The 56,324-nt window shown below is 33.1% G+C and carries 65 protein-coding genes (2 of these 65 cut by a window edge); 16 read left to right on the forward strand and 49 right to left on the reverse strand.

Going from position 1 to position 56,324, the window contains the following annotated elements; genetic code table 11:
* Together CELAL_RS08950 and cls are read right to left on the reverse strand one after the other, a co-directional pair.
* A protein-coding gene (locus tag CELAL_RS08950) for a hypothetical protein (protein WP_013550585.1) crosses the window boundary here: on the reverse strand, positions 1–278 show its 5' portion. 193 nt of this gene lie to the left of the window's left edge; 278 of the gene's 471 nt are visible here — the first part of the coding sequence; the start codon lies at positions 276–278; its stop codon lies beyond the left edge, outside the window.
* 102 nt (positions 279–380) lie between these two features.
* Complete coding sequence (cls, locus tag CELAL_RS08955) at positions 381–1,802, reverse strand: cardiolipin synthase (RefSeq protein WP_013550586.1); 1,422 nt, start codon at positions 1,800–1,802, stop codon at positions 381–383.
* Positions 1,803–1,963: 161 nt separating this feature from the next.
* Between cls and CELAL_RS08960 the strand changes: the two genes are divergently transcribed.
* The 3 genes from CELAL_RS08960 (at position 1,964) to CELAL_RS08970 (ending at position 5,129) form a co-directional block, all read left to right on the forward strand.
* Positions 1,964–3,499, forward strand: coding sequence for a hypothetical protein (locus CELAL_RS08960; protein ID WP_013550587.1), 1,536 nt, complete (start codon positions 1,964–1,966; stop codon positions 3,497–3,499).
* Positions 3,500–3,578: 79 nt separating this feature from the next.
* Positions 3,579–3,992: an arsenate reductase family protein gene (locus tag CELAL_RS08965; protein ID WP_148229665.1), complete on the forward strand. Its 414-nt coding sequence runs from the start codon at positions 3,579–3,581 to the stop codon at positions 3,990–3,992.
* Between the two features lie 12 nt (positions 3,993–4,004).
* Complete coding sequence (locus tag CELAL_RS08970) at positions 4,005–5,129, forward strand: DUF748 domain-containing protein (protein ID WP_013550589.1); 1,125 nt, start codon at positions 4,005–4,007, stop codon at positions 5,127–5,129.
* A gap of 62 nt (positions 5,130–5,191) precedes the next feature.
* On the opposite strand, the gene CELAL_RS08975 is transcribed toward CELAL_RS08970, so the two are convergent.
* Entirely contained in the window at positions 5,192–6,010 is an 819-nt protein-coding gene (locus CELAL_RS08975; RefSeq protein ID WP_013550590.1) for a glucose 1-dehydrogenase, read from the reverse strand.
* Between the two features lie 211 nt (positions 6,011–6,221).
* On the opposite strand from CELAL_RS08975, the gene CELAL_RS08980 reads away from it, so the two are divergent.
* On the forward strand, positions 6,222–6,710 hold the full coding sequence (locus tag CELAL_RS08980; RefSeq protein ID WP_013550591.1) for a Dps family protein: 489 nt from the start codon (positions 6,222–6,224) through the stop codon (positions 6,708–6,710).
* A gap of 329 nt (positions 6,711–7,039) precedes the next feature.
* Here the strand turns inward: CELAL_RS08980 and CELAL_RS08985 are convergent, their stop codons facing one another.
* The 11 genes from CELAL_RS08985 to CELAL_RS09030 form a co-directional block, all read right to left on the reverse strand.
* Positions 7,040–8,068: an AraC family transcriptional regulator gene (locus tag CELAL_RS08985; RefSeq protein ID WP_013550592.1), complete on the reverse strand. Its 1,029-nt coding sequence runs from the start codon at positions 8,066–8,068 to the stop codon at positions 7,040–7,042.
* A 15-nt stretch (positions 8,069–8,083) separates the two neighbouring features.
* Positions 8,084–8,236 carry a lmo0937 family membrane protein gene (locus CELAL_RS22855; protein WP_148229666.1) on the reverse strand — a complete coding sequence of 51 codons (153 nt, stop codon included), beginning with the start codon at positions 8,234–8,236 and terminating at the stop codon, positions 8,084–8,086.
* A gap of 1 nt (position 8,237) precedes the next feature.
* The gene (locus CELAL_RS22355) at positions 8,238–8,387 is read right to left on the reverse strand and encodes a hypothetical protein (RefSeq protein WP_013550593.1); all 150 of its coding nucleotides are present in this window, start codon (positions 8,385–8,387) and stop codon (positions 8,238–8,240) included.
* 226 nt (positions 8,388–8,613) lie between these two features.
* Positions 8,614–11,199: an ATP-binding protein gene (locus CELAL_RS08995; protein WP_013550594.1), complete on the reverse strand. Its 2,586-nt coding sequence runs from the start codon at positions 11,197–11,199 to the stop codon at positions 8,614–8,616.
* Between the two features lie 10 nt (positions 11,200–11,209).
* On the reverse strand, positions 11,210–11,656 hold the full coding sequence (locus tag CELAL_RS09000; RefSeq protein ID WP_013550595.1) for a response regulator: 447 nt from the start codon (positions 11,654–11,656) through the stop codon (positions 11,210–11,212).
* 10 nt (positions 11,657–11,666) lie between these two features.
* A complete protein-coding gene (locus CELAL_RS09005; protein WP_013550596.1) occupies positions 11,667–12,230 on the reverse strand; it encodes a helix-turn-helix domain-containing protein in 564 nt (187 codons plus the stop codon).
* 108 nt (positions 12,231–12,338) lie between these two features.
* Entirely contained in the window at positions 12,339–12,653 is a 315-nt protein-coding gene (locus CELAL_RS09010; protein WP_013550597.1) for a hypothetical protein, read from the reverse strand.
* Between the two features lie 90 nt (positions 12,654–12,743).
* A complete protein-coding gene (locus tag CELAL_RS09015; RefSeq protein WP_013550598.1) occupies positions 12,744–12,923 on the reverse strand; it encodes a hypothetical protein in 180 nt (59 codons plus the stop codon).
* Positions 12,924–12,962: 39 nt separating this feature from the next.
* On the reverse strand, positions 12,963–13,124 hold the full coding sequence (locus CELAL_RS21855; protein WP_013550599.1) for a DUF1328 domain-containing protein: 162 nt from the start codon (positions 13,122–13,124) through the stop codon (positions 12,963–12,965).
* A 201-nt stretch (positions 13,125–13,325) separates the two neighbouring features.
* Positions 13,326–13,775, reverse strand: a complete 450-nt coding sequence (locus tag CELAL_RS09025) for a ferritin-like domain-containing protein (RefSeq protein ID WP_013550600.1) — start codon at positions 13,773–13,775, stop codon at positions 13,326–13,328.
* A gap of 136 nt (positions 13,776–13,911) precedes the next feature.
* Positions 13,912–14,799, reverse strand: coding sequence for a mechanosensitive ion channel family protein (locus CELAL_RS09030; RefSeq protein ID WP_013550601.1), 888 nt, complete (start codon positions 14,797–14,799; stop codon positions 13,912–13,914).
* Between the two features lie 309 nt (positions 14,800–15,108).
* Here CELAL_RS09030 and CELAL_RS09035 point away from each other — a divergent pair, with 309 nt between their 5' ends.
* Positions 15,109–16,386 carry a DUF2254 domain-containing protein gene (locus CELAL_RS09035; protein ID WP_013550602.1) on the forward strand — a complete coding sequence of 426 codons (1,278 nt, stop codon included), beginning with the start codon at positions 15,109–15,111 and terminating at the stop codon, positions 16,384–16,386.
* Positions 16,387–16,456: 70 nt separating this feature from the next.
* On the opposite strand, the gene CELAL_RS09040 is transcribed toward CELAL_RS09035, so the two are convergent.
* Genes CELAL_RS09040 through CELAL_RS09050 form a run of 3 tightly spaced genes read right to left on the reverse strand, consistent with a single transcriptional unit; the run spans position 16,457 to position 17,345 of the window.
* Positions 16,457–16,663 carry a hypothetical protein gene (locus tag CELAL_RS09040; protein ID WP_013550603.1) on the reverse strand — a complete coding sequence of 69 codons (207 nt, stop codon included), beginning with the start codon at positions 16,661–16,663 and terminating at the stop codon, positions 16,457–16,459.
* On the reverse strand, positions 16,660–17,010 hold the full coding sequence (locus tag CELAL_RS09045; RefSeq protein WP_013550604.1) for a hypothetical protein: 351 nt from the start codon (positions 17,008–17,010) through the stop codon (positions 16,660–16,662). The genes CELAL_RS09040 and CELAL_RS09045 overlap by 4 nt, the downstream gene beginning before the upstream one ends.
* 5 nt (positions 17,011–17,015) lie before the next feature.
* The gene (locus CELAL_RS09050; RefSeq protein ID WP_013550605.1) at positions 17,016–17,345 is read right to left on the reverse strand and encodes a YtxH domain-containing protein; all 330 of its coding nucleotides are present in this window, start codon (positions 17,343–17,345) and stop codon (positions 17,016–17,018) included.
* A gap of 208 nt (positions 17,346–17,553) precedes the next feature.
* Between CELAL_RS09050 and CELAL_RS22360 the strand changes: the two genes are divergently transcribed.
* Positions 17,554–17,730, forward strand: coding sequence for a hypothetical protein (locus CELAL_RS22360; protein WP_013550606.1), 177 nt, complete (start codon positions 17,554–17,556; stop codon positions 17,728–17,730).
* A gap of 68 nt (positions 17,731–17,798) precedes the next feature.
* On the opposite strand, the gene CELAL_RS09055 is transcribed toward CELAL_RS22360, so the two are convergent.
* From CELAL_RS09055 to CELAL_RS09065, 3 genes are all read right to left on the reverse strand, one after another.
* The gene (locus CELAL_RS09055; RefSeq protein ID WP_013550607.1) at positions 17,799–18,422 is read right to left on the reverse strand and encodes a nitroreductase family protein; all 624 of its coding nucleotides are present in this window, start codon (positions 18,420–18,422) and stop codon (positions 17,799–17,801) included.
* A 105-nt stretch (positions 18,423–18,527) separates the two neighbouring features.
* Positions 18,528–19,556 carry an AI-2E family transporter gene (locus CELAL_RS09060; protein WP_013550608.1) on the reverse strand — a complete coding sequence of 343 codons (1,029 nt, stop codon included), beginning with the start codon at positions 19,554–19,556 and terminating at the stop codon, positions 18,528–18,530.
* Positions 19,553–20,494 carry a YihY/virulence factor BrkB family protein gene (locus CELAL_RS09065; RefSeq protein ID WP_013550609.1) on the reverse strand — a complete coding sequence of 314 codons (942 nt, stop codon included), beginning with the start codon at positions 20,492–20,494 and terminating at the stop codon, positions 19,553–19,555. The genes CELAL_RS09060 and CELAL_RS09065 overlap by 4 nt, the downstream gene beginning before the upstream one ends.
* A gap of 197 nt (positions 20,495–20,691) precedes the next feature.
* Here CELAL_RS09065 and CELAL_RS09070 point away from each other — a divergent pair, with 197 nt between their 5' ends.
* From CELAL_RS09070 to rimK, 6 genes are all read left to right on the forward strand, one after another.
* Positions 20,692–21,327: a cardiolipin synthetase gene (locus tag CELAL_RS09070; protein ID WP_013550610.1), complete on the forward strand. Its 636-nt coding sequence runs from the start codon at positions 20,692–20,694 to the stop codon at positions 21,325–21,327.
* Positions 21,328–22,222: 895 nt separating this feature from the next.
* Entirely contained in the window at positions 22,223–23,623 is a 1,401-nt protein-coding gene (locus CELAL_RS09075; RefSeq protein WP_013550611.1) for a type III PLP-dependent enzyme domain-containing protein, read from the forward strand.
* Positions 23,610–24,554: an agmatinase gene (speB, locus tag CELAL_RS09080; RefSeq protein WP_013550612.1), complete on the forward strand. Its 945-nt coding sequence runs from the start codon at positions 23,610–23,612 to the stop codon at positions 24,552–24,554. The genes CELAL_RS09075 and speB overlap by 14 nt, the downstream gene beginning before the upstream one ends.
* Positions 24,541–25,518, forward strand: a complete 978-nt coding sequence (locus CELAL_RS09085) for a deoxyhypusine synthase family protein (RefSeq protein ID WP_013550613.1) — start codon at positions 24,541–24,543, stop codon at positions 25,516–25,518. Before speB ends, CELAL_RS09085 begins: the two co-directional genes overlap by 14 nt.
* A 4-nt stretch (positions 25,519–25,522) precedes the next feature.
* Entirely contained in the window at positions 25,523–25,840 is a 318-nt protein-coding gene (locus CELAL_RS09090) for a hypothetical protein (protein ID WP_013550614.1), read from the forward strand.
* A 93-nt stretch (positions 25,841–25,933) separates the two neighbouring features.
* Positions 25,934–27,307, forward strand: a complete 1,374-nt coding sequence (gene rimK / locus CELAL_RS09095; RefSeq protein ID WP_013550615.1) for a 30S ribosomal protein S6--L-glutamate ligase — start codon at positions 25,934–25,936, stop codon at positions 27,305–27,307.
* Between the two features lie 61 nt (positions 27,308–27,368).
* Here the strand turns inward: rimK and CELAL_RS09100 are convergent, their stop codons facing one another.
* The 5 genes from CELAL_RS09100 to CELAL_RS09120 form a co-directional block, all read right to left on the reverse strand.
* Entirely contained in the window at positions 27,369–28,307 is a 939-nt protein-coding gene (locus CELAL_RS09100) for an NAD-dependent epimerase/dehydratase family protein (protein WP_013550616.1), read from the reverse strand.
* Positions 28,308–28,580: 273 nt separating this feature from the next.
* Positions 28,581–29,654, reverse strand: coding sequence for an adenylosuccinate synthetase (locus tag CELAL_RS09105; protein WP_013550617.1), 1,074 nt, complete (start codon positions 29,652–29,654; stop codon positions 28,581–28,583).
* A gap of 208 nt (positions 29,655–29,862) precedes the next feature.
* Complete coding sequence (locus CELAL_RS09110) at positions 29,863–30,315, reverse strand: hypothetical protein (protein ID WP_013550618.1); 453 nt, start codon at positions 30,313–30,315, stop codon at positions 29,863–29,865.
* 3 nt (positions 30,316–30,318) lie between these two features.
* Positions 30,319–31,176, reverse strand: coding sequence for a hypothetical protein (locus CELAL_RS09115; protein WP_013550619.1), 858 nt, complete (start codon positions 31,174–31,176; stop codon positions 30,319–30,321).
* Between the two features lie 2 nt (positions 31,177–31,178).
* Entirely contained in the window at positions 31,179–31,514 is a 336-nt protein-coding gene (locus CELAL_RS09120; protein WP_041557673.1) for a hypothetical protein, read from the reverse strand.
* Between the two features lie 478 nt (positions 31,515–31,992).
* Here CELAL_RS09120 and CELAL_RS09125 point away from each other — a divergent pair, with 478 nt between their 5' ends.
* A complete protein-coding gene (locus CELAL_RS09125) occupies positions 31,993–32,487 on the forward strand; it encodes a hypothetical protein (RefSeq protein WP_013550620.1) in 495 nt (164 codons plus the stop codon).
* Positions 32,480–32,971, forward strand: a complete 492-nt coding sequence (locus CELAL_RS09130; protein ID WP_013550621.1) for a nuclear transport factor 2 family protein — start codon at positions 32,480–32,482, stop codon at positions 32,969–32,971. The genes CELAL_RS09125 and CELAL_RS09130 overlap by 8 nt, the downstream gene beginning before the upstream one ends.
* A 65-nt stretch (positions 32,972–33,036) precedes the next feature.
* Here CELAL_RS09130 and CELAL_RS09135 read toward each other — a convergent pair whose 3' ends face one another.
* From CELAL_RS09135 to CELAL_RS09150, 4 genes are all read right to left on the reverse strand, one after another.
* Complete coding sequence (locus tag CELAL_RS09135) at positions 33,037–33,774, reverse strand: hypothetical protein (protein WP_013550622.1); 738 nt, start codon at positions 33,772–33,774, stop codon at positions 33,037–33,039.
* A gap of 124 nt (positions 33,775–33,898) precedes the next feature.
* Positions 33,899–34,273: a hypothetical protein gene (locus CELAL_RS09140; protein ID WP_013550623.1), complete on the reverse strand. Its 375-nt coding sequence runs from the start codon at positions 34,271–34,273 to the stop codon at positions 33,899–33,901.
* Between the two features lie 111 nt (positions 34,274–34,384).
* Positions 34,385–35,194, reverse strand: coding sequence for an NAD(P)H-binding protein (locus tag CELAL_RS09145; RefSeq protein WP_013550624.1), 810 nt, complete (start codon positions 35,192–35,194; stop codon positions 34,385–34,387).
* Entirely contained in the window at positions 35,187–37,472 is a 2,286-nt protein-coding gene (locus tag CELAL_RS09150; RefSeq protein WP_013550625.1) for a M20/M25/M40 family metallo-hydrolase, read from the reverse strand. The genes CELAL_RS09145 and CELAL_RS09150 overlap by 8 nt, the downstream gene beginning before the upstream one ends.
* Positions 37,473–37,680: 208 nt before the next feature.
* Between CELAL_RS09150 and CELAL_RS09155 the strand changes: the two genes are divergently transcribed.
* Positions 37,681–38,142 carry a CBS domain-containing protein gene (locus tag CELAL_RS09155; RefSeq protein ID WP_013550626.1) on the forward strand — a complete coding sequence of 154 codons (462 nt, stop codon included), beginning with the start codon at positions 37,681–37,683 and terminating at the stop codon, positions 38,140–38,142.
* Positions 38,143–38,200: 58 nt separating this feature from the next.
* On the opposite strand, the gene CELAL_RS09160 is transcribed toward CELAL_RS09155, so the two are convergent.
* The 11 genes from CELAL_RS09160 to CELAL_RS09210 all read right to left on the reverse strand — a co-directional run bounded on the left by CELAL_RS09160 (position 38,201) and on the right by CELAL_RS09210 (position 45,059).
* Positions 38,201–38,551 (reverse strand): hypothetical protein, encoded by a 351-nt coding sequence (locus CELAL_RS09160; RefSeq protein ID WP_013550627.1) that lies wholly within the window; start codon positions 38,549–38,551, stop codon positions 38,201–38,203.
* A gap of 1 nt (position 38,552) precedes the next feature.
* On the reverse strand, positions 38,553–39,041 hold the full coding sequence (locus CELAL_RS09165) for a DUF6265 family protein (protein WP_013550628.1): 489 nt from the start codon (positions 39,039–39,041) through the stop codon (positions 38,553–38,555).
* Between the two features lie 53 nt (positions 39,042–39,094).
* Entirely contained in the window at positions 39,095–39,664 is a 570-nt protein-coding gene (locus tag CELAL_RS09170; protein WP_013550629.1) for a pentapeptide repeat-containing protein, read from the reverse strand.
* A 90-nt stretch (positions 39,665–39,754) separates the two neighbouring features.
* Positions 39,755–40,489: a DUF2490 domain-containing protein gene (locus CELAL_RS09175; protein ID WP_013550630.1), complete on the reverse strand. Its 735-nt coding sequence runs from the start codon at positions 40,487–40,489 to the stop codon at positions 39,755–39,757.
* A 107-nt stretch (positions 40,490–40,596) separates the two neighbouring features.
* Positions 40,597–40,809 (reverse strand): YgaP family membrane protein, encoded by a 213-nt coding sequence (locus tag CELAL_RS09180; protein WP_013550631.1) that lies wholly within the window; start codon positions 40,807–40,809, stop codon positions 40,597–40,599.
* A gap of 128 nt (positions 40,810–40,937) precedes the next feature.
* The gene (locus tag CELAL_RS09185) at positions 40,938–42,071 is read right to left on the reverse strand and encodes an MBL fold metallo-hydrolase (RefSeq protein ID WP_013550632.1); all 1,134 of its coding nucleotides are present in this window, start codon (positions 42,069–42,071) and stop codon (positions 40,938–40,940) included.
* An 81-nt stretch (positions 42,072–42,152) separates the two neighbouring features.
* Positions 42,153–42,677: a DUF4442 domain-containing protein gene (locus tag CELAL_RS09190; protein WP_013550633.1), complete on the reverse strand. Its 525-nt coding sequence runs from the start codon at positions 42,675–42,677 to the stop codon at positions 42,153–42,155.
* Between the two features lie 85 nt (positions 42,678–42,762).
* Positions 42,763–43,458, reverse strand: coding sequence for a suppressor of fused domain protein (locus CELAL_RS09195; RefSeq protein ID WP_013550634.1), 696 nt, complete (start codon positions 43,456–43,458; stop codon positions 42,763–42,765).
* 99 nt (positions 43,459–43,557) lie between these two features.
* Positions 43,558–43,980 (reverse strand): GNAT family N-acetyltransferase, encoded by a 423-nt coding sequence (locus CELAL_RS09200; protein ID WP_013550635.1) that lies wholly within the window; start codon positions 43,978–43,980, stop codon positions 43,558–43,560.
* A 24-nt stretch (positions 43,981–44,004) separates the two neighbouring features.
* A complete protein-coding gene (locus tag CELAL_RS09205) occupies positions 44,005–44,610 on the reverse strand; it encodes a hypothetical protein (RefSeq protein ID WP_013550636.1) in 606 nt (201 codons plus the stop codon).
* Positions 44,611–44,681: 71 nt separating this feature from the next.
* Positions 44,682–45,059: a PH domain-containing protein gene (locus tag CELAL_RS09210; RefSeq protein ID WP_013550637.1), complete on the reverse strand. Its 378-nt coding sequence runs from the start codon at positions 45,057–45,059 to the stop codon at positions 44,682–44,684.
* A 160-nt stretch (positions 45,060–45,219) separates the two neighbouring features.
* Here CELAL_RS09210 and CELAL_RS09215 point away from each other — a divergent pair, with 160 nt between their 5' ends.
* A complete protein-coding gene (locus CELAL_RS09215) occupies positions 45,220–45,654 on the forward strand; it encodes a hypothetical protein (RefSeq protein ID WP_013550638.1) in 435 nt (144 codons plus the stop codon).
* Between the two features lie 53 nt (positions 45,655–45,707).
* Here CELAL_RS09215 and CELAL_RS09220 read toward each other — a convergent pair whose 3' ends face one another.
* The 9 genes from CELAL_RS09220 to metG form a co-directional block, all read right to left on the reverse strand.
* Entirely contained in the window at positions 45,708–47,264 is a 1,557-nt protein-coding gene (locus CELAL_RS09220) for a M20/M25/M40 family metallo-hydrolase (RefSeq protein WP_013550639.1), read from the reverse strand.
* Positions 47,265–47,390: 126 nt separating this feature from the next.
* Positions 47,391–48,530 carry a gliding motility-associated C-terminal domain-containing protein gene (locus CELAL_RS09225; protein ID WP_013550640.1) on the reverse strand — a complete coding sequence of 380 codons (1,140 nt, stop codon included), beginning with the start codon at positions 48,528–48,530 and terminating at the stop codon, positions 47,391–47,393.
* Positions 48,531–48,534: 4 nt separating this feature from the next.
* Complete coding sequence (locus CELAL_RS09230; RefSeq protein ID WP_041557674.1) at positions 48,535–49,608, reverse strand: hypothetical protein; 1,074 nt, start codon at positions 49,606–49,608, stop codon at positions 48,535–48,537.
* Between the two features lie 102 nt (positions 49,609–49,710).
* Positions 49,711–50,397 (reverse strand): hypothetical protein, encoded by a 687-nt coding sequence (locus CELAL_RS09235; RefSeq protein ID WP_148229667.1) that lies wholly within the window; start codon positions 50,395–50,397, stop codon positions 49,711–49,713.
* Positions 50,398–50,442: 45 nt separating this feature from the next.
* Entirely contained in the window at positions 50,443–51,057 is a 615-nt protein-coding gene (locus CELAL_RS09240) for a hypothetical protein (RefSeq protein WP_148229668.1), read from the reverse strand.
* Positions 51,058–51,212: 155 nt separating this feature from the next.
* Entirely contained in the window at positions 51,213–52,115 is a 903-nt protein-coding gene (locus tag CELAL_RS09245; protein WP_013550644.1) for a histone deacetylase family protein, read from the reverse strand.
* 6 nt (positions 52,116–52,121) lie between these two features.
* Positions 52,122–54,245: a Tex family protein gene (locus CELAL_RS09250; RefSeq protein WP_013550645.1), complete on the reverse strand. Its 2,124-nt coding sequence runs from the start codon at positions 54,243–54,245 to the stop codon at positions 52,122–52,124.
* A gap of 318 nt (positions 54,246–54,563) precedes the next feature.
* The gene (locus CELAL_RS09255; RefSeq protein WP_013550646.1) at positions 54,564–55,082 is read right to left on the reverse strand and encodes a ferritin; all 519 of its coding nucleotides are present in this window, start codon (positions 55,080–55,082) and stop codon (positions 54,564–54,566) included.
* Positions 55,083–55,108: 26 nt separating this feature from the next.
* Positions 55,109–56,324: the 3' portion of a methionine--tRNA ligase gene (gene metG / locus CELAL_RS09260; RefSeq protein ID WP_013550647.1), read on the reverse strand. It continues 854 nt past the right edge of the window; only the last 1,216 of its 2,070 coding nucleotides appear in the window; its start codon lies beyond the right edge, outside the window; the stop codon is at positions 55,109–55,111.

The following is a 56,324-nucleotide window of genomic DNA, read 5'->3' on the forward strand; positions in this document are numbered from 1 at the left end:
GCACCTGCACCTACAAACCAGTTAAAGTTACCCTCAATAGGCATCACCCATTGGTACAAACCAACTAGTTTAAAAGCATCTACATTGTTAGAATCTCTCCAACCTAAATCAAACTCTAATCTGTTATTCTCTTTTAAATATCTTTGGTATGATACCTCACCGCCAAAACCGTCATTGTCTCCTATTCTAAGACCTAAAGCATTTTTAGAAATGCTTTGTGCCTGTGCTGATAAACTGGCAAGTAAAATAATTGCAAATACACCTAATATTTTTTTCATTGTTATTTTTTTTAAAAAATTATTCGAGGCAAAGGTATAGCAAACCTGCATAGGCTATTGCTCATTTCAACGAATTTATTAACTCTTATGCCTTTCATTAGATTATAGCAGGGGACTGAAAAATTTAGCAATACCCTCTATAAAACGTTTGTAAAGCGGGCGGTTTTTAAAAGTTTTGTAATCTAAGCTTTTATTAATTTCACAATATTCTGTAAATTCTTTACATATAGCCTCCGTAATCTCTTTATCATAAATAACGGCATTGGCTTCAAAATTATGTTCAAAACTGCGGTAATCAAAATTACCAGATCCTACAGAAGCAACTTCATTATCAATCAATATAACTTTACTATGGGAGAAGTCTTCTCGTAAATAGATGTTTACCCCAATAGCAAGAAGCTCTTCAAACCTAGAAAACATAGAATATTTTGCCATAAGCGAATCGGATTTGTTCGGAATTAATAAGCTTACTTGAATGCCACTCAAGGCAGCAATTTTAATGGCTTGTAATACGGTGGTGCCTGGAATAAAATAAGGGTTGGCAATATAGATAGATTTAGTAGCGCTATTGATCATAGAAATATACTGCTGCATTACTGCAGGTTGTCTAGAATCTGGCCCACTAGCCACTATTTGTACGGTACTTTCTCCAATAGGTTCAAGGTTAGGTAAGTATTTTTCATTGATAAGCATCTCTTTACTACTCGCAAAGTGATAATCTTTGATAAAAACACGATGTAAGCTATTGACGACAGGACCTTCTAATCGTACATGCAAATCATTCCATATACCAAGAGGCGAGCTTTTTTTTATGTACTTGTCAGAAACATTTACACCTCCTGTAAATCCTAAACTACCATCGATAATTATAATTTTTCTATGGTTTCTATAATTTAAAGTAAACAATAAGCTGCCAAAACGTAAGGGCATTATAGGGTAAGCTTCTACCCCAATATCTTTAAAGCGTTTTATTGTTTTACCTCTAAAAGAAAAGCTTCCTACAGAATCATAAATTAAGCGCACTTCTACACCTTCTTTAATTTTTGTTTTAAACAATTCATAAAATCGTTCTGATAATTCGCCTTCTTCAAAAATATAATACTGCAGGTGTACAAAATATTTTGCCTTTTTTATGGCTTCAAAAATTGCATCAAAGGTTTCTTCACCATCATTTAGAATAGTAACACTATTGCCATTGTAGGAAGGGAAGAATGTATTTTTTTTATTTAATTTAGATAGCTTTTTGTATTTGTTTTCATGAATATGAATGTCATCTTCTGTTGTGGATAGACTTTTATAGGTCTCATCATACAAGCGTCTTCTTTCTGTTTGTCTAAGTCTAAAAAAGCGAAATTTTCTTCTATTGACGCCAAAAAGATAGTAGAGTATGGGGCCACCAAAGGGGATAGCTATAATAGTTAATAACCAGCTTAATGATTTTGTTGGTCTTGAACCATGTAAAACAATACTCCCAAATGCCCAAATGGTGAGCACCAGATACCCTATAAAAAGCAATGTTCGCATAGTCCTAAAAATTGTTTGATTTTAAATTTTGGGTCAAAGTACTTATTTCTTATGACAATTAAATATACGCGTACGTTTACGGTTAATTATAAACTGGATTGGGGTGTTGTTTAAGGTGTTAATTAAGGAAATTTACAGTCTAAAGAAAAACAACCTAACTTTTGAGACCTTTATTACATAAGAAATATATTTTCTGGGCGCTAACTAGTGCAATACTACTCATGCTTTTATATGGTGTGGCACATATTTATGTGAAACACAAAATAGCGCAGGCTATAACTAATGAGCAGTCCTCCAAAATGAAAATCACCTATAATGATTTAAGTTTAAGTTTACTCAATAATCAATTGCGTTTAACGAATCTAAGTTTGCTGCATAAGGCTGTGGTAGATAGTGCTAAAATAGGAAGTGTAGTAATTGATGGGTTTCAATATATACACTTTTTAAGAACAGGAAACATTGCGATAGAAAACATAGAAATAACAGGCCTTTCGGCATCCTTCTATACAAAAGATACTACAGGTATACCCGAGAAGAATCCTTCTCCATTAAAAAAGCAAATAACTGTTGAGCATTTTCAATTGTCGGATGCAGATATGAAATTAATAGATATAAGGAATAATAGCATTTTAATTTCCGGAGAACATGTAGATCTTGGATTACAGGACATTAAAATGTCTTCATCTACCATTCATAACCAAATACCTTTTACCTATTCTACTTACATTTTAGAGGCTGATAACCTTAAGACAAGCGTGGGCTTATATGAAAACCTTACCATAGATCATCTTAAAGCAGATGGAGCTATTGCAATAAACGGTTTAGAATTAAAAACTAAATATAGCAAAGCAGCACTTCAAAAACATATTACAAAAGAACGAGATTGGGTTCATTTGAAAGTACCTGAAGCAACGCTTTCTAAACTTGATTTTTTAGTAGAACAAGATTCTTTTTCAGTAGAAATTCCTTCTGTAGTATTAAAAGGTTTAGATCTGGAAATGTATAGGAACAAACTAATGCCTGATGATTATACGTTAAAAGATATGTTTGGTAAAAGCATTAGAAACTTACCTTTTGGTCTAAATATTCCCTGTTTAATGATAGAAAATGGTAAGGTTTCTTATTCAGAATTAGTAGCGCTAGGAACAACACCAGGAGAACTGTTATTTACAGAGATTACATCTGTCATAAAAAATATTTCAAGTACTGGAACAAAACCTTTAAGTATAAAAAATAAAGCAAAACTTATGGGAGTGGCTCCTATAGCATTAGATTGGTCTTTTTATCAAGAAAATGGAGCTCATTTATTTAAAGCTTCTGGGGTAATTTCTAATTTTGATACAGAAAAATTGGATTCTTTTTTAAAACCAAATTTACGAGCCCAAGCAGAAGGTACTATAGATGCTCTATATTTTACCATTAGTGGTGATGAGTTTGTTTCTTCAGGAGATTTAAAGATGAGCTATTCTGATTTTAGTTTTGTTGTCCTAAAAAAAGACCGATTAGGGGTTAACAAACTTTTGACGGCTCTCGTAAATATTTTTACAAATGACGGTTCTAAAACCGATGAATTTGGCTTTAGACACGGACAGATAAAAGTAGAAAGAGATCCTACAAAATCATTTTTTAATTATTTGTGGCTCAATGTAAAAGCCGGAATCCTACATACATTTACGGGGAACGGTAAAAAAGAGTAAACGTAATCGGATTAATAATAAAACGGAACAAGCCACTGTCTTCAGGGGTTCTATGCTAATTTTATTGAAAATTTAAGACATGGAAGATATGGGAGTCATTTCAACAGATAAAAATAAAATTACGCTGTTTTACAATTCAGAAAGCAGCATAGGAAAACAATGTTATGGCTATGTACAAGCTTCTGATAAAGAGGTACTGGGCGTAGATATTTCTAAAACGAATATTACAGGCACCCAATGGGCAGAACTTGCCGAAAAATTAGGTATTCCAGTTAAAGAGCTAATAGATGTAAAACATGCAGATTTTGTAAAGCTATATGGTGATAAAGACATCGTTATGGAAGATCATGATTGGATGAAAATATTAGATAAGAACCCAACATTAGTACAGTTTCCTGTTTTAGTATTTGGTGAAAATTATTATCAGCTTACTTCAGGGGCAGATTTTAAAAAGTACCTTGAAGCAAACAGTGCAGGAATTGATAAAAAATAAATACTATAAAATTTGGATCAAGTAAAACCAAGAAAACGATACAAGAAGAAAAGGTACATTGTACCAATAACTATAATTACATTATTACTTATAGGAAGGCTACTATTACCATTTTTTGTGAAGAAATATGTTAATGATGTACTGGCAGATATTCCGGGATATTATGGTCACGTAGAAGATATTGATATCTCATTAATTCGTGGCGCTTATGTAATTAATAATTTATACTTAAATAAAGTGAATGCTGGTTCTGAAGTTCCTTTTTTAAATTTTGAAAAAACAGACATTTCTGTGGAATGGAAATCGCTCTTAAAAGGTAAAGTAGTGAGCGAAATTACCATGACTAGACCTGAGGTTATTTATGTTTTTGAAGATCAACAAGAGGGGGAAGCCGAAGACCCAGACATTGAGGACTGGACCAAAGCACTAACAGATTTAGTTCCTATTGATATCAATAATTTAACGGTTGTAGAAGGTAAAGTGGCCTTTGTGGAGGTGACTGCAAAGCCAACTATAGATTTGCATATGAATGAACTGAACCTTCAGGCAACAAATCTGAGAAATATTGTCCAAGAAGATAGAACACTCCCTTCAGATATACATGCTACGGCAGTTTCTATAGGAAATGGGAAGTTTACTCTTAATGGAAAAATGAATTTAGTAAAGGAGATTCCTGATATGGATATTTCATTTTCATTGGAAAACGCCTCCATCACTGCGCTTAACGATTTTACGAATCACTATGCAGGAATAGATTTTGCAGAAGGAAATTTTAATATTTTTAGTGAGATTGCTATTGCAGATGGTTATATGAAGGGCTATGTGAAACCATTATTGAAAGACTCTAAATTAATTAGTAAAAAGCAAGATAAATTTTTTGATACCCTGTGGGAAGGTTTTGTAGGCTTTTTTAAATTTGTCTTAAAAAATAAAGGGAACAATACTTTAGCGACTAAAGTGCCTATTGAAGGAGATTTAAATAATGTAAAATCTAAAGTTTGGCCAACATTCACGAATATTATAAAAAACGGTTGGATTAAGGCGTTTAAAGGGACAGTAGATGATGAGATTACCTTTGAGGATGTAAAGAATGAGGCAGATAATACTTCAAAAAAGTCAAAAAAAGAAAATAATTAATATAATTGTTAGGGGATGAAAAAGGGAGAAATTACTTTGGTAATTTCTCCCTTTTTTTTTGTTTATCCGTTAGAAGAAAATCCTGGGTAACAGGTCATTCCGCCATCCACAAATAAGGTGGTGCCGTTTACATATTCAGCTTCATCAGACGCTAACCAACTGGCTACGCTGCCAATATCTTCTGGTAAGCCCATACGACCATAAGGAATTAGTTTCAATATCTTTTCTAAACCTTCTTTCGTATCCCAAGCGTCTTTATTAATATCGGTTTTTATAGCTCCTGGAGCAATGGAGTTGCAGCGTACTTTTTTAGGAGCATATTCTTGGCAAATACTTTCCATCAACATTTTTAAGCCTCCTTTTGTAGTAGCGTAATTAGCATGACCTGCCCACGGAATAATTTCATGAACGGAACTTATATGAATAATTTTGCCTAGAGAATTAGAAATTTCAGGTCGCATGCCACGTCTCATAAACTCATTTAAAGCTTCTTTAGCACATAGAAATTGTCCTGTTAAATTAGTGTCAATAACATTTTGCCATGCGCTTAAAGGCATTTCATGCAAGGCATAGTCTTCTTGTATGCCAGAGTTACCTACCAAAATATCTACAGTGCCAAATTTGGAAATTGTCTGTTTATATAAATTTTTCACATCACCTTCCTTACCCACATCACATTGAACAACAATGACATCTCCGCAACTAGCGTTTCCTTTGATCCAATGCGCAACTTCTTCCGCTTCTTCTTTACTACTATGATAATTTACGACCATATTGGCACCCTCCATAGCAATAGATTTTGCTATGGCAGCTCCAATACCAGAACTAGATCCAGTAACGATGCAGGTTTGATTTTCGAGTCTATTATTTGGTTTTTGCATGTTTTATATTTTAGTACATCAAATTACGATTAAAAGCAGGTTTTCAGTACTTTATACTTTATTAAAGCCAATTTTTTTAGCTTTTGTATCAATTATCGCTACGAAGTAGTAGTGCCGTGTATTTGGATTAATTATTCAATGGTTACCATCAATACATACAGGGATTAACGCTTAATTTAGTGGTAGATAATAACGATAAAATAGATATAAAATGAAATCAGAAACAGCAGAAATCGGAATTAAAAAATCAAATAGAAAAGCGGTAGTAGAAATGTTAGAGCAACTGCTAGCTGATGAATTTTTAATGTATACAAAATATAGAAATTCACATTGGAATGTAGAAGGTCCAGATTTTCACACAAAGCATGTATTTTTTGAAGAAGAATATGGTAAGTTAGAAACTATTTTAGACGCAGTGGCAGAACGTATCCGTATGTTAGGTTTCTATTCTCCAGGAACCATGAAACGTTTTATAGAGTTATCTCATTTAGAGGAAAACGGACCAAAACAAAACGATAGCATCAGTTTTATGGAGATATTGCTAGAAGACCATCAAACCGTAATCGCTTTTATTAGAAAAAGTATTAGTGAAAATGCAGAAGAGCACAATGATGAAGGTACAGCAGATTTTATTACAGGTATCTTACAGCAGCATGAAGAAATGGCTTGGATGTTAAGAGCATCAGTTAAAAAGTTCTAAGCACTGAAAAAAAAATAAAAAGCGTTAAGACGATAGTCTTAACGCTTTTTTTGTGACCACAATTTAGTTACTTCCCATACATACTAGGTTCGGAATTTTTAGTTGTGTCCTACTATAACTTCTTTTTTATGTTTTTTAAATTTCAACAAAGGAAGAATCAGCCCAGCCTAAAGGAAAAGCATCGTTGGTAAATTGCGATTACTATGGTATACAGGAATGAAACCCTATTTATAAGAAGAATCATATTCAGTTTGTGTAGTTAACTAGCAAGCACAAAAAAATGCCAGCCTTTTAAGGCTGGCATTTTTTAATTTATCTTATGTATAAGATTACGCTGTTACACCTAATCTGTTCTGGTTGTCTTGGTAGTATTTTGGACTACAGTCATACTTTTCTTTGAAAATTTTAGAGAAATAACTTCTACTTGTTAATCCTACTGTGTATACAATCTCTGAAATGTTTAAATCTGTTGTTTTTATTAAATTCTCAGCAGTTTCAACACGTATGTTTCTAATAAAATCTGTAACTGTTCTGTCATGTAATAATTTAAAACCTTCTTGTAATTTTGAAGGAGATAAACCAGATTTTTTGCTTAAATATTTTAAACTGTATTGAATCTCAGGATAATTTTTAATGAAACTAGAGATTTCTTTAATATCTTCCATTTCATCTCTAGTTAATGAACCAAAGTTGTTTTTAATATTCTTTTGATCTTCTTTATGTTGTTGAATCTCTAGTGCTAAAATTACGTGTACAGTACCATTGATTAATAAGTTACGTACAATTCCTTTCTGGCTGATGGCATCCATTTGTTGTATTTTCTCAGCAATTTTTAAGTTGTAAGAACCAACATACGTGTACATGTCTTCGCCATTTTTAGGCATGAAATTCTTTATTAATTGATTTTTTAATAAATCTATACTTTCATCATCAGATGTTTGTAAAGCATCAACTTTAATATTGGTGAATTTTACAGCTTGATCTTTTCTAAAAAATAGAATAGAATCTTTATTCGGGTCGCTTGAGAAAATTCCTGTTTGAAATTGATTCAACGATTTTTTTATAGATGTTTCACTAAACCCATAGGATAACTGTCCGTTAGAACAATACATGAAATTTATTGGGTTTGTGGTGCTTGTAGTGCTTTTTATGATGGTATCTTGCTTAAAAGTAACATCATACTTCATAAAAGTAATATCGTTCTTAAAAGTGATTCCTGAAATAGAACCAATTGCAGATTCGCTATTTAATTCTAATTTAAATTCTTGACTTGATTTGTTTAATTTACCACCTAATTCATTCTGTAGGTCATTAAACATTTGAGATATTGTATTTGTTTTAAGGTGTATCGTTTTCATAATGCTGTTTTTACGTTAATAATTGTTCTCTTTTAAAACACTAATTATAAGAAGCACTGCTGCCAGTACTAATACTAAGTGAATCAATAGGCCGAAATCAAAAAAGAAAAACCCTATGGCCCACAGCGCTAGTAATATTGCTGCTAGAATTTTAAAGTAACTGAGCATGTTAATCTGTTTGTTCTATATTTTTATTCACCGTACAGTCTCCAATACTGTTTGATGTATAATTAGTTGAAGCATCTATAGAAGTGTCTAATGCACTTCTTACATTCCCAACTCTTGAATTTGTCTGATATTTATAGTTATTCTGATTCATAGTAGTTCTTTTAGTGATTGAGTTAACAATTCGCATACAAGGTTGTTTTGTACATGACAAATTTCGGAAAAGAGGAGACCTTATTTGTTACACAATTTTTCGTTAGTGTTATATAATTATTGGAAAGAGCTACTTTTTAGACACAAAAAGCCCCGTTTAGGGTAAAAACAGGGCTTTGTGTATTTTAATAAGAATGTAAATGTGTTGCTATACTATAAGGTAAGGGTTAAGCAGGAAGGTAAACACAGAAGGTAGATCCTTTTCCTATAAAGCTCTCTACAGAAATATGACCCCCATGGTTTTGGGTTATTTTTTTACAAATAGCTAAACCAATACCTGTTCCGGTATATTCTGTTTTTTGATGCAAGCGTTGAAAAAGCTCAAACACCTTATCGGCATGTACTTGATCAAAACCAATACCATTATCAATTACAGATATGCGGTAGTATGATTTCTGTTTTTTTACGAAGTTATCTGTAATATCACTTCGTTTTAGTTTCTTACAATTAATTATAATTCTAGGATCTTCTGGTCCTCTATATTTAATAGCGTTTGATACTAAGTTATTAAACAATTGTTCCATTTGAAAGGGAACCGCATTTAAGGTAGGAAGGTTATCTATAACCAAATCTACACCAGACTCTTTAATGCGTGCTTCTAAATCTTCTTTAACTTTATCTATAATTTCTTCAAGACTTACTGTTGTAAATTCGCTTTTTGTTTTATTAATACGCGAATACGATAATAAATATTTAATAAGCATTCGCATGCGCTCAGAAGATGAGGAAATTTTAGCAAAGAATTCTTTGCCTCTCTCTGATAAATTGTTATAATCCGTATCTTCTATTCTAGATATAAACATCTGAATTTTTCTAATAGGCTCTTGTAAATCATGACTGGCAACTCTATTAAATGATTCTAACTCTTCGTTTGATCTTTTTAGCTCCTGATTCTTCTCTTTTAATTTAAGGGCGCCTTTTACTTGATTCGTAATATCTTGGATGACACCAATTAAGGCATCATCTTGAAAATGTCCTGTAGTTCTAAAATGTTTTATTTTTCTTGAGTTGTTTATGATGCGGTATGAGAAATCTACGGATTTCTTTTTATCAATAGCTTCTTTAATGCTTTCCTTGTAGCCAGGCAAATCCTCGGGATGAATAAAATTCTTATAATTTTCATGTGTAGGAGGAAATTCTTGAGGTTTGCAATCTAAAAGCATATATAGGTTATCGGAGATATCTGAACTTTCTTCTTTTTCAACTACGAAGCTCCAGCGGTAATTACCGATTTTGGCTAATGTTTTAGCATCTTTTAAAATAGCGTTCTGTCTTTTGAGTTGTTCGTTTATTTCTAAAATTTTTCGTTCGTCTTGTTTCTGTTTTGAAATATTCATAGAAGTAACGCAGACTCCATCACCAGTTTTAATGGCATAGGTATCAAACCACATATGAACATTATTAAAAATATAATCTCGTTCAAATTCAATAGGTTTTCCTGTTTTTACCGCCTCACATAATAGTTCAAAAACACCGTTATTCATCAAGAAAGGATAAACATCTGATATTTTTTTCTGGACTAACTCATTTGGTTTTTGACCTGTAGTATTTTTAATTTCTTCATTGGTATAAAAGATCGTAAAATCTGTGATAATTCCTTCCTTATCTGTTTGAGGTTCAAAATAACTTATAACGTTATTGGTACTTTTAATAACGTTCTGCAAAAACTCGTCCGTTTCTTTTATTTCTTCATATTGTTCCTGTAACTCTAAATTTAAAGCATTTAGTTTAGCGACAGATTCTTTTTCATGGGAGGTGTTTTTTGCAATAATCAATAAGCCATTGTTTAAAGGACTCATTACAGACTCTAGCCATATTTTTTTACCATTTAAAAGTACTTGTCTGCTTAGCTGACTTTCTTTCTTGTCTATAAATGATTTCGCTAGTACCTCATACTCGCCATTTAAAACTGTAAACGGGAATATTTTTGAAATTGGTTTTCCTACAATATCTTCCGGGTCTAATCCAAAATCTATTTTGTTACGCTCATTAGCATAGACTAACTTAAAATCAGTAACCTCACCATTGTCATTGTAAATAGGCTCATAGAAATTTACAATATTTTCTGTTTTAGCCATGACGTTAGAAAGGAATGCTTCTGCTTTAGATCTGTTTTTACGTTCATTATTAATTTTAATGAACGATACTACAAATACAAACATGGCAAATACGCCCAATACTAATATCATAAAAGGAGATAAGAATGCGTACGAGTTAAACTCCTCTTTACGTTCTTTTAAAAGTTTTTCTTCTTTTATCAGCATAAAGTTTTTACGCTGCTTAAGTTCTGCCATGATATGGGCAATCTCGTCTAATTTGGTACGCTCTTTGGTAGAATATTTTAAGCGTACTTTAGGTGAAACCGCTATAGCTTTCAATGCTTTTACAAGATTTCGTTGTAATTCTCCTACGCGTGTTAAATGAGTTTGTTGTATGGGGTTGTCGTCTAATAAAACTGTTAGTTTGTTAAATTTAATGTCAGACTCATCAATATATTTTTGAAAAGATATAGAGGTTACTAAGGTGTCTTTTCGTAACAAATTGGTCAGCTGTGCTGATTCCATTTGTGAGTATATTGAAAATAGATTATTTATTTCTGTTTCAACTTCTAATGTATGAGTTACAGCATTGGCAGCTTCTTTAAATTCCGATATTTGTTTATAGCTTATGCTGCCAATAAAGGTAAGCAGAGCTGCTGCAATAATGAGTAATACTATATAGAGTTTTGGGGATAATATTAGCTTTTTAGCCACGATTTTTTTCTTAAATTCTTAGTAAAAAATTCTCTCTATTCAAGGCAGACGTTTCATACTGCCAATTAAGCTGCAATACTTTTTCGATAACCGTTCTCAATTCTCCAAAACTGTTAGGTTTGTTAATGTATACATTAGCACCATTCACAAATGTTTCTTCAATATCTCGTTCAGAAGAGGAGGTAGAGTATATAGCAACAGACAAATCTCTAAGTTTGGCATGTTCTCGAATCTCTTTTAAGCACTGCATGCCATTTTTAATAGGCATATTTAAATCCAAAAAAATAACCTCTGGAAGTATTACATTGGGCAATACCAGGTAATCCATAAGTTCTTTACCATTTGTGAATAATGATAATTTTGTCTTTATTTTAATTTCTTCAATAGCATCTTTAAACAAAAGTCTATCATCTTCGTCATCATCTGCTAATGCAATATTCAATGTTTGGATTGCCATGTATAATTTATTAGTTTCTATATCCTACTTTTTCTTTTCTTTTTTTTATTATTTTTTGAAAAGAAGAAGGAGTAAGTCCGGTTGTTTTCTTAAACTGTGTTGATAAATGTGCAACGCTACTGTAATTTAACTTATACGCAATTTCGGTTAAGGTTAGATCATTCTCAATAATAAGTGTTTTAGCTACATCAATCTTTTTTAAGATAACAAAATTCTCTATTGAGGTGTGTGTTGTCTCAGAAAATAAATTGGAAAGGTAGGCATAGGAATAATCTAATTTTTCAGATAAATAAGTAGAAACATTATATTTTTGCGCTTCTTCATCACCATTTACAACGAGCGTAATAGCATCTTTTATGCGTTGTATTAAAGCTATTTGTTGGTTGCTGATGATTTCTATTCCGTATGCTGATAAATTTTCTGTTATAACTAGCATTTGAGCATTGTCAGGAGTTTTATTTAATATAATTTCTCCAACACCTAGTAAAGAATATTCTAGACCCATGGCATCTAGTTGCTCACAAAGCACTTTTCTGCATAAAATGTTATAATCAAACTTTACATTTATTGTCATAAAATAACTTTATTGAAACCTCTGGTGAGCCTTACAAATATCGTATTTTTTTGCCTTTAATCTTCCCTTGTTTAAGTTTTATTTAACCACTACTAAAGAACTATTTGACTAGTTATGCTCGAAATGATCTTTGGGTATTTCTTTAAAAAACTCTGCCATTACAGTATCACTCGAAGGACTATAGTTTGCGAGTACCGTGCCTTTAATGTGGTCATTAGTTTCAATAACATACAATATTGACATATCTGATGGGTTGCTCATGCCTTCAAATCGGAATTCTTTTTTGATGTAAATTTCTTCAGGTTTGTACTCTTTTTTTGTATCTAAATCAATTAAGATGCCTCCCTTGGCCGTAAAATTAGTAGTGAATCCTTTCGCCTGATATTCTTCAATATATTCTTTTTCACTTTTTGCATATTCCATAAGTTCTATTTTTTTTATATTTAAAAAAAAGGACAAAATCAATTCATTGAATTCTGTCCTTTTATAATAATATCAATTCAGATGACGGTATTAATTGTCATCTGTATGGTCGTCAATTTCGTCTCCTACTTCCTCAACGCCTTCGTCAATTTCGTCTCCTACTTCTTCAATTTTATCTTCTGTAGTTTTGTCTTCTCTACAACTTGTAAATGTCATTAAAGAGGCTCCTAAAAATAAGATTAAGAAGGTATTTATTATGGGTTTTTTCATCGTTTTAATTTTAAGTTTATACGTGTATTATTTGTATGTCTATACCTTTTTTCTTCCGGTCAAAAGTGAAATAACAAAGAGTATTAAAAATATAAAGAATAATACTTTTGCGATGCTTGCAGCACCTGCTGCTATTCCTCCAAAGCCAAATACTGCGGCTATAATTGCTAATATGATAAATGTGACTGTCCAACGTAACATAATGTTTGTTTTTAAGGGTTAAATTGAAGCTAGCATTTTGCTAACTGTCTGTTACAAAGATGCAACTGTTTTAGAGTTTAGATTAACGTAATCGATAAATTTGTTGCTCCATAAACAATTGATATTCTTTAATTTATAGGGAATAAAAAAAGGAATACTTTAAAGTATTCCTTTTTGAGTAAAAATATAATGCAAAAATGTTTAGCTGATGTTTTCCATCACTTTTTCTTTCGCTAGATCTAGTTCAATTTGATTCATCTGTTGTGTTAACAGTGTAATTGTACTAGAAGGTAAATTTGTTTCTGATAATACATCTTTGTATTCATCAATGGCTGCTTTTTCTCCTCTAATTGCTTCCTCTAACATAGATTCCGAAGTGTTTGAAGAAACGAATGCTTTAACATCCATCCATGTTCTATGTGCAGCTGCAGCTAAACTTCCGCTTTTTTCTATATTTTGTCCAAAACTATTTATTTCAACTTTAAGTTGGTGTCCAAAATCATATCGTTGCTTACTTTTTCTTGTAAAGAATGTTTTTAAAACTACATTATCTGTATTTTCAGATGCTTTCTTATAGCCTTTTTCTGCATCATAGGTTTTTTCTAATAATGCATTTAATTTATCTCCTACTTTATCTGTATATGTACTCATAATTATTGTATTTATGTGATGAGGTATTTAATGCTACCTCTTTTAGCATATTTCAAATTTACCTTCTTAACATTATTAGGATTAACCCATTAGATGTTTTGATTGCCGCAAAAAGATTTGTTTCGTTAAAAAAATGTTACCCCTCTTTTTGTTCTTGTGTAAACTTAAAGTTTTTAGGAAAGTCTAAAGTTCTTATCGGGAACGGAATATTAATATCATTCTTATCAAAAGCTTTCTTAATACAAATCATAGCTTCTGACTTAGCTTTAGCAACCTCTAATGCAGAGGTAGAATCAATCCAAAATCGTGTTTCAAAATTTATGGAGCTGTCTCCAAATTCAGAATATATAAAAATAACATCCTTTTCGTTTGCTACGGGTTCAAAATTAGATACGATCGTTTGTCTCACTAAGTCGCGAACAAATTCTAAGTTTGATGAATAACCAACGCCACAAGTTAAAATAACTCGGGACTGCGCCGTTGATGAAAAGTTTTTAATAGGGTTTTCTAACACCAATTTATTAGGTAAGTAAACTAAATTGTTATCAGGTTGTCTTATGGTCACGGCACGTAAATCTATATCTATAACCTCGCCCTCAAAATCATTGCTCTCTATCCAATCGCCAAATTTTATTTGTTTAATGTAGGATAAAACAATACCAGAAAAGGTATTTGCTAAAGCGCCTTGCAATGCTAACCCAACGGCTAAACCTGCCACCCCTGCACCTGCTAATATGGTGTTTAGCGTTTTACTTAAATCTAAAATCCCTAATACTAAAAATAAACCAGCAAAAATCACTAAAATTGAGATTAGCTTAGCAATGACATTTTTCATCGATTTTTGAAGGCTGCTCTTGCTTAGTAATTTTAAGGTTAACCTACTGATGTATTTAGATAGGAATAGGACAATGACAAAAACAAATATTGCAATAATAATATTTGGTAAGTTGATGATTAAATTATTTAACCATGATTCTAATCTATTTGCCATTTTGTTCCAGGCATCAGTTAATTGTATTTTCATGTGGTTTTATTTTAAATGCAAAACTTAGCTATTGCATTCTGGATTGTTATATTATTTTTTAAATATGTTGATGTTTTGGAAAGAAAAAAAAGCATGGGTTCAACTTATTAATCGTGTTGAAAACCATGCTCTACCAACCAACATTATAAAATGCATTCAAATATAGAAAGGGAATAGGCTAATGATGTGCTGTATCCAATGTTTGATTAACTTTTTTGAATTCATACGATTAGATTAATAATATTTGTGTTGTGTATAGTATTAGTGCTTGTAAAAGGGGAACTTTATAGGCTTATAAAATTTTTAATTATGATAAAATCAATAAGGAAGTATTTAAAAGCATGGTATTATAAGGTGTTATATAGCATTGCATTTTATCCTGTTCTACTTAGTATTCTATTTCTAATTATTGCGGTAACAACTAATCGTGCCGAAAGTTTAGAGATTGTAGTAAAACTTAAGGAGAAAATTCCTTATTTATTTATTTCAGACTATGATACCTCAAGGGCTATATTAAACACTTTAGTCGCAGGCATATTATCGCTAACCGTTTTTAGCTTTTCTATGGTCATGGTGGTTCTTAGCCAAGCTTCTTCCAATTTTTCTCCTCGGGTATTGCCCAGCTTAATTTCAAATAAGAAACACCAACTAATTTTAGGGTTTTACATTGGCACCCTACTTTACTGTATTTTCTCGTTAATAACCTTGGGTGCTAAAGGAGTAGATTCTGATGCTATTGGTCTGTCTACAATGCTTGCCGCAATGTTTAGTGTTGTTTGTATTGTGTTTTTTGTAGATTTTATTCACAGCATATCAACCGCAATTCAAATTAATAATATTATAGATCGTATTTATGTTTCTAGTTCTAAATCATTACAAAAAGCGTATAATTCTCAGCATAAAAAAATCACGTTAAGTGTATCAGAAACTACTAATTTTAAACCGCTAGTGATCAAGAAAACAGGTTACTATATTAGTTTTGATATGTCATTAATTTCAGCAGCTAGTAAAAATAAAGAATTGCAAATAAATGTTTTACCTTATTTAAATCAGCACCTATGGGAGGGTGATGTTATTGCTACGGTTTCTAAAAACTTGACTGATGAAACCATGGATGAATTATTATTCGGGTTTAACTTATCTACTAACAGACATTCTGGAGATGAGGGTATTGGTGGAATGATAAAACTTATGGAAATTGCTGTTAAGGCAATGTCGCCTGGTATTAATGATCCCGGAACTGCTATAGAGGCAGTAACAAAATTAGGGAAATTACTATATCAATCGGTTGCTTTTGCTAATGCTACTTCAGAAGCTGTTGTACATACAAAGTGGATTGTTGTGTCTCACAATATTGCGATAGAAGAATTATTGCGAATAATTATACAACCAATACGTTTTTATGCAAAGGAAGATTGTACGGTCTTATTCCAGTTAATAAAAGCTTTAAAATATAGTATGACCAATCCTAAAATTTCCGAAGATAATAAGGCGAGTATCGTAATGGAACTTTCTATACTTGAGGCAGACGTAAAAAAATATATTGTTAACGAGGCTGATAGGAGAAAGTTACTACAGCAGTTCTAGTAATATAAGCATAAAAAAAGCCGTAACATAAATGCTACGGCTTTTGAATTTAAAAAGGATAAATGCTTTTTTATTTTAGTAATTTCTTTACCAATAATAGTGTGCCAAATTTTTTGGCCATTTTAATCCCCGTTTGTAACCAATTTAATGGTGATAAATCTTCCTGAACTTTAAGCTTTAGACCTTTCAACTCCTCAATAGCAATTTTCCGTTCTAAGCTTAAAAGCTTCAAGTCAAGCTCAATTTCTTCGAATGAGGTATAATTTTTATTTCTCATGAGTCAAAATACGTTTTAGATAATTTTTTAATGATTACGCTATCTATGCTTTTTCTAACTAACAAGAGGAGTAAAACCATAAGGATAAAAATTCCTCCAACAATTAAATAGCCAAGAGCCATATCGTCAAAATGGTTTCCAAGAGCAATTGCTCCGGCGATTGCCATAAAAATTAGACCTAAGACGCATAAGCTACCTAATAGAACAATCTTTATCAGATAAGAAGATAATGTGGTCAACTGTTGAAATACTTTTAATTCAAAATATTTCTTAGTAGATTTCACATAGGCCTCACCTGCATCGGCTGCGCTGTTTGTAGTATCATCTAAAGACTTTAAAATGCTCATTTTAATTATGATTTCTGTAATTTCTTATTCTTAGCTTTTAATTCAGATAATTTACTTTCTAAGGTAGTGATTACATCTTCTGTTTTATGACTTACATCAGAAACAATGTGCTCTATTTGCGTATCTAAAGATTCTCTTTTAGACGCTACAGAATGTGCTGCTCTATCTCTTAAATCTAAAGCTGTTTCTGCTAGTGTATCTCTTGTTGAAGCTGCTTGATCTGCTATTTTTTGTCTTGTATTTACGCCTCTATCAGGAGCAAATAAAATTCCTAAAGCTGCTCCTATTGCGGTACCAGCTAATATCCCTAATAATGTATTACTGTTATTATTCATGTTATAAGTGTTTAAAATTTGTTGTGGTGATTGTATCTCAATAACCTTCAACAAAGTTACTTAAATTGTAGCATTTATCTTGTCTTATTTGAATATTTGATTAACTGTAATGCCATGTATCTGAAAGCGTTAAGAATTGAATGGATTGCACTAAGTTGCCCAATATTTTGGCATTAGATTGCCCGATAATAACAACTAAAAAAACAATATGGACATTAAAGAGAATGACTCGAAAACAAAATTTATAAAAGAATCTGATGAAGATACTAAGCATTACATACTACAAAAGAATAAAAAAACAAAATTAGGAATAGGAATTATAATTGTTTTTCTACTAGTAGTGATTGTTGGAATTATAATGTCCGGAGTATTTTTTGATTCTTAAAACATGAGAAATAGATACCATAAAAAAAAGGGTCGCAATTTGCGACCCTTTTTTTTATGAACGATAAATTAATCATCATCGTGTTTTATTGTTTTCCAACTGTCCATAAAGGCAAACTGACTCTGATCAATTCTTTGCCGTTCTTTTAATTCTGCTTTTTGTAACTCTGGAGATAGTTTGTCTAGCTCCCCACCATAATAACCTAAAGCTATTGCAGAAGTTATGTGATAGTTCTCTGGAACATTAAATAGTTTCTCTGCCTGTTGCCAATCTAAACCTGCCATTTGATGCATGGCAATACCCATGTATTGTGCTTGGGTGGTCATGTTGCCTATAGCTAAGCCTAAATCATGCAAGGCATGAAAGTTATCTTTATGATCTTCTGTTTTCTTTTCATAAGCAGTGATCATTAATAGTGGAGCATTTACAACCCATTCTTTATTAAAATCACTTAAGCAGGAAATAATATTTTGATAAGCTTCTGAATTTTTTTCAGCATAGATAAATCGCCATGGCTGTATATTATTACAACTAGGAGACCATCTAGCGGCTTCAAAAAGCTGATTCAAATGTTGTTTTTTAACCCTTACATCTTTAAATGTTCTAGGACTATAGCGTTGCTTTAAAAGTGCAAATATTTCATAATCACTTTCAGCAATATTTTCTAATTGTATTTGTTTCGGTGATGTCATAATCTTTTCTTTTTCACCAACAAAAATACAATAGCGTTGATTTTGCTGTTGACGCTAACCCATATTACATTGATTCTTTTGAAACCAAGGTGTTAAAAATCAATATTATAGTTGTTCTTGGTTGTGTACTTCTTGTCCGTATTCGTCTTTGTAAATACGTAAAACAATTAAAAATAAGCTAATAAGTAGTGGGCCAAAAATTAAGCCTATAAATCCAAATAGAGGGACACCAACAATAACTCCAATTAATGTAATCAATGGGTGTACATTATCAATCCTTTTTAGAATCACCAAACGGAGTAGGTTATCTGTAGATCCAATAACGACCAATCCGTAGATAAGTATTCCCCAGGCTTGAAAATCATTCCCAGAGGCTAAGGTTAAGATAAAAACGGGTAATGTTCCTATAAATGTGCCAATAAAAGGAATCATAGACCCAACAAATACGATAACTGCCCAAAAGAAAGGTTGTTCAATATTAAATATTAAGAAACCAATAAGCGCTACAATACCCTGGGCAAAAGCTACCAGCGGAATCCCTAAAGCATTGGAGCGTACCATTGCTTGCACATCTTTACCTATAATTTTTAAATTATCATTACCAATAGGAATATATTCATAAAGAGACTCTCTTAGTTGTCTGCGATTGGTAAGCATATAATACAGCATAAAATACATTAAACCCAAAGCAATAAGAATATTGAAAGTGCCACCAGCAAAAGACTGTAAGCTATCTGATATCCAGCTGGAAACCGCCGAAGCATCTATTTTAGAAGTTAGGTCATATCCTATCTTATCTTCCCATGTTCCTAATTGTTTTTTGCTTGCTTTGATTACATCTTCTGAGTGTGCAACAGTATTTTCTATTTTATTTGCTAGCATCAATATTATTCCTCCAACAGGAATTAGAATGCCTATGACCGATCCAATTAAGAGTACGCTTACAGCCAAATCAGAATTCCAACCTCTTTTTACTAACTTTCCCATGGGTTTCCGTAATAATACATAGAAGGTTATGGCTCCTAGAACTCCTGATAAGTAGGGGAGCATCTCTGTGAAAATTAATGATGCCATTAATAGAATAAGAAGTATTATAAATAACTGCCTAATCACTTTAGGATTTATTGCTTTCATGATTTTATAGATTTAGATGGTTGTTCAGAATTTGTGTTGTTGTCTTCCAAAGCAACATAGCTTGGTGTAATTTTGTGGCCGTATCTTTTGGCGTAAATATAGGTGAACTCTGCACCGAAAAATAGAATCAGGCAAGAATAAGAAACCCAGAGAAGTATTAAAACAATTGTACCTGCCGCACCGTAAGTAGAACCAGGATTTGCCTCACCAAAATAAAAGCCTAAAAGCGATTTTCCTATGACAAATAAGACTGCGGTAATTAAAGCTCCAATCCAAACTGTTTTCCATCGAATTTTTGCATCTGGCATATACCGGAACATCAATGCAAATAGTACCGTTATGATGCCTATGGAGACTGTGAAATCTAATATATAAGCAATGTAAATTAAAATATCAGGAAAAACTTTTCTAATGTATTCGTTTAAGGCAGAAATACCTGCGGTAACAATAAAACTAACTAAGAGTAGGAAGCCAATGACCAAGATAAATGCAAAACTTCTGGCTCTATCTGTAACTAATTTCCAAAAATTTGCGTTGGGGTTGGGTTTAATATGCCACATTTCATTTAGGGATAATTTTAATTGATAAAATACCCCTGTAGCACCAAAAAGTAATGTTCCAATACCAATTATGGTAGAAATTAAATTTTCTTCCTTGTTTTGTGTTTCTGCAATGATGGTTTCAATAGCTTCTGCCGCATTACTGCCCAGAGCAGTAGAGATTTCAGAGGTTAATCTTCCTTGAACAATTTCTGTTCCCCAAATACTACCTACAATATTTATGATGATAATCAGTAAAGCAGGGAGCGATAACACGGCGTAATAAGCTACTACGGCACTTAGGCGCCACGGGTTTGCTTTGTCCCAAGCTTTATAAGTATCCACAATTAAAGAGGGTAAATCTTTAAGTTTAAATTTTTTCTCGCTGTTATCTAGCATTAGCTTTAAAACTTTGTATTTATAGGTAAAAGTAATTATGAAGTTTTAATTAATTTAACTGTATCAATAAATATATTTCTTTAATAAGTTCGGCTCAATTTTAAAAAGGTGATATCAGTCATTGCTGATCTGTTTTGTGAAGCGTATTTTTGTAGTATCATCTTTTGTAAGGGTGATTTTTTAAATAACAAACCACCATGAAAAAAATTCTCCTTTTTATCATCTTAATTATCATTTCTAGCTGTAAGAGTACCAAGCTTGTAGATAGTTACAAGAATCCTGAAAATGTGGTATTCACGGCTTATAAAGTGTTATTGGTGGGCATGACGCCTAACCAGGAAACTAGAGTAGCCTTTGAAAGCCTACTTAAAGAAGAGTTTGATAAAAGAAAAATTGAATCTATGCGTAGCATTGATCTTTTTGATGTCAATTTCACAGCATCTGCAAAGACCGAAGAAGAATTAAGAGCGGTAGAAAGACAGTTGCTAGATAAAGATTTTGATGCGGTTTTGTTTGCAAAGGTACTTGGCTCAGAAAGTAAACAGACGGTAAGAAAGAAAATATCTGATTGGGGGAATTATACAGGTAAGTTTAGAGATGATTATTTACAACATCAAGATATTTATAACAGTACCGGTTATTATGACCAGTTTAAAGTATATCATACAGAAACCACATTGTATTGTATTTGTGAGGGCAAAGAACAATCTATGGTTTGGCGTGGAAGTATAGATTTAACAGACCCGAAAAATATAGACAAGTCTATAGATGAATACGTACAACTTGTTGTAAACGCTATGCAGGAGCAAGATGTCATATTTAGAAAAAAATAAACCCCTAAGCTTTGTTAAGTTTAGAGGTTGTAATTTTTAGTTTTTTTAATTAAATCTTATCTTTTGTTAAGGTTAAGGATAAAAAATAAGTCCCGCAAAATAACTAAAGATTAGAACGATAATGAAAAATAGGATAGTAACAAGTAAGCTTATCCCAATTCTCTTGTAATCAATTGATCTGTGTTTTTGATGGTTAATACTGTCTTTCATAATTAATGGTTCAAGGTTCTGAATGTAAAGGTATTACGCCTACTTAAATTATATTGTTGTGGTTAGACGAATAGACATTTACTGTCGACGAAAATCATATTTAAATAGATTAGCCAATTTTCAAGAGTAGGAAAAATCGCCTTTTTAAATAAATAGCAGCGCTTTTTAAGGGTTCTTGTCGTATTGAAAACTTCTTTCCTTTAATTATACTTCATTTAAAATGTAGATGAGCTGTTTCTTGTCTAAGAAATTTAGAATCATTACTTGTATTTAAGAGGTTGATTGTCAGTTAGATAAATTTAATTTTTTGATAATGATTTTTTAACGTTCAATTTTAAAATAATTTCTTGTTTTTCCATTTTTTTTGTTTTCATTTGTCATCTCAAACCAATATAAAATAAGCGGTTTGGCAACTAAGCTTTTAGCTACATATAATGAGTATTAATTTTATGTTCGGGGTATTGGAAAATAGGAAGGCAAATCCAATGCCGGTCTTCAAAAGAGGCAACCGAATAAAAGTATTTTCTTCTATAGAATCTAGGATCGTGAGCAGTCAACACGATTATTTTTTTATACCTACTACCCAACGTCAAATCATTATCTAGGGATTGTATTAATTTATTTGGTAAAAACAGCAGTGTTTTTAAAATCAGTTTATTAGTTTTAACAAATACAATCCATTTTAATGAATACAAAATATATCAATTTAATAGATCAAACGTATTATTTTCCTCAAGAAGAATTTACTTTAGAGGGCGAAAACCTTAATTTTCACGGCATTCCTTTAATGGATTTGGTAGAGAAATATGGTAGCCCTATGAAATTTACTTACCTGCCTAAAATCTCTGAAAATATAAACAGAGCAAAAGCTTGGTTTAAAATTGCGATGGAAAAGAACGATTATAAGGGTAAGTACCACTATTGTTATTGTACAAAAAGTTCACATTTTCAACCTGTTTTAAATGAAGTACTGAATAATGATGTGCACATTGAAACTTCTTCTGCCTATGACATAAACATCGTGGAAAAGCTTAAGAAGAAAGGTAAAATTAAGGACGATACGTATGTAATATGTAACGGCTTTAAAAGAGACGAGTATATAGATAACATTGGTAGGTTAATCAACGAGGGTCATCGTAATTGTATTCCTATTATAGATAACTACGAAGAGATAGATCTATTGTCAGATGTCATTGGAGATACTTTTAAAGTCGGTATTCGTATCGCTTCAGAAGAAGAGCCTAAATTTGAGTTCTATACCTCAAGGCTAGGAATAGGGTATAAAAACATTGTTCCTTTTTATGAAAATCAGATAAAAGATAATGATAAAGTAGAGCTTAAAATGCTTCACTTCTTTATAAACACAGGAATTCGTGACAATGCCTATTATTGGAATGAATTGGTGAAATGTTTAAAAGTTTACATTCGCCTTAAAAAAATGTGCCCTTCATTAGACAGTTTAAATATTGGTGGCGGTTTTCCTATAAAGAATTCACTAGCTTTTGATTATGATTATCAATATATGATTGATGAAATTATCAATCAAATTAATATTGCTTGTCAAGAAGCGGAAGTTCCAGTACCTCATATATTTACAGAATTCGGTAGCTTTACGGTAGGAGAAAGTGGCGGCGCTATTTATGAAATATTATATCAAAAGCAACAAAACGATCGTGAGAAATGGAACATGATAGATTCTTCTTTCATTACCACCTTGCCAGATACTTGGGCAATTAATAAACGTTTTGTGATGTTGCCAATTAATCGTTGGCAAGATGAATATGAGCGCGTACTCTTAGGAGGCTTAACGTGCGATAGTGATGATTATTACAATAGCGAACAAAATATGAACGCTATTTATTTACCAAAATATAGAAGAGATAAACCTTTGTTTATCGGCTTTTTTAATACAGGAGCATATCAAGAATCTATAGGAGGTTATGGAGGTTTGCAACATTGTTTAATACCGCAGCCAAAACATATTCTTATAGACAGAGATGAAAACGGGAAATTAACAACCAAATTATTCAACGAACAACAAAAAGCAGAAGACCTGCTAAAAATTTTAGGCTATGACGACAACTAACAATTACGCGGGAATACCTGATAAGTATGCGCAATTGGAAACGGCAAAGGTGGTTTTAATACCAGTGCCTTACGACGGAACAAGTACATGGAGAAAAGGAGCAGATAAAGGGCCAGAAGCCTTTTTGAAAGCATCTGAAAACATGGAAATTTATGATATTGAAACAGATACAGAAGTGTATCAACAAGGTATTTATTTAGCAGATGCTGTAACCGAAAATAGCTCGCCAGAAGCTATGGTAGAAGCAGTACATGCGGTGACCAAAGACTATATCAAAAGAAATAAATTTGTAACGTTATTTGGAGGGGAACACTCTATTTCTATAGGTACTATTAGAGCGTTTAATGAATGTTTTAATAACTTAACCGTATTGCATATAGATGCGCATGCAGATCTGCGTGAATCATATGATGGCAGTAAGTGTAACCATGCTTGTGCTGTTCATGAAGCTAGCCAAACAACAAATCTTATTCAAGTAGGTATCCGTAGTATGGATGCTATCGAGAAAACGTTTATGGACGAAGAAAAAACATTCTTTGCGCATGATATGGTTAACGATGAGTATTGGATGGATACGGTTATAGAATTGATGACAGAAAATGTATTAATAACATTTGATTTAGATGCATTAGACCCAAGTATATTATCATCTACAGGAACTCCTGAACCAGGAGGCCTATTTTGGTATGAAACTTTAGAATTCTTGAAGAGAGTTTTTGCTGAAAAGAATGTTGTAGGTTTTGATATTGTTGAGCTTTGCCCTAATGAAGTAGATAAAACTTCAGATTTCTTAGCGGCTAAGTTGTATTATAAAATGTTAAGCTATAAATTTATGGGTGAAGCTGCAGATGAAGCTTACGATAACGCATATGATATAGATTTAAAACAAGGCGCTACTAATAATTCAAAATTTGAAGATGACGAAGACTAAAGGACCAATTTCCAATTTTATTGAAAAGTATTATTTACACTTTAATGCAGCAGCTTTGGTTGATGCCGCTAAAGGATATGAAGATCAATTAAACAACGGTGCTAAAATGTTAGTATCTCTAGCCGGTGCTATGAGTACTGCTGAGATTGGTAAAATATTTGCTGAGGTTATTCGTCAAGATAAAGTTCAGATTATTTCGTGTACGGGTGCCAACTTAGAAGAAGATGTCATGAACTTAGTGGCACATTCTCACTACAAACGTGTTCCTAATTATCGTGATTTAACACCTCAAGATGAGAGGGATTTATTAGAAAAAGGGTTAAATCGCGTAACAGATACTTGTATTCCAGAAGAAGAAGCATTTAGAAGATTGCAAGAACATATCTTTAAGATATGGAAAGATGCAGAAGATGCTGGAGAACGTTATTTGCCGCATGAATACATGTATAAAATGTTACTTTCAGGTGTTCTTGAAGAATATTACGAAATAGATTTGAAAGATTCTTGGATGTATGCAGCAGCAGAGAAAAACTTACCAATTATCTGCCCGGGTTGGGAAGATAGTACTATGGGGAACATCTTTGCTTCCTACGTGTTAAAAGGAGAATTGAAAGCTAGCACCATGAAATCTGGTATAGAATACATGACCTTCTTAGCAGATTGGTATACCGAGAATTCTAAAAATGGAATTGGTTTCTTCCAAATTGGTGGAGGTATCGCAGGAGATTTTCCAATTTGTGTAGTGCCAATGTTATACCAAGATATGGAACGTACAGACACGCCATTTTGGAGTTATTTCTGTCAAATTAGTGATTCTACTACAAGTTATGGTTCTTACTCAGGAGCAGTTCCAAATGAAAAGATAACTTGGGGAAAATTAGATATAAATACCCCGAAATTTATAATTGAGAGTGATGCTACAATTGTGGCTCCATTAATTTTTGCATACCTATTAGATCAGTAATTATATGGACAATTTAAAAAGAGTTATCGTTGATTTTAAAAAACTTACACCAGAAGTATTAAAGCTATTGGTAGAGAAGTACCCTGATGGTTATGATGATTTAAACATTATTTCGTTTAAAAATGCACATGGAGAGCGTATTGAAGCAGTTGAGGTAACTACAGAGGATACTAAGTATTTAGTGAGAATTAGCGCTAAATTAGAATCTACAATGGCAAACTATGATGAGGATGATTATGAAGATTTTGAAGATGATGATCCAGATGCAGTTGTAGATCCAGATGTTATTCCTGAAGAGGGTGATATGGATGATGAGGATTAAATATTAATTCTTTTGATGAACAATTTATAGAACCAATCTTTTAAAGGTTGGTTTTTGTATTGAATGTAAATTTAATAGACAAAAAAAATTAATTTGGAAGATTTAGAAATAATAGGGAGTGAAGAGTGGTGTATTTTTGAGGGTCTGGGAATACCAGCCATCAAAGCAAGAGTAGATTCGGGAGCTAAAACCTCGTCTTTACAAGCTACCAATATTAAAGTTTTTATTAAAGGGGCACATGAGTGGGTTAAATTTGAAGTTAACCCTATCCAAGATAATAGGAGTATTGCTATAGATTGTCAAGCAAGACTTGTAGATAGAAGAACGGTAAAAAGTTCTTCAGGAATATCAGAAGAACGGTATGTGATAAAAACACCAATGACTCTTGGTAATCAAACTTTTGATATAGAGTTAACCTTAGCGAGTAGAGATACGATGGAGTTTAGAATGCTTTTAGGAAGAGAAGCATTAAGCAATAGATATATTGTAAACCCTGCTAAGAGTTTTGTGATTCAAGATTTTACGACTACAGAAGTTACCAGTAAATATTCCAATTACTTTAAAGAAAAAACAGGCTTAAAGATTGCTATTTTAGCAAGTAATCCTGAGTTGTATAGCAATAAAAGATTAGTAGAAGCAGGGGAGGCGCGTGGTCATGAAATGGTGTTCTTAAATGTAGAACATGCCTATATGAAACTAGATGCACATTCTCCTCAAATAAGATACCGTGGTGGTAATATTTTGAATGAATTTGATGCTATCATTCCTAGAATAAAACCAGCAGTTACTTTTTACGCCTGCGCCCTTATTCGTCAGTTTGATAATTTGGGTGTCTACTGTCTAAACTCGGCAGAGGCCATTACTCAATCGCGCGATAAACTATTTGCTTCTCAATTGTTTTCCAAAAACGATATTCATATTCCTATTACCGGATTTGCAAAATCGCCTATGGATACAAAAGATCTAATTAAAATGGTAAACGGCGCGCCATTAATCATTAAATTATTAGAGAGTACCCAAGGTAAAGGTGTTGTTTTAGCAGAAACAAACAAAGCAGCAGAGAGCGTTATTAACGCCTTTAAAAGCGTTCAAACTAACATCTTGGTGCAAGAGTTTATCAAAGAAGCAAACGGTCAGGATATTCGTTGTTTCGTGGTGAATGGTAAAGTGATTGCTTCTATGCAGCGTCAAGCAGAAAAAGGAGAGTTTAGAGCTAACATTCATCAAGGTGGTAAAGCATCTATTATAAAAATTACCCAAGAGGAGAAAAAATTAGCTATTAAGGCTGCTAAAGTGATGAACTTAGCAGTGGCGGGAGTTGATATTATTCGTTCTAATAAAGGACCTCTTTTGCTTGAAGTTAATTCTTCTCCAGGATTAGAAGGCATTGAAAATGCAACAGGAAAAGACATTGCGAATAGTATGATTATGGCTATTGAATCTAAGCTAAAGGTTGCTATTAAGTAGTAATAGCATAAGTATAATAAAAAAGCCCTTAACAGTTTTGTTAAGGGCTATTTGCATAATGTTATTTTAAATTTTTCAACATCTCTTGTGTTGTCTTCTCTAAATTAAAAGCTGGCTTCCAGCCCCAATCTTCTTGGGCTTTATTATCATTAATGCTAGAAGGCCAAGAGTCTGCAATTTGCTGCCTAAAGTCTGGCGCGTAGCTTATTTTAAATTCAGGAATGTGCTGTTGAATACTTTTTGCTATTTCTGAAGGATTAAAGCTCATTGCGGCTAAATTATAGCTAGATCTTATTTTAATTTTTTCAGCAGGAGTTTCCATAATATCTATAGTAGCCCTAATAGCATCGTCCATAAACATCATTGGGAGTAAAGTGTCTTCTTTTAAGAAACAAGAATATTTTTTCTCCTCTAATGCTTTATGGTAGATTTCTACAGCATAATCTGTCGTTCCTCCACCAGGTAATGTTTTCCAGCTAATTAATCCAGGGTATCTTACACTGCGTACATCTACACCAAATTTATTAAAGTAATACTCACACCAACGCTCGCCAGATTGTTTGCTTATGCCATAAACCGTACTAGGTTCCATAATGGTATTTTGTTCTGTGTGTTCTTTTGGAGTATTTGGACCAAAAACGGCAATAGAAGAAGGCCAAAATAATTTACTTATTTTTTTTTCCTTCGCTAGGTTCAATACGTTGAAAAGCGAATTCATATTTAAATTCCATGCACGCATCGGAAATTTCTCAGCAGTAGCACTAAGCATTGCAGCCATGAGATATACTTCTTCAATTTCATAATGCATTACCACATTTTCTATTGCTTCATAATTAGTAGCATCTAGGATTTCAAAAGGTCCAGAAGCCATTAATTCAGCATTACCTTCACGAATATCACTAGCAATGACATTTTCATTTCCATGTTTTTCGCGTAACGCAAAGGTTAGTTCAGTTCCAATTTGCCCACAAGCACCAATAATTAAAATAGACTTCTGCATTCAATACATTTTAAAGTTATAGTTTGCCTAATTCTACACAGAAAATAGGTCTGCAAAAATCGCAAGAAATTTTAATATTTAAGTAGTCCTATTAAATTATTTTTAATCTAATCCCTATTTTTTTAGAAGAATCATAAATTGAACCTTAATATTAGGGTCTATTTTGAATGATTCTTAATTTGAAATAGAATTTTGAGCTAAGCGGAATGTTTAATTTTTTACTAAATTTTTAGTGGAATAGTGTGAGTGTCAGGACGATTTTTTTGCGATACTTTATAGATTGATTCTCTTGAAATCTTTAGATTCGGGAGAATAAGAACCGTAAATAGCATTGAACTTAGGGGCTAACTTTTTTAAATCTATTTTGTGCTCGTATTGGTCTAAGCATGTTATAATTAAATTGGTAGGTGTAGCTTTAGAATAGATTTTGTCAATTTTTAAACTATGAATAAGTAAATTTTCATCTAATAACCCTGTCCTTAAACCTTTTTGAAACTCATTATAAGTACAGGTTTCTTCCTCATTGTTTTCTAATGTAATTTTTTGTTCATTGGGCATGTAGCCATTGCCATGCCTTGTACTATAACATCTAGTTACATAATACATTTCAATATTTTTAATCTGTAAGCTGTCACAAATTTCCATAGCATTTTTAGAGGTGGTATGGGCATAAGTAACATGCGGAAAAGTACCATGGTTCATATCAAGCAAGATACCTTGACTTCCTTCAAAAATTAACGTGTGGTAACTATTTAAAAATGTATAGTCTTCAATTTTCCAGTCTATGGTAGCAATACAGTCTAAATAATAAGCAATATCATTCTTCAAATTTTCATCATTCTGAAAACCATAATAATTCGCAATTTGTTTAAGTTTTTCTAGCAATATATTACGTGGTCCTATTAGATCTATTGCATAGAGTTTAAAAGGGCCTTCATTTCTTTTCATAGTAGCTCCAACTCCTTTGCCACATGTGCCGTGTGATAAGTTTTTTGTGTTATTTCTATTTGCAAACACATCAAAAGGAGTCGTAATTTTTGCTAAAGGATGAAGATGTAAAGTGGTATTCCCACCTAAAGCTTCAAGCTCTTGAAACTCATGAAATAGGAGTGTTGGGTGTATCGTGCAATGTTCGGAAAAATAGGAAGGCAAACCTCTTAATGCGCCACTAGCAAAACTAGAATGAATGTGTTTTTTGCCCTCCAGGAGAACAGTATGTGCCGCTTGCTGCCCACCTGAAAAACGAATCACGATGGCTTCTGGATTTTGACTGCATAGAAAATCGGTAGTAATCCCTTTTCCTTCATCGCCAAAACCCAATCCAATAACAATTTTTGCTTTTTTCATTTTTAACAAGGTTAAATATAGGGCAAGTAGGGTAGAAGGGAAGCGATTATCTTCAGTTAAGCTACAAGCCAATAGTATTATTTTGTTTTACTTTTTCTCTTTTAATATAAGATCAAAAAAATTGGCAACGTTCTAAATAGTTAACAACTTTTAGGTCAAACAATAATTATCCTAATTTGTTATCTATTACGTCGTATATAGAACTATATCAGTATTTAAATTTTACATATTTAGTTTCGTTTTTATGATCAGACCATTTTATTTTCAGAGTATCATTTTCGGCCGAAGTAATTAATCCTTTTTGAATATAGTCATCATAAAATAGGGTAATTTCGTTTTTTTCTAAAACATATGGTATTGCTCCATCTCCATCATAGTCCACAACATAGAAAGATATTTTCGTCAGCCAGAAATCCGCATGAGGCCCGTTTGAATCTTGAGTCCAAATACCAAATACTTTAGTTGTGTCGACTGCTAAATTCCGAATTATTGTTTTTTCTGGTCGTTCAATATTCTCTATTTCATTCTTGGATTTTATTGAATCAGCTTTTAATTCTGGTGGCGCCTTTGAGTTCAGAACGTCATTTTTCTTTCCGTCGTTACACGAAAAATTGATTAATATTAAAGATGTAATCAGGAAGTAGTTCAGTTTTTTTTGCATTATTTACAACATCTGTATATCATCAAACCCTCCAGTAGTGGTGTCCCCAAATTTAGGATTAGATGTAGTGTGTTTAGAAACTATAGATTTTATCACGTCAGGGATGGTTTTATAGTCTGATACTGAAATACAGTGCTGACCAAGGATTTCTTTCCATCCTATTTCTGCACTTTCTGCTCTTTGAGAATGTAAAACACTAATATGGTAAACCTCATATTTTTTCTGAGCTTCTGCCAATAATTCTAGGTCCGTATAAGTCTGTTGACCATTACCCATAATTTCTTTGATTGCAGATGCAGGTAATGTTTTTAAGTTAGGTTCATCGCCAATCGTAAAAAGTAAGCCTTTTTGATTTCTTTTTTCGAAGGCATCTGTTTTTGTATGAAATGCAGCAAAATACCAGGCTAATAAATAACTTTCGCCTCCGTTTCCTCCGCCACCAGATTCAATATAGGTTCTCGTTAGCCACATGTCTAATTCCTTGTCTCCAGATTCAAATTGCCCCACTTGAAGAGGATATTTATCACATTCATGGTCGCCAATACCCATAAAAAGCAATGCAGCATCTGGCATACCGTCTTCAATGATTCCTCCCATTAATTTTGGCAACCCTTCTTTAACTAATTCGTGAGGTATATGCCCCATACTACCGGTAACATCTAAACCTAAAATTATAGGTAGTGAGTTTGGGTGTACTTCAGAATCTCTGGCTTCTCTGAAAATAACTCCATTAGGATTCATGGCATCGTGTGCTCTTCTTTCTTTGTTTTGTGTAAAAATATCGTTTATGGCTTTGCTGCCATAGCCAGCTGCTTTTGCTCTTGATGATCTATCGCTTAAATTATATCTTGTTCCTCCCATAATTAAAAAGTTTTTCCAAATAAATATTCATATCTTTTGATAGAAACCTCTAGTTGAATTTTTAGATTTCGTATCGTTAATGTTAATTCCATGTCTTTTTGAACAAAAGCTTCAGGTTCAAAATCGGCAAAAGTTAAACTGTTTTTATCTAATGGACTGATGTCTATTAAGCCTTCTTGCTCTCTTTCGAGTCTTTTAATTCTTAACTCAATGTCTTCAATTCTGCGTTTGTAAATTAATTCTGAATCTTCTCCGATTGTTTTTGCTCTATCTTCCCGGATCTGATCGTTATTTCTTTTTAAAGATTCTATAAATCTTGGTTTTAAGTTTTCACTCATAATTTTATATTTAATAGGTTATTTGACTTTTACAATCATTTTTACTGCATATGGCCGTTCCTAATGCAACAATAGGGTCAGTATTTCTTTTGTAACTATTTCTAGTACCTGCTTTAAACTATTCTGCTTTGTTTTTTAAACGAACTTGGAGTGCATATATTTTTAAACGTATCTCTTAATTCTTAAAAAATACTGTTTTAAAGTAATGACTTACATACATCTCGTCGTGTAAAATTTATGTAAAGATCTAAAGCTGTAATTTTTTATGCGTATTTGTTACGCAAACTTAGTTAGAAAAATAATAGGTACCAAATAAATTGTGTACAAATAACGCAAATACACATTGAGATTAGATGTGTTTTGTTTAATATGTTGAATTTCAGTTGTCTATTGGTTTGAATACTAGAGATACCTTACTTTTAATTTTATTAAGACCAAACATCTATTTGTAAATACCTAAAATTTGTACCTTAGCTTTATGAACAAATCATTTTTAATTGCTCTTTTTTTAATTGGGTGTATTTCTTGTGTAGAAACAAAAAAAGAAGAAGTAACCAAAGATGCTACGGCAGATCTTGTAGATCTTAAAAAACTTCCAAAAAAAGAAAATCCTAGCTTTGGAGCTATTGAAGTTCTAAAAGATTGGACCGAGTATAATGCTTTGAATGCTGCTACTAATGCTATTTATGCTATTGATACTAAAGAAGATTTGATAGTTGCTTTAGACGATTTGATGGAGAAGCAAAAATTATTAGAGGCCTCTACCTATCCAGAAGTGTTTGATAGAGCAGATATAAAAAGTAGGCAGAAAGTCTTTAAAACAAAAGTGCTTCAAGTAAAGTTTGATTTGGAGTATGATAAAAACCCAAGAAAAACTGTTATAGAAATGGTGAAAGCATATAACGCTTTCAATAATCAGTTTTCAGTAGTCATTAGAAGTACTTTAAATCCTGAAATTTTATTTGATGAATAAATTAACCTTTCTTTTACTGTTCGTAGCATCCTTCGCTTTTGGACAAAACAATGATACAAAAGTTCAAATCAACCAAGTTATGGATGCCTGGCATAAAGCAGCAGCAGATGCCGATTTTGATGCTTATTTTAATTTAATGACTACTGATGCTGTTTTTATTGGTACGGATGCCACTGAAAACTGGCAGAATTCATCATTTAAAGCTTTTTCTAAGCCTTACTTTGATAAAGGTAAAGCATGGAGTTTTTCTGCATTGGAGCGCAATGTATATGTTAATGAGACTGGAGACTTTGCTTGGTTCGACGAGTTGCTAGACACGCAGATGAAAATCTGTAGGGGTTCAGGTGTTCTTAAAAAAATAAATGGCGAATGGAAAATTGCACATTACGTATTATCGATTGCGGTACCTAATAACAAGGTAGATGCATTAGTAGCTTTGAAAAAAGAGACGGATAGTATTCTTACCGTAAAATTAAAACAGTAGGTAAGAAGTTATAAAACACTAAAAGCGAGCCTAGGCTCGCTTTTAGTGTTTTATATAAGTAAGGTTTAATTCTTTTTCTTCTTCCCTTTTTTTTCAGGAACAATAGTTTCTGGCTCAGCTACTGGAGGATTTTTTTTGTTCTCTAGAGCTTGCTTGCTTAAACTAGCAAGATTAAAGTTTGGGTCTAATAGTAGAGCCTCGTTCATATAAGTTAAAGCACCATCAATATTATCTCTATCTAAATTGAAGGTTACTAAGCCTTTTAAATGTAAAAATGCAGCTTTTAAAGGGACTTCATACGGTTGTTGACGCTCATAAAAGGCATATTTCATATCGTCTTTAGCATTAATAATACCGTATTCAATATTTACCATTGCACCATTTGGATCGCCAACTTGTATTTTTAAATCAGCTAATTCATAAGCTAAAAATGCATTAGGGTTTCTTTTGTATAAAACCTCAAACTGTTCAATGGCACGTTTAGGTTGGTTTAATGCTTTTAAAGATATTGCTTTTACTTGAACGGCTAGATCAGAATCTGAATCATTTTTTTCGATACCGATAATATTCAAAGCTTGCATATGCTGGTTGTCATTAGCATAAATGTAAGCTAGCGTATCATTTCTTTGCTCAGAAGGCGTAAGAATATTCAAATGTGTTAAGGCATTAATAATCCCATTTACATCACCCTGCAAGCGCATTTGTTTGTAGAATGCTTCATAATGTTTTTGTAATTCAGATTTGGTTTGTGCAGTTCCTATAAAGCTTATACCAATAAGTAAAGCAAATACTATTTTTTTCATTTCTCGTTCTCTTGAATTTTAGGAACGCTAAGCTATAAAAATTATTCATAGCTTGCTGTTAAGGAAAGCTTTAAAACTAAAAAGATGCTTATATAGCATCTTTTTAGTTTAGGAATCTTTTTTTTTAGTTGACTTGTAGCGAACTATCTTTCATAGCATAGGTGCGCAGTAAACTAGCATAAAAAGCTATACTTCTGGTATCTTTCTCTAAGCAGTCTTTTAGGAAATATTTTAAGCTGACAAAGTGAAGGTCTGCGCGAAACGTAGGCAAATAAGTATTTATTTTCTTAGGATCGTAAACAGTGTCATCAATAACCACATTTAAGGTAATTCTCCTGCGGTAATAATCAATGGCAACTTCAGAAGCGTTGTAATGTTTTTTTAATAAAGCAATATGTAGATCGTTGTGTTTTTTTTCAATTTTTCGATTTGGACAACTTTGAGAAATGAGGTTTTCTAATTCGGAAATTATCCTCCTTTTTAAACTTGAATTTACCATACTAATCGATTTAAGATTATATCGTAAATATATTATTATATTGATGAAATCGACAGTTTATTAACAGTTTGCCTTCTTTTTTGTTGTCAAAACACTTAAAAGTGTTGTAAGTTATTTCTTTATTGAGGTAAGAAATTGGAAATCTTTAACATTTGTCAAATAATCAGCCGCTATTATTTTGCCATTTTCAGTTTTATTATCCTCATAATCAGGCAGATTAAGTCCTCTTTTTATGGCTGCCTCGGTATAATATTCCTTTTTACTCGGGTGTTCAGGATACACGCCATTGATGCTTACATTCCACCAATTTTCTTCAATAACTTTTAAAATTACTCGAATACAATCCTCTCTATGAATAAGGTTAACGGGCATTCCTCCATTTTTTAATCCTTTCCTTTTTACCAACATAGTAACCGGGTGGCGGTCTTCACTTAGCAAACCTCCAAAGCGTATAATAGTAGTTTGCAGTTTCTTATTCTCTTTAAATATATTTTCTGATGCTAAAAGTTGAATACCAGATTCTGTGTTAGGTTCTGGTCTTGTTTTTTCAGTTACAACCCCGTTAATATCACCATAAACAGCAGTGCTACTTACAAAAATAACCTGTTTAATTTCCGATTTCTCTATTGCTTTGGCTAAATGAGTCATTTTGGCCACATAATTTTCGGTATTGGTTCCTCGTAATTTTGGAGGAACATTAATAACAAGCGTTTTTGTGTTTGCTAAAAATGCTCTTATTGGTCCTACAATGCCATTTTCAGAAAGTATTATTTTATATTCCTGAATGCCAGCCTCATTCAAGAGCTTTAATTTTTCTTCTGATGTCGTCGTTCCTTTTACTAGAAACTCGTTTTTAATAAAAGTTTTGGCTAATGGAAGGCCAAGCCAACCGCATCCTAAAATTCCGACAGTATTATTCAATAGTGATAGTTTTAGTTACAAGTATTGCATCATTAAGTACAAAAGGCTTAGGGATTGCATTTTTTGGTCGCGCAGGTACTGTAAATTGCGAATTGGTTAGTAAATCGTTCGATGCTTCATAAAGTTTAAGCTCAAATTTTTCATTTTTAGGAAGTATTAGGCTTAGTTCGGTATACTCATTATTACTTATATAATGCGTAATTAGTTTTCCTGGCGTTCTATTTTTAAGGAAGTAATCTGATAATGGAACAGAATTTACACTTGCTTTAATTATGTTGGTTTGCGCAGTGAAAATATCTAATCTATTTACGTTGCGTTGTGGGGTAATACAAATTTTTACATGACGTTCCGTTCCGATAATGGTATCTCTTGTTTTTTCAACTTTAGGTGCTGCTATATTTTTTAAGGGCGCTTTAGAAGTATAGGTAAACGCCGTTTTATATTTGCTACTGATGGTGTTTTTACTTAATTTCTCGGGAACTTTCTTATCTGCACCCACAAATTGTGCGGTCCAACCAGATAATACGTGATCATAGGTTGCCCATTGCGCATCATTAGTATCTGCATTTAAGACATATACTAAGCTTGTTGGTTTCGCATGATCTTCAGAAAAACCAGCATTTAAATGCGCAGAGACCATGTCAGTTATAAACAGCAACATCAGTATAAAGGCTACTCTGTTTTTGTGCTTATAAAATGAAAATACTGGCAGCGCTAAAACAAAAACCAAGGTGGTTAATACCGTAGATGCAACCATCATTTTTAGGCCTAGACCTACTGGAAACATTTTTATAAAAGGGGTAAAAATCCATAAGGCAGGAATGAGTAAGAATACAAGTAGGTATGCATTGGGTTTTTCTTGGTTTATGACGACTAAGAATGCGGCTAAAAGTGCAAATACGGGGATTATAAAAAAGCTAGCACCAGGTAAATAAGTACTCAATCCACCGCAAATTATAAGCCAAAGTACTAGCGGCCCTACCAATAGATTTGCGGTATTTATTTTTCTAAACTTATGATAGATAAAAAAGCAGACTGCCAAAGAAAAAAGCACAAATGCTGTGATATAGGTATAGCCATTATACGTAAACCCATGTAAAATATCTTGGTATTGAGGGTAGCTACTTTTTAAAATCGGCCAACTAAAATACCCCACGATACCATTTATAACTATAGTACTTAAAAGCGGAATAAAACTTAAGGCACTGTCTTTTAAGTTTAAAGATTTTTTCTTAAAACCATGGAGTATTAGTGCAAAAAAGAAGATTAATGCGATAATAAATAAAGGCCAAACCCAATCAAAAGGATATGACACTAGCTTGAAAAACGGAACATTAAAATAATTGTAATCGTCTAAGCTTTTTAAATTGGATAAATCAGCCGTGCTGAAATGATGTAATAACGGCATTAAATAGCTCCCTTGATGCGCAAGGGTATTTCTATCTAAGCGTTCATAAGTATCTCTTTCTGTGTGGTAATCATAATGATCATCAATAAAAGCAAAATTTAAGCCTTCAATATCTCCATCTTTTCTAAAAACAGTTAAATCTGTATCATTGGGGAGCATTTTATAAATACTATATACTAGGGAGTTTGCAACAGGGTAATCAGGATTAGCTTTTGTAAATTCTTTGATTAGATTACTATTTCCTCTATTGGTCTCTATAAGCATATAGGATGGTCCGCCACTGCCCCGTGCCTCAAAATTTAATACTAAGCCTACATCTTTACTCCACGGATGATTATTTACAAATAAATCGGCACCATTTAAACCCAATTCCTCTGCATCGGTAAATAGAATGATAATATCATTTTTCGGTTTTTTGTTTCCTGCTAAAAAGGCACGTACACCTTCTAAAATTGTAGCTACTCCGCTACCTGCATCACTAGCACCTAAAGAAGAATGTGGGTTGCTGTCATAATGTGATAAAAGTACTAATGCTTTGCCTTTCTCAGTACCTTCTATTTTGGCAATGATATTTACAGCTTTACTTAAATTAGCCCAGTCTCCTGTGGTATACCCTTCTTGTACGCTTGTTTGTAAACCTAATTTTTCTAACTCTCTACGGATGTAATTTCGAACTTCTTTATGAGCAGGAAAGCCTACGGAATGTGGTTTGGTAGAAATTTTTTTCACATGGACTAGCGCTCTTTCTGTAGCGAATTCAGTCTCGGTTAATTCTTTATCTATAACATCACCTGGCATGGATGATTTGAACCCGAAATAGATAATTATTAGGATTAAAATAAGGGTTAGAGAAGAAGTGCTTGTTTTCATTCGGGTATAAATTGTGTTGCTATCTTGAGATGTTTGTAAATGTATAAAAATATAGTGGGATGTTTATAATAGTAATTTTTTGTAGTATCGATAGGGATTTGCTAGACTATTTCTTAAAAAAATGATTATTTAAACGATTATATATCAACTAGTTGTTGTTTTATTAAGAATAAGTACTATATTTAATATCAACCTTAAAATACTACATATGGGAATCAAAAGCTTTCAGGGCATACGTAAAGTCGTTAAAAAAGAATTTGATGCTCCCATTTTGGTCGAAGACTATATGACGAGAAAATTAGTTTCTTTTTCCCCAGAACAATCTATTCTAGAGGTAATGGAATTATTTACCAAGCATAATATTTCAGGGGGACCTGTTTTAGATACTAATGGATTTCTTGTCGGGATTATTTCTGAAGCAGATTGTATGAAAACAATTTCAGAGAGTCGCTATTTTAACCAACCCATATTAGATAAAAGGGTAGATAATTACATGACTAAAAATGTTGAAACCATAGGTAATGATATCAGTATTTTTGATGCTGCAGGAATCTTTCATAAAAATAATAGGCGTAGATTACCTGTGTTGAAAGATGGATTGTTAGTAGGGCAAATAAGTAGAAAAGATATTGTTATTGCAGCACTTAAATTAAGCGGGCAAAATTGGTAAAGTAAAAAGTATGATCTAACCATTAATAGTAACCTCACTCTTTATTGGTGAGGTTTTTTTATTCCCTTTTTACAATCATATAATAATCATTGTCTAGAGGTAAATAGCCTAGATCATACACAAAATAATAGATGGTTCCTTTTTTCGTGGTGTAAATACTTGTGAAAATTTCAAAATCAAATCCTTTGTCTAAGAGTTTGTACCGTGTGCTTTTTGTTTTACCATCGGTTAATGGAAAGCTTTCTAAAATACGATGATTCTTTCGTAAGCGGTTGTTAATATTTCTAATGAGATTTTTAGAGTCTTTGTTTAATTTATTGTTGAAAGAGTTACGACAATAATCAGAGCAGAATTTTTTATCTACTCGCCCAATAATTTTTTCTCCACATTCGGGACAAAGTTTCTTCAAATTATTGCTTTTTAAAAATGAATTTAAATTCTTGTGTACTGCCATTTTCTTCTTCGGCAAGAACATAGGCAATCATTTCATTGTCGCTTATTCTTTTATAGGTAAGTCCGTCAAAATATAGAGCATTATCTTCTTTTTTCACTAGAGGAAAGTCTTGAAATTCATCTTTAGCTTCCCAACCATCTAATTCGCCTGAAAAATGCTTTAGTTGTAAATGTATGGTTTCTCCTTCTTCAATAATATGTCCTATTTCATAGAAGTCTACTTTACCATCGATTACTAATCTAAAAGAAAACATCATAGAATCGCCTTCAGCTTTAGTCCATATTTCTTCACTAATTCCTCCAAAAGCTTCGCCAATCCAATGGCCTGTCATAAAACTAGCATCTGCAAGTGTCGCTTTTGGTTCTGTTTCATTTTCTGGGAGCGAAAGTGTATGCTGTGCAGTAGATAAACTTGTAACTAATAATAAGAGAAAAAATGGTTTCATAGTATATTGTCTTAAAGAAGTTCTAATATACAATTTATTTTAGTTGCTAAATCTCAATGAATTGAAATACTGTATTTTGTAAGTAACCCAGAGAGGTTGTCTTTCGAGAATTTAGCATTTTTTATTGCGTTTGCTTCTGGATCAATGGAGAAATTAATGGCAGTCGTAAAATCTGTTTTTTGTAAAATTGTGGCACTAAATATAGCGGCATTCAAATCACACTCTTGAAAAATGGCACTACTTAAATCTGTCTTTGTAAATTCTACTTGGTGCATTTTACAACGTAAAAACGGTGTATTTTTTATTTTAAGTTGGTAGAAGGAAGCAAAATTTAAGTTGCAATTCTCGAACGTAAAGGATAATAAAAAGGTATTGCAATACTGAAAATTTACACCCAATAATTTACAGTCTTTAAAAAGAGTTTCTTTTAAGGTTGTTTCGGCAAGATTAGCATTGCTAATATCACAGTCTATAAATTCACATTCAGAAAATGTGCTATTGCTTAAGTTTGCTTTGGAAAAGTTACAATTTTCAAAAATGCAATTTTCATACTCCGCTTTTCGCAGCCTAGTAATAGCATAGTTCTCTCCTTTAAAAGTAGTGTCAAGTACTAAATCTTCCATTATTATTTTATAATCGTTAGTTGGTAACTTTAATACTCTGTTCTTTTAAATAGCTAAACAATACTACAAAAAAATGTTTGTAAGGATAGTTTATGATTTGTTTTTCTTTACTTCAATAGTATGGTGTATGGTAAACTTAATACTATTGCGATCATAAAAATCGATACCATTTTTCTGTTGTTGAAACATATTAAAATAGCCGACTTCAAAACCTAGGTTAGTTAAAGGCATAAATTGAACGCTTGCACCCATCCTATTTTGATCAAATACATTATATACAATGGTGTTTCCTACATTCAAAAAAATTTCATCAAATGCTTTGAACGTTACTTTTTTTATAGGGGCATACCTCAACTCCAACTTATAACGCAACCTTGTATTTGCAAATTCGTAAGAATTATTTTCTTGTTCAAAAAATCTAAATTCGGACCAAAACCTATGGTTAATAAAAAATTTTTCAGTCACGGGTTGCCTGTAGCCAAGTTCTAATACTGGCCTTAGTTCTTTTTGGTTATAGTAGTCTTTTACTTCTGGATCATTAGGAAGCGACTGAATAACACCAGTAAGTCCTATGGCCGTGTTCCAACCTTTGCCAAGTTGTCTATCAAAAAAAGTTCTTGAAAGCGTTTGGTGCTGCCTCCATGGATTTGAGTAATTTCGTTGGTCTATTTCTTGCCTAATTTGATAGTTGTCATTTAATTTAAGCTTTAAGGAATAGCTAGTCCACAGTAATTGTTGGTGGGTTACCTTCTTTTGTGCTATGACCTGGAAGAAGTTTAAGCTAATGAATAACACGAGGTATGCTATTCGGGTATTTGCCTTCATCGATTAAAAATATAGGAGCAAATGTATAGTATATTAGTGTATCTATAGTTTTAGTAGAGTAAAATAATTAAGCTTCAATTTAAAAAAAGTTGAAACACCAACTCGTGTTATTTTTTTGGTTTCAGCGGGCAACTAGAAAAGCCCAATAAAGGATATAAAGGACAGAAACTTACTAGGCTTGTGAATAAAAAAACACCAGCAAGGACTAATAGGATGATACCAAGTGTACCCGTAATTACATTAGTAAAGTAGAGTACAGCTATTAAGGCTGCAAGAAGTACTCTTATTGTTTTGTCTGTAGTTCCCATATTCTTTTTCATGCTATATTATTTAGAAGATTAGCGTACGATCAAAGATCACTAATGAATATGTTTTTTAAAGTGACTAAAGTCACATAAGTGTAGAAAGCTATCTTTTTATTATTAGGAACTTAAAGAAACACTCATTCTTACAAGCCTTTCCACCAGTTTGTGGTAGTATTAATACTGTCTTTTACTATAATTTCTGTCCCTAGTTCTGGGGTAAGTACAGGTAGGTTCAATTTGTCGGCTGCAATTTTCAAACGCGTTACGGGGTCTGTCCAGTCATGCAAAGCTAGTTTAAAGCCTGCCCAGTGTATAGGCATTATTTTTCTAGCTTTTATATCTATTCCTGCTTGTGCTGTTTCTTCAGGCATCATATGTATGTCTGGCCACATTTTGTCGTATTGTCCGCATTCCATCAATGCAATATCAAAAGGGCCATATTTTTCGCCTATTTCTTTAAAATGTGAAGCATAACCGCTGTCACCACTAAAATAAATATTTTCGTCTTTTGATTGTATCACCCAAGAACTCCAAAGTGTACTCCGGGTAGTATTAAATTTACGTCCAGAAAAATGTTGCGCTGGGGTGCAGACTAGCGTTAGTTCTTCCAATTGGGTTTCTTGCCACCAATCTAATTCTGTTATGCGATCTTTGGGTACTCCCCATGCTTCTAGATGTACTCCTAAACCAAGGGGAACATAGAACCGTTTAGTTTTATCTTTTATTTTTAAAATAGTTTCATAGTCTAAATGGTCATAATGATCGTGGGAAAAAAGGACCGCATCAATAGTTCCTAATTTTTCTACGGCTAATGGAAAACTTTTATTAAACCTATTTTCTCCTAATAAGGGATGAGGGGCTGCAACTTGACCTAACATTGGGTCTAAAAGAATAGTTTTTCCTTTTAGTTGCACTAAAAAGGTAGAATGTCCGTACCATACCAAACGCGCTTCTTTTGTATAATTAGCAACCGCTGCAGAATCTAGTTTGTGAACTTTCAAGTCTTTTTTAGGCCTGCCGTTAGGAACGTTTGTGGTTAAAAATGTATAGCTAAGCTTCAGTGTCTCAGAAAAGTTTAAATCTTTCGGGACAGCTTTACTATTATGAAATATTCCTTGTTTAAATTGAGGAGACTTTTGATAAACCAATTTACGGGCCTTAGAAACATCACCACCAAAACTAGGGTAAAAGTTGGTAAATAAAAAATAGAATGCGATTGCTAAGCCGATAATGGCTAAAACGATGATTGTTATTTTTTTTAAAATTCGTTTCATCATGGGATAGATAAGACTAGTAGTGTCTTGTTGTTTTATTGAAAATAGAAACGCTGAAGCATTTTAGATGAACTTAAAGAATATTTAGCGATTTAAGCGTTCTTTTTTTTCTTTAAAATAGGCTTTGTCAGCAATGTAAATAGTCTTATTCACTTCACAAAAGGTAACCGTATTTTCTTTGTTTGTCAAAGCGGTATGTTTTACAATTTCTAGTTCACTATTGGCTTTAATTTGCTTTTTAATTTCTTCCACTTCTGCCAAAGTGTAATTAAAGTTAGCATATAAATTTTCTCTTGCAGGTTTCTTAAATCTAATTTCTGCTGCTTTATCCCAAACAACATAATCATCGCCTATTAAATTTATTAGTTGAACCATTGGAATAGGATCTACAGCCGAGAACATACTGCCTCCAAAAATAGAATTTTCATAATTCTTATTTTTATAGCTAATGGGTAATTTAATACGGATATGAAGTAGGTCTTTTGAAATGGCAATAATTCTAGCGGTACTTCTTCTGTACATAGGAGAGAGGTTAAAACCATATTTGAATATAGTTGATATCTCAATATATTTTCCTCCAACAGCTACAATTTTTTTATAAATAGACATGCAAAAAATTAATATGAATAAATCAGCGGCAAAGTTATGAAAAATTACTCCTTGCTTATTTTTAAAACAGCCCTAAAAATTTCTTTTAAACAATGGTATTTGGCCTGTTAATTTGAAATACATCGGTAAGTCCACATTTATCAAAACCATCAAAAAGGGCTTCTACACCTTTAGCCATTTTTAAAGCTACTTCTTCATCATACAGCGGTATAAGAGAATAGAAAGAGATTGTTTTCTTGTCTAGTTCAAGGATAGGAAATTTGTCACCGAACATTATAGAAGGTAATAAAATCATAGTGTTTAGCTTTGTGTTTTCTGCAAAGGCTTCAGGAGGGTTTCCATTAGGTATGGTATGCCCATAACTAAGCCATGTGTTGTATTCGTGGGGAAATCTAGCAAGGTATTTTAAAAACCGAATGGGCCAATAATTTTTTTCGTCTTTAAAGTCTTCTTTTGATATTTTCCACTCTTCCGGCAAGCAAATACTTAATTCTGCATAATCAGACCCTTCTACACCTTCGGGTGTTTGCATAGGCTTATCGCTCATTCCAGAAGTAATTAAGGTATGGAACGGGCGTTCTTTTGTGGGTTTTACCCAGTGCACATCTATATGTACTTGTTCTGATACTATTTCATGAAAAACCATATGTATTTTACCTACATGAGCTTCAATATGATCAGATATTTCTTCCATTGAAGAATCGCCACCGGCTCCTTCAAATTCATTTTTATCTTGGTTTGTATACCTGTAGATAGGGGATCCAGATTCAGATTTTTCCATGGTAATTTATGTTTTTAGTTAAGTTCTCTTTTTAATTTCACCCAGATGTAATCATCTATAATTACACCGTTTTTAAGTACAGCGTCTTTTTTAATAGATTCAAGGTAAAAACCATTTTTTTTCTAATACCCGCATTGATGCTTTGTTGAATGAAAAAACGCCAGCTTCTATTCTAATAATTTCAAAGGTTTTAAAACTATAATCAACCATCAATTTTATTGCTTCAGAAGCAATACCATTACCCCAAAAAGGAGCTCCAATAAAATAACCCATTTCAGCACTTAATCTAAATACATCCGTATTGATCGTTATCCCAATTTCGCCTACAAATTGATCTTTCCAATAAATTAATTTCCGTTCGGGTATTGCTTTTTTAGTTTGTAGATGTATAAAATCTTCTGCATCTTTTAAGGTAAACGGATTAGGAACTTTGTCATACCCATTATCAAAAATGATCTTGTTATTTCTATAAGAGGCATAAGCTTCTACAACGTCTAAAGTATACGTTCGTAATTCTATCATAAAGAAAGTGTTATTTTTTTAGTGCTACCCTTGAATGTTTTCATAACTAATTACGGTGTCTCGTGATGTTGTCTTTTTCCACATTAGATAACACCCAATGAATATAATGATAATACCAATAGTTAAAGATAGTGGAGTACCTAATCTTTCAAAAATATTTTTTAAAGATGTAGCGGCTAACCTTCTTTCTAAATGTCCAGTAGCTATATTATCTCTCCACGCTAGAGCGATAAATAATAACCCAAAAATAGAAACTAAAAAGCCTCTACTGCGGTAAATGCTTTTTAATTTTGTTTCCTTTTTGTGTGCAACTTTTAGGCTTTTAATTTTATCTAGTGCTAACCTAAACTTAGGTAGGTCTTCTGCTAGTTTAAATTGGATATCATCAATAGTAACTATGGTTTCATTAGCTTTTTGCGCCCCTTTAAATTTCATGAATCCATTTTGAAACTGAATCCTTTTGATTTCATTGAACTTAAAAATTTCGGTGGTATCATACATCTCCGGATATTTATACATGTTGATAAATTTATCAATATCATAAATAGGCTTAAATGTTAAAATCATTTCATTATCATCAATAAAAATGGAATTTGTTCTTCGACTTTGAACTTGAAATAATTGTGCCATGTATGTTTCTTTAGGGATGCTTCAAAAATTTGTCTTACAGTATGTTCTCAACAAAATTTGGATACTTGATGTTACATTACTTTACTCGCTAAGTATTTTTGTACTTCATAAACATCAATACTCTTATTAAATTTTTTACTTACCGATGGAATGTCTTCACTAGAAATCCAAATTTTTAATTCGGCATCTAAATCAAATGTACCCGCAGTTTCTAATGAGAACCTAGAAATACTTTTATAAGGATAAGATTGGTACTGTACTTTACTTCCTGTTAAGCCTTGAACATCTATGATGATTAATCGTTTGTTAGTAAACATAAAGGTATCGCGGAAGAGTTTGAACCCTAGCTCTATTACTTCATTAGCTATTAATAATCTACCATATTTTTCTTGAAGTTTATCTATCGAAACTTCGCTTGCATTACCAAGGATGCTATTTAATATTCCCATGTTTCTTGTCTTTAATTGATATTATAAATATAGCACATATGTCATCTAAGAGCATCATTTCAAAATATTTTTGTAATAGAAAGTAGGGTTTTTTAGGCTTTAATTGTTTTAGAAGCAAAGCAGGAAACTTAAACCAATTCTTAATTTAAATAACTGAAGCATGAAAAAATTACACCTACTATCCTTTTTAGCAATATTCGCAACCTTAGGCTTACAAGCACAAACAGAAGAAAAATTAGCATCTAAAACATATTATGAGCAAAGGGCATTGGAAGATGCTACCTATGAACAAGAATTTTCAGCAGAAGATGAAACTGTTGAAGAAGAATTTTGGGAGGACCAACAAGCTTATGAGAAAGATTTGAAAAAGCGTGATAGAAAAGCGTACCGCGCCTATATCAAAGGGAAGCGTGATGCTTACGCGGAACATTACAAGGATTGCGATGATCATTGCCACCATGGCACACATTATTACAGTCATGCTACCTATTACTATTATGGATACAACCAAAATTATCACCGTTCTTCCAATAGGACAAGCGTAAGAACTAGCGTACGAGTGCCATCTGTACGTGTAGGAGTTGGAATTTTATAACTTAATTTCAGGAATAAAAAAAGCGGTCTAATTAGACCGCTTTTTTTAGTTTGTTATTCTAATTTACCACCATCACGTTCTGGAGAACTTGGTTCTGGCCATGTACGTTGTTCTCCTGATCTTGGATTTATCGGTAAAACCGATTTCTCACGGGAAGTTTTTTCAGGATCTTCACTCGCCATATATGCCATTACAGCAGTTAATATGGCATTATTTCGTACATCATCAAAAACAATTTTATCATAGGTGTCTAAGTTGGTGTGCCAGGTATAATTCCAGTAGCTCCAGCTCAAAGAGCTCAAAGAAAAAGCAGGGGCGCCTGCAGCTACAAAAGATGCGTAATCAGATCCGCCAGTACTAGGAACGCCTGGGAATGTAGTTTCTATATGTTTGCTAATATCCTTTGGAGCAGCTTCTAACCATTTTCCAATATAATCATAGGCGTGTAAGAAACCTTGCCCAGAAATATTTACGACTCTTCCTGTTCCGTTGTCTTGATTGAATACCGCTTGTACGTTTGCAATAATTTCTGGATGATCTTCTACAAAAGCGCGAGACCCGTTTAAACCTTGCTCTTCACTTCCCCAGAGTCCGATTAAAATTGTTCTTTTTGGGTTTGGGTAGAATTTTTTCAGCAATCTTGCTGCTTCCATCATGGTGATAGTTCCTGTGCCATTATCTGTGGCTCCAGTAGCGCCATCCCATGAGTCAAAATGCGCAGAGAGAATCACATACTCCTCAGGGAATTCTGTTCCTTTTATTTCTGCTAGGGTGTTAAAAGTAGGGACCGTTCCTAGTTCTTTAGATTCGGCAACAACTTTTAATTTTGGTTGATCTCCATTTTCAGTCATTCTATAAATTAGCCCATAATCTTCTAAGGACAAATCTACTACGGGAATTTTTTTGGTATTGGCACTAAAAATTTTGTTGGCACCAAATCCGTTAGACCATCTAGATTGAATGATCCCCAAAGCTCCAGATTTTTCTAATTCTTGATTGATGTTTCTTGACGTAAAGCCTGTTTTACGCATGCGATCTTCCCATGCTCTTTCTAAAGCATCACGATCCGTTTTCATTTTCTCAAAAGATTCTGGGGTTGCAAATTCTTCCCAATTATAATCCGGTCTACCTGTAGGTTGGTTCATAGAAACCAATACAATTTTACCTTTTACACTAGGTAACCATTTTTGAAAGGCAATAGAATCTGTTACTTCTGGTATTGTAATTAAACTTGCGGTAATTCCTTTCTTTCCCGTACTAGGGCTCCAAGCTAATTGCATGCCGCTTAAGCTTACTACGCGAGGAGCAATTAAGTCTACATGAGTAATTCCGCGTTCCCAACCGCGCCATTTACCATACTCTTCCATGCGCGCATCTATACCCCATTTTTTATAAGTAGCAATGGCCCAATCACTTGCTTTTTTCATTTGAGGAGTCCCAACTAAACGTGGTCCTACTACATCCATAAGCTCATGTGCTAATACTTCTAACTGTGAATTGTCATTGGCTTCTTTTACAATTTTCTCGACAATTTCGTCTGTAGCTTGCGCAACACTTGCTGTAAAAGAAAAGAGTAACAGCAGTACTGCAAATAGGTTGTTTTTTTTCATAATGTTCCCGTTAATTAGTTCGGAAACTAAGATACCTATTTTGGTTGCGTAAGGATACTTTTAAAATCTAAAGAGAATGTTAAAAAAATGACAGTTTATATCTCTAAAATGTGCTCTAGCTTAGCATTACCGTTCCAAGTATAAAAACCCTTGAATTACAAAATTGTCTTTTCCTGCGGTAATAAGGTAATAGTATATACCTTCTGATAAGCCCTTATTTCTAGTTATAGCGGCTATATTTACGCTTACTTTGCCATTGAATTCATCCGTATAATTTTCTTTTTCAAAAACCTTAAGTCCGTTTCTGTCAAAAATCAACATACGGTTACCATCAAAATCTTCTAACTCTGGTATGTAAAGAAAGTCATTGATACCATCTCCGTTAGGAGTAATAATATAATTATAACCTCTACGAGAAACAGGTTTTCTAGTCTTTAAAATTCCAAATGTAATGGCGCTATAATCATTGGGTATAAATTCGGTAGATGAAATAAACCCTTCTAATAGATTTCCACTACGGTCCGCTGATTCTAGATTTACCCATTGGCTTGATTTTTTTTCGAAACCTACTATCGTTAAGTTGTCTTGATTGTCCGTTATGCTTTGAAGATCACTTCGCTCATTCCATCCTATCGTAATCCTTGTGCTTGCATCCCCTTCTAAAACCCAATACTCTGTTTTACTAATAGATTGTAAATCAGATTTTTGTGCTAAAATAGTTGAAAAATCTAAAGTTCCGTTTTCAAAAAAGTAAGCTGTTTTAAAAAATGATGTAGTTTCTTCTGTGTCGATACCCAAGGGTCTTAAATATGTTTCGTCACCAATAGGAAAAAGAAAACTTTGTACGTCGGAGATGGACATATACCCATCAACCTTTGAAAAATTAGATGCTCCATTGTAAAATGAAGTGGAAATGAATTCTAGATAGTTGGTGTTGCTTGCCTTAGAGGTTATGATATCTCCAAAAATAAAATTGGTGTTATTACTAACTTTTAGAGGGATTTGAAGAAAAATGCCTTCATCATTATTAATTTCAATATCATAAAAATATGGAGAAATAGACCCGGAAATAGAATTTAAATTAGTGCCATAAAACCCTGCTAATCCAGATTTAGTATCAAAGATGCCATCATTTTCTAGCGAAGAAAAAAATCCTATTTGACCGGTACCGTGAATTTCTATAGCCCCAAAGTTTCGGAGGGTTTGTGCTGTATTGATTTGTAGCACAAGAATATTAAATACTATGATGAGTATGTGTCTGCTCATGATATTAAAAATCTAATACGGTGAAATAACATGTTCTGTCAACAAAACCAGTCATAAGTGATCTTTGGATGATGGCAATACTAAATGTTGTTGTAGTTTGATCTGTAACATAAATGTCTATCTCATTTGTTCCGGTTTCCAAAACACTCAACTGAATCACATAATTTGTGCTTGTTCTAGTTGTTGCCATTGTAAACGTATACTTTCCTGTACTATTTTTGATAGCGCCGCTTATTCCCGTTGCAGTGAAGGTACCCGTCACCGGTATAAGCTTTCCGTACGCTTTAATTGGGTTGTTGTAATATGCTCCACCATCTGTACCTACTGATATATTGTTGTTACTGTTTGCACTCACTAGATTTACAGCTTGTGATGTACCATCTTCACTAGTATGTGTGATGATGCCTGTGCTAAGACTCTGTGAAATAGTTGTTTTTGTTTCGGTAATGCTTCCTCCACTTCTATTTAATGTAATGGTATTGCCTGTTTTTGAGATGGTTTGTATTTCATTTAAGGGATCAGCATCGCTGTCATTAACATTTAATGTAATAGAATTACCCGCACTAATAGAAATATTGCCAGCACTACCTGTAGTTGATAAGGTTTGGTTGCTTGTGGTAAAGCTAGATAAATCAACTTCTACTACGTCACCATCAGCTTCAACCGCTAGTATATTGGTTGCTATTCCTGTGATAGTGCCAGCGCCATAATCAGATAGACGAACTGTCCCCCCTTCAATATCTAACATAGCATTTGGTGTGTTAGTTCCTAAACCTAAGCGCGAATTGGTACTATCCCAAAAAAAATTGTTATTATCTTGAGTAGGGTAATTTCCTGTTCCCGTAAAAAAAATGGAGCCAGGTGTGCCGGTATAATCAAGATTTACCCATGTAGCTCCGTTCCAGATTTTTGATCTAGCATTTTCACTATTAGAAGTATCAAACCAAACATCATTCTGTATTGGTTGTATAGGTGCTACAAACGCAGTAGTTACTGTATTATTATTAATGGTGACAACACTCCCTTTTTTATTTATTGCTTCAACTTTTTGCGCAACGATGTGAATACTTACCATCATTGTGCAAAAAAGTATAAAGCGCTTAAAATTTAAAGGCATGAAGAAGCGGTATTTTTTGGTTAAAAATAATGGTGCTGTGTCTGTATAAAATGTCTGGTAGCGTTATTTAACGTACTGTATTTCTACAATATCACCGGCATAAACAGCATAGTCATTTTCTACTAAAGTAACTGTTGAAGCTGCTACCGTATAATCAACATTAGCGATGAGTTTAGCACCATTTCTATAGACCCAAACTTGACTAAACGACGGTAAAACAGGGGCGCCTGTCAATGCAAATGTAGTTTGTGCAAGCGTTGCTGTAAAAGCTTCTTGTCCACTTTGAATAAGTTCAGTGGCTAATAATTTTTTGGTTGCTCCAGTTGCTTCATCTCTTACAAGTATAGTGTACCCTGTTCCTGTTCCTGCATCAGATTCGGTAGTTGCATCAGTAGAAGCACTTTCAGTTGCAGCATCAATCAATTCTAAACCGTTAAGACCAAATAATTTTCCATCGATATCAATAAAGGTAGAATCTGTCAAAACACCACCTAACTGCCATGTGGTAGTAGTCACATTCGCAGTAGTGTTTGATAACATAGTAATGCCATTTTGTGTCTGAAGATACTTAATGGTTCCTTTGTTGTCAATAACACGCACGGCACCATCAGTAATTGTAGTTCCGGGGTCAACATCAGCTTTTTTTACTACATCACCTGTAGTTTGTTGTGCAGTAGCCACCAAACCTGTTAGCATAAGGAAGCCAGAGGCGAAAATTTTTAAGTTTTTAAAGGGTTTTTTTGTTTGCATGTTATTAGAGTTTAAAGTGTTAAGAAATGTATTCATGATTATTTATTATAAAATTTGTACGATTCGTATTTTGTCATTCTGGTAGCATATGACGTCACTTTCTAATTCAATGGTGTTTTCATTTACCGTGGTGAAATCTATTCTTACCCCGTTTCTATAAATTTCAATTTTTCTACTGTCTGCTATGGGGAGTGGTGTGTTAAATTGTATTTGCCCATTACTAGCGACTATTACTATTTGTTCTTGTTCTACCACAGCATTATCACCTATAGGTCCTTGTTCTCCTTGGGGGCCTGTTAAATCTCCTGATGTAAATGAGGACCCATCAGTAGCATCAATGGTGAATGAACCATCTTCATTATCCGTAATAGAAATAGGATTAGATATATTATCGCAAAGATTCATCCATTGATTTCCATTAAATACGTAGATACATTTAGAGTCGGTGTTATATACTAATGCGCCATTTAATGGTGAAATTTGTAACATTTGAGAATTAGTAACTCTAGTTACCACAAGTACTTTAGAAGTGCTTTCTAATTCTAGGAGTGAGGCGTTGTCTATTGTACTTACATCATCACCAATTTTTACTTGTGCATAGGAGCAAAAAGTAAAAATTGAAAGTAAAAAAATGAGTACAAATGTTTTAGTAGACATCATAGCTGTTCTTATAAAGAAGCTATAAATATCACATTACCCGTCACTTAAATCAAAAAAATGTTGCGTATTGTAGGAAAATGACTATAAAAACTATAAATATTGTTGTAGGAAAAAAATTCAAGTTCTTGAGGTTGATGATGGCCTCCTTAAGAAAATTAGAAATATAGCTCTTGAGCAAGTCTAAACGTATTAGCGTGTGCTTCTATAATGATTTTTATATCCCGAGAATACCCGCCACCCATACTGCATTGTACCGGTATTTTATAATCAAGACAGGTTTTTAATACAAACTCATCACGCTTTTTACACCCTTCTAAAGTCAGTGCTAAAGTGCCCAGTTTATCACTAGCTAAAACATCAACTCCTGAAAGATAGAAAATAAAATCAGGTTTTACTGCTGTGATCAAAGCAGGGAGAGTTTTTTTTAAAAGTGATAAGTATTCTTTATCTTCAGTACCCTTTTTGAGTGCAATATCTAAATCTGATGCTTCCTTTCTAAATGGGTAATTACTTTCGCCATGCATAGAAAAAGTAAATACAGAAGTATCGTTTTGAAAAATTTCTGCAGTACCATTCCCTTGATGCACATCTAAATCAACAATCAATATTTGAGCAGCTAATTTTTTCGCCTGTAAATATCTTGCTCCAATGGATTGATCATTTAGCATGCAAAATGCTTCTCCGTGGTCAGAATAGGCGTGGTGTGTTCCTCCGGCTAGATTCATCGCAACACCATTCTCTATTGCAAATTCACAACCTTTTATGGTGCCACCAGTAATAATCCGTTCGCGTTCAATTAAATCTTCAGATAGCGGAAAACCTATTTTGCGTGCTGCTTTTTGGTCAATTTTAATATTTAATAGATCATAATAATACTCCGCATCATGAACTGCTAAAATATATTTATCATTCGGGATTTCTGGTTCAAAGAAATTTTCTTTTTTGCAGGTGCCTTCATAGATTAATTGCTGTGGCAACAGATCATACTTTGCCATAGGAAACCGGTGTCCGTCTGGCAAATGATGTTTGTATATAGGGTGACAAGCAATTTTAAGCATTTCGTATTATTTCTGTAATGCGAGTTGAATGCGTTTACGAGCCACATCAACTTCCATCACTTTTACAGTTATTTGTTGTTGTAAACTTACATGTTCATTCACATCTTTTACAAAAGTATCAGAGAGGTTAGAAATATGAATCAGGCCACTTTCTTTTATTCCGATATCTACAAAGCAACCAAAATTGGTAATGTTGTTTACAATACCAGGAAGTACTAGTCCTTCGTGTAAATCGGTAATCGATTTTATATGTTGGTCAAACGTAAATACTTTTGCTTTTTCGCGGGTATCCAAACCAGGCTTCTCCAGTTCTTTTACAATATCTTTTAAAGTGGGCAAACCAATATCTTCGCTACAATACGCATTTAGGTTTATGCTTTCTAAGATACTTTTATTTCCTATAATTTCTTTAATAGAAATACCTTTTTCTTTCGCCATGCTTTTAATCAAATCATAACGTTCAGGGTGCACTGCAGAATCATCTAGCGGATTTTTAGCATCTTTAATTCTTAAAAATGCAGCACCTTGTTCAAAAGCTTTTCCACCTAGACGGGGTACTTTTTTAATTTCTGTTCTGCTGGTAAACGCACCATTTTCATTTCTATAGGCGACAATGTTTTCTGCTAATTTTGGTCCAATCCCTGAAACATAACTCAGCAAAGGAACACTGGCCGTATTAATATTTACCCCAACAGCATTTACACAACTTTCTACAACGGTATCTAAGGAAGATTTTAATTTAGACTGATCTACGTCATGCTGGTATTGGCCAACACCAATAGATTTTGGGTCTATTTTCACCAATTCAGCCAAAGGGTCTGCTAGTCGCCTTCCAATGGAAACAGAGCCACGAACGGTAACATCAAAATTTGGGAACTCGTCTCGTGCTATTTTTGAGGCGGAGTAGATAGATGCTCCTGCTTCACTCACCACATATACTTCAATAGGGTTCTTAAAAATAATGCGTTTCACCAATTGTTCTGTCTCTCTAGATGCCGTACCATTACCAATAGCAATTGCTTCTATTTTATATTCATCTACCAAACTGCTTATTTTGTTTATAGCGCCTGTGCTATCATTTTGTGGAGCATGTGGGTAGATATTCTCATTATGGACTAAATCTCCTTGTGCACTTAGACAAACCACTTTACAACCGCTTCTAAAACCAGGATCTATAGCTAGAATACGTTTTTCCCCTAACGGAGCACCAAGCAATAATTGTTTTAAGTTTTTAGAAAAAACATCTATAGCATCTGCGTCTGCTTTTTCTTTAGCAAGTTTGAGTGTTTCATTAGATAAAGAAGGATATAAAAGACGCTTATAGGCATCTTCTATCGCTGCTTTTATATATTTTGAACTAGAGCTTCTGTTTTTTATAATTCGGTCTTCCACTTTTTCTATCGTACGCTCGTCTTCAATGACTATTTTTACGCGGATAAATTTTTCGTTCTCTGCACGTAAAATAGCAAGTAACCTATGGGAAGGGCAGCGGTTTAAAGCCTCGCTCCAATCAAAATAATCACGGAATTTTTGCGCTTTTTCATCGTCTTTTTTGGTGCCAACAACCTTGGTGGTTATTTGTGCAAATTTCTCTAATTGATGACGAATTTGATTTCTAACATCAGTACGTTCATTAATCCATTCTGCAATAATATGCTGAGCGCCTTCAATAGCTTCATCTTCATTGGGAATAGCATCATTCAAATACTGCGTTGCGATGTAATCAATATCATCATTATTTTGTGCCATGATGATTTTAGCCAAAGGCTCTAAGCCATTTTTAATAGCTACTTCAGATTTTGTATTTCTTTTTTTCTTAAAAGGCAGGTATAAATCTTCTAGCGAAGTAAGATCTGGAGCATCTTGAAACTTTTTCTTAAGCTCAGAAGTGAGTGACTCTTGTTCATCAACCGATTTAATGATGGCTAATTTTCTCTTCTCTAGCGCTTCAAAAAGTTCTTTGAATTTTACAATATCACCAATCTGAACTTCATCTAGATTTCCTGTTTTTTCTTTTCGATACCTAGATATGAAGGGAATAGTACAGTCTTGATCTAAAAGTTCTACCGTATTGACTATATTTTTTTCTACGAGTTGAGTGTGCTTTAGTAAGTAGGGGATAAGTTGCATGAGATCTATAAATTAAAAAACCTATGCAAGATAGAAAACTGCATAGGTTTTAAGTGAATTTTATAAATAGATTAAGCAACTTTTTTCATCAAATCAAAACAAGGACATTTTTTACAACGCTTGCTTTCCGATTTTTTATATTTAGAACAGCACTTACTTTTAACTTTATCGGTTTTGACCTTAGTCATTTTCGATAATTTCTTCAATGCCTTTTCCTCTTTCTTTTTCTCCTTTTTTTTGCCCACAACAAACGCTATAAGATATTGCGAGACAAATTTAAGTTATTTTTACTTAATCTAAATAAGATTAAATGTTAAATTATTGTGGGGTATCTATTGAAGCAGAGGTAATTGTAAGTTGTTGTATATCTCTGTCAAATAGATAAAGTCCGCCTTTATCGTCCCCAATTAGATTTATTTTATCTAAAATAGTGCGTGCCATTGCTTCTTCTTCAATCTGTTCTGCAACATACCATTGTAAGAAATTATGTGTTGCATAGTCTTTTTCTTGAAGGCTAATGTGTACTAATTCATTAATGCTATTAGAAACGAAAACTTCGTGTTCAAATAATTTTTCGAACATTTCTTTGAAAGAATTGAAGGTTACATTTGGAGCGCTTAATTCGGAAATTTGGGCATGCCCACCACGCTCGTTGACAAATTTTACCAATTTTAGCATGTGATCTCTTTCTTCTTGAGATTGATCATACATAAAACCAGCAACTCCTTCAAGACCTTTAACTTCAGCCCAACAAGCCATGGCTAAATAAATTTGAGAAGATTCAGCCTCTATTTTTACTTGATGATTTAATGCGTCTTCTATAGTTTTTGATAACATAGTTTTCTTTTTTTTAAAGTTACAAATTAATTAATGGTTTCGCCATTGCCTACACCTTCCGTATCCGGATTAACAAAAACTAATTTACCCTCTTCATTTTCGGTCATTAAAATCATTCCTTCACTATCTACACCACGTAATGCTCTGGGAGCAAGATTAACCAATACCGTAACTTTTTTGCCTACAATTTCTTCTGCAGTAAAGCTCTCTGCAATACCAGAAACAATAGTGCGGACATCAATACCTGTATCTACTTTTAAAACTAATAGCTTTTTAGCTTTTGGCATTTTTTCTGCTTCGATGATCGTACCTACACGAATGTCTAATTTAGAAAAATCTTCAAAAGTGATGGTTTCTTTTTGTGGCATAACTTCTTTATTTGCGTTTTCGTTGGCTTTTTTAGTAGCTTCTAATTTGTCTAATTGTACTTGAATTGCTTCGTCTTCTACTTTTGAAAATAATAATTCTGCTTCACCAATTTGATGTCCTGCAGGAATTAGAACGTCTTTTTTAGCAATATCATTCCAACTATTCTGAGCGTCACTATGTAGTATGTTTTTCAATTTTGTTGAGGTAAATGGCAAGAAAGGCTCACTTAAAACAGCTAATGCTTCTGCAATTTGAAGTGCAACGAACATAATTGTTTTTACACGCTCTTCATCTTGCTTAATCACTTTCCATGGCTCTTCATCAGCTAAATATTTATTACCTAAACGCGCTAAACTCATTAACTCTTGGCCAGCTTCTCTAAAACGGTACCGTTCAATAGAACTAGAAATAATTTCAGGATATTTTTTAACTTCTGCTAAAGTTTCTAAATCAATATCAGAAAAAGCAGCAGGAGTAGGAATAATACCTTGGTAGTATTTATTACTTAATACCACTACACGGTTTATAAAATTCCCAAAAATAGCCACCAACTCATTGTTGTTCCTAGCTTGAAAATCTTTCCAGGTAAAGTCATTATCTTTTGTTTCAGGTGCATTTGCGGTTAATGTATACCGCAACACGTCTTGCATGTTCGGGAAATCTTCTAAATACTCATGCAACCATACTGCCCAATTTTTAGAGGTAGATAATTTGTTGCCTTCTAAATTTAAAAATTCGTTAGCGGGTACGTTATCTGGTAAGATATAGCCACCATGTGCTTTTAAAATACTTGGGAAAATAATACAGTGAAATACAATATTGTCTTTACCGATAAAATGAACCAATTTGGTGTTCTCATCTTTCCAATACGGT

Origin of the sequence: Cellulophaga algicola DSM 14237, assembly GCF_000186265.1 — a bacterium.
Lineage (GTDB): Bacteria > Bacteroidota > Bacteroidia > Flavobacteriales > Flavobacteriaceae > Cellulophaga > Cellulophaga algicola.

What these genes read in the sequence shown, in the direction of transcription:
- cls (WP_013550586.1), bottom strand. Translation starts at nt 1,802, where the DNA reads ATGCGAACATTGCTTTTTATAGGGTATCTGGTGCTCACCATTTGGGCA.
- CELAL_RS08965 (WP_148229665.1), top strand. Translation starts at nt 3,579, where the DNA reads ATGGAAGATATGGGAGTCATTTCAACAGATAAAAATAAAATTACGCTG.
- CELAL_RS08975 (WP_013550590.1), bottom strand. Translation starts at nt 6,010, where the DNA reads ATGCAAAAACCAAATAATAGACTCGAAAATCAAACCTGCATCGTTACT.
- CELAL_RS08980 (WP_013550591.1), top strand. Translation starts at nt 6,222, where the DNA reads ATGAAATCAGAAACAGCAGAAATCGGAATTAAAAAATCAAATAGAAAA.
- CELAL_RS08985 (WP_013550592.1), bottom strand. Translation starts at nt 8,068, where the DNA reads ATGAAAACGATACACCTTAAAACAAATACAATATCTCAAATGTTTAAT.
- CELAL_RS22855 (WP_148229666.1), bottom strand. Translation starts at nt 8,236, where the DNA reads ATGCTCAGTTACTTTAAAATTCTAGCAGCAATATTACTAGCGCTGTGG.
- CELAL_RS22355 (WP_013550593.1), bottom strand. Translation starts at nt 8,387, where the DNA reads ATGAATCAGAATAACTATAAATATCAGACAAATTCAAGAGTTGGGAAT.
- CELAL_RS09000 (WP_013550595.1), bottom strand. Translation starts at nt 11,656, where the DNA reads ATGGCAATCCAAACATTGAATATTGCATTAGCAGATGATGACGAAGAT.
- CELAL_RS09005 (WP_013550596.1), bottom strand. Translation starts at nt 12,230, where the DNA reads ATGACAATAAATGTAAAGTTTGATTATAACATTTTATGCAGAAAAGTG.
- CELAL_RS09010 (WP_013550597.1), bottom strand. Translation starts at nt 12,653, where the DNA reads ATGGAATATGCAAAAAGTGAAAAAGAATATATTGAAGAATATCAGGCG.
- CELAL_RS09015 (WP_013550598.1), bottom strand. Translation starts at nt 12,923, where the DNA reads ATGAAAAAACCCATAATAAATACCTTCTTAATCTTATTTTTAGGAGCC.
- CELAL_RS21855 (WP_013550599.1), bottom strand. Translation starts at nt 13,124, where the DNA reads ATGTTACGTTGGACAGTCACATTTATCATATTAGCAATTATAGCCGCA.
- CELAL_RS09025 (WP_013550600.1), bottom strand. Translation starts at nt 13,775, where the DNA reads ATGAGTACATATACAGATAAAGTAGGAGATAAATTAAATGCATTATTA.
- CELAL_RS09030 (WP_013550601.1), bottom strand. Translation starts at nt 14,799, where the DNA reads ATGAAAATACAATTAACTGATGCCTGGAACAAAATGGCAAATAGATTA.
- CELAL_RS09035 (WP_013550602.1), top strand. Translation starts at nt 15,109, where the DNA reads ATGATAAAATCAATAAGGAAGTATTTAAAAGCATGGTATTATAAGGTG.
- CELAL_RS09040 (WP_013550603.1), bottom strand. Translation starts at nt 16,663, where the DNA reads ATGAGAAATAAAAATTATACCTCATTCGAAGAAATTGAGCTTGACTTG.
- CELAL_RS09045 (WP_013550604.1), bottom strand. Translation starts at nt 17,010, where the DNA reads ATGAGCATTTTAAAGTCTTTAGATGATACTACAAACAGCGCAGCCGAT.
- CELAL_RS09050 (WP_013550605.1), bottom strand. Translation starts at nt 17,345, where the DNA reads ATGAATAATAACAGTAATACATTATTAGGGATATTAGCTGGTACCGCA.
- CELAL_RS22360 (WP_013550606.1), top strand. Translation starts at nt 17,554, where the DNA reads ATGGACATTAAAGAGAATGACTCGAAAACAAAATTTATAAAAGAATCT.
- CELAL_RS09055 (WP_013550607.1), bottom strand. Translation starts at nt 18,422, where the DNA reads ATGACATCACCGAAACAAATACAATTAGAAAATATTGCTGAAAGTGAT.
- CELAL_RS09060 (WP_013550608.1), bottom strand. Translation starts at nt 19,556, where the DNA reads ATGAAAGCAATAAATCCTAAAGTGATTAGGCAGTTATTTATAATACTT.
- CELAL_RS09065 (WP_013550609.1), bottom strand. Translation starts at nt 20,494, where the DNA reads ATGCTAGATAACAGCGAGAAAAAATTTAAACTTAAAGATTTACCCTCT.
- CELAL_RS09070 (WP_013550610.1), top strand. Translation starts at nt 20,692, where the DNA reads ATGAAAAAAATTCTCCTTTTTATCATCTTAATTATCATTTCTAGCTGT.
- CELAL_RS09075 (WP_013550611.1), top strand. Translation starts at nt 22,223, where the DNA reads ATGAATACAAAATATATCAATTTAATAGATCAAACGTATTATTTTCCT.
- speB (WP_013550612.1), top strand. Translation starts at nt 23,610, where the DNA reads ATGACGACAACTAACAATTACGCGGGAATACCTGATAAGTATGCGCAA.
- CELAL_RS09085 (WP_013550613.1), top strand. Translation starts at nt 24,541, where the DNA reads ATGACGAAGACTAAAGGACCAATTTCCAATTTTATTGAAAAGTATTAT.
- CELAL_RS09090 (WP_013550614.1), top strand. Translation starts at nt 25,523, where the DNA reads ATGGACAATTTAAAAAGAGTTATCGTTGATTTTAAAAAACTTACACCA.
- CELAL_RS09100 (WP_013550616.1), bottom strand. Translation starts at nt 28,307, where the DNA reads ATGCAGAAGTCTATTTTAATTATTGGTGCTTGTGGGCAAATTGGAACT.
- CELAL_RS09105 (WP_013550617.1), bottom strand. Translation starts at nt 29,654, where the DNA reads ATGAAAAAAGCAAAAATTGTTATTGGATTGGGTTTTGGCGATGAAGGA.
- CELAL_RS09110 (WP_013550618.1), bottom strand. Translation starts at nt 30,315, where the DNA reads ATGCAAAAAAAACTGAACTACTTCCTGATTACATCTTTAATATTAATC.
- CELAL_RS09115 (WP_013550619.1), bottom strand. Translation starts at nt 31,176, where the DNA reads ATGGGAGGAACAAGATATAATTTAAGCGATAGATCATCAAGAGCAAAA.
- CELAL_RS09120 (WP_041557673.1), bottom strand. Translation starts at nt 31,514, where the DNA reads ATGAGTGAAAACTTAAAACCAAGATTTATAGAATCTTTAAAAAGAAAT.
- CELAL_RS09125 (WP_013550620.1), top strand. Translation starts at nt 31,993, where the DNA reads ATGAACAAATCATTTTTAATTGCTCTTTTTTTAATTGGGTGTATTTCT.
- CELAL_RS09130 (WP_013550621.1), top strand. Translation starts at nt 32,480, where the DNA reads ATGAATAAATTAACCTTTCTTTTACTGTTCGTAGCATCCTTCGCTTTT.
- CELAL_RS09135 (WP_013550622.1), bottom strand. Translation starts at nt 33,774, where the DNA reads ATGAAAAAAATAGTATTTGCTTTACTTATTGGTATAAGCTTTATAGGA.
- CELAL_RS09140 (WP_013550623.1), bottom strand. Translation starts at nt 34,273, where the DNA reads ATGGTAAATTCAAGTTTAAAAAGGAGGATAATTTCCGAATTAGAAAAC.
- CELAL_RS09150 (WP_013550625.1), bottom strand. Translation starts at nt 37,472, where the DNA reads ATGAAAACAAGCACTTCTTCTCTAACCCTTATTTTAATCCTAATAATT.
- CELAL_RS09155 (WP_013550626.1), top strand. Translation starts at nt 37,681, where the DNA reads ATGGGAATCAAAAGCTTTCAGGGCATACGTAAAGTCGTTAAAAAAGAA.
- CELAL_RS09165 (WP_013550628.1), bottom strand. Translation starts at nt 39,041, where the DNA reads ATGAAACCATTTTTTCTCTTATTATTAGTTACAAGTTTATCTACTGCA.
- CELAL_RS09170 (WP_013550629.1), bottom strand. Translation starts at nt 39,664, where the DNA reads ATGGAAGATTTAGTACTTGACACTACTTTTAAAGGAGAGAACTATGCT.
- CELAL_RS09175 (WP_013550630.1), bottom strand. Translation starts at nt 40,489, where the DNA reads ATGAAGGCAAATACCCGAATAGCATACCTCGTGTTATTCATTAGCTTA.
- CELAL_RS09180 (WP_013550631.1), bottom strand. Translation starts at nt 40,809, where the DNA reads ATGAAAAAGAATATGGGAACTACAGACAAAACAATAAGAGTACTTCTT.
- CELAL_RS09185 (WP_013550632.1), bottom strand. Translation starts at nt 42,071, where the DNA reads ATGATGAAACGAATTTTAAAAAAAATAACAATCATCGTTTTAGCCATT.
- CELAL_RS09190 (WP_013550633.1), bottom strand. Translation starts at nt 42,677, where the DNA reads ATGTCTATTTATAAAAAAATTGTAGCTGTTGGAGGAAAATATATTGAG.
- CELAL_RS09195 (WP_013550634.1), bottom strand. Translation starts at nt 43,458, where the DNA reads ATGGAAAAATCTGAATCTGGATCCCCTATCTACAGGTATACAAACCAA.
- CELAL_RS09200 (WP_013550635.1), bottom strand. Translation starts at nt 43,980, where the DNA reads ATGATAGAATTACGAACGTATACTTTAGACGTTGTAGAAGCTTATGCC.
- CELAL_RS09205 (WP_013550636.1), bottom strand. Translation starts at nt 44,610, where the DNA reads ATGGCACAATTATTTCAAGTTCAAAGTCGAAGAACAAATTCCATTTTT.
- CELAL_RS09210 (WP_013550637.1), bottom strand. Translation starts at nt 45,059, where the DNA reads ATGGGAATATTAAATAGCATCCTTGGTAATGCAAGCGAAGTTTCGATA.
- CELAL_RS09215 (WP_013550638.1), top strand. Translation starts at nt 45,220, where the DNA reads ATGAAAAAATTACACCTACTATCCTTTTTAGCAATATTCGCAACCTTA.
- CELAL_RS09220 (WP_013550639.1), bottom strand. Translation starts at nt 47,264, where the DNA reads ATGAAAAAAAACAACCTATTTGCAGTACTGCTGTTACTCTTTTCTTTT.
- CELAL_RS09225 (WP_013550640.1), bottom strand. Translation starts at nt 48,530, where the DNA reads ATGAGCAGACACATACTCATCATAGTATTTAATATTCTTGTGCTACAA.
- CELAL_RS09230 (WP_041557674.1), bottom strand. Translation starts at nt 49,608, where the DNA reads ATGATGGTAAGTATTCACATCGTTGCGCAAAAAGTTGAAGCAATAAAT.
- CELAL_RS09235 (WP_148229667.1), bottom strand. Translation starts at nt 50,397, where the DNA reads ATGCAAACAAAAAAACCCTTTAAAAACTTAAAAATTTTCGCCTCTGGC.
- CELAL_RS09240 (WP_148229668.1), bottom strand. Translation starts at nt 51,057, where the DNA reads ATGATGTCTACTAAAACATTTGTACTCATTTTTTTACTTTCAATTTTT.
- CELAL_RS09245 (WP_013550644.1), bottom strand. Translation starts at nt 52,115, where the DNA reads ATGCTTAAAATTGCTTGTCACCCTATATACAAACATCATTTGCCAGAC.
- CELAL_RS09250 (WP_013550645.1), bottom strand. Translation starts at nt 54,245, where the DNA reads ATGCAACTTATCCCCTACTTACTAAAGCACACTCAACTCGTAGAAAAA.
- CELAL_RS09255 (WP_013550646.1), bottom strand. Translation starts at nt 55,082, where the DNA reads ATGTTATCAAAAACTATAGAAGACGCATTAAATCATCAAGTAAAAATA.